Annotated in this window: 42 protein-coding genes, 1 pseudogene and 1 riboswitch (2 of these 44 cut by a window edge); of the genes and pseudogenes, 21 read left to right on the top strand and 22 right to left on the bottom strand. The window is 41.7% G+C overall.

From position 1 onward, the window contains the following. Positions 1–537: the 5' portion of a transglutaminase-like cysteine peptidase gene (locus tag GQS54_RS11385; RefSeq protein ID WP_166424105.1), read on the bottom strand. The gene continues 111 nt to the left of window position 1, outside the view; 537 of the gene's 648 nt are visible here — the first part of the coding sequence; the start codon lies at positions 535–537; its stop codon lies off the left edge, out of view. A 489-nt stretch (positions 538–1,026) separates the two neighbouring features. On the opposite strand from GQS54_RS11385, the gene GQS54_RS11380 reads away from it, so the two are divergent. The 11 genes from GQS54_RS11380 (at position 1,027) to wcaK (ending at position 14,447) form a co-directional block, all read left to right on the top strand. Continuing rightward, entirely contained in the window at positions 1,027–2,184 is a 1,158-nt protein-coding gene (locus tag GQS54_RS11380; protein WP_166424104.1) for a glycosyltransferase, read from the top strand. Between the two features lie 35 nt (positions 2,185–2,219). Next, entirely contained in the window at positions 2,220–2,816 is a 597-nt protein-coding gene (locus tag GQS54_RS11375) for a serine acetyltransferase (protein ID WP_166424103.1), read from the top strand. 36 nt (positions 2,817–2,852) lie between these two features. Next, a complete protein-coding gene (locus GQS54_RS11370) occupies positions 2,853–4,142 on the top strand; it encodes an O-antigen ligase family protein (protein ID WP_166424102.1) in 1,290 nt (429 codons plus the stop codon). A 106-nt stretch (positions 4,143–4,248) separates the two neighbouring features. After that, positions 4,249–5,346, top strand: coding sequence for a glycosyltransferase family 4 protein (locus GQS54_RS11365; RefSeq protein WP_166424101.1), 1,098 nt, complete (start codon positions 4,249–4,251; stop codon positions 5,344–5,346). After that, positions 5,343–6,482, top strand: a complete 1,140-nt coding sequence (locus tag GQS54_RS11360) for a glycosyltransferase (RefSeq protein ID WP_166424100.1) — start codon at positions 5,343–5,345, stop codon at positions 6,480–6,482. Before GQS54_RS11365 ends, GQS54_RS11360 begins: the two co-directional genes overlap by 4 nt. Positions 6,483–6,536: 54 nt before the next feature. Continuing rightward, a complete protein-coding gene (locus GQS54_RS11355; protein WP_166424099.1) occupies positions 6,537–8,474 on the top strand; it encodes an acyltransferase family protein in 1,938 nt (645 codons plus the stop codon). 89 nt (positions 8,475–8,563) lie between these two features. Beyond that, complete coding sequence (locus GQS54_RS11350; protein ID WP_166424098.1) at positions 8,564–9,442, top strand: glycosyltransferase family 2 protein; 879 nt, start codon at positions 8,564–8,566, stop codon at positions 9,440–9,442. Between the two features lie 78 nt (positions 9,443–9,520). Continuing rightward, on the top strand, positions 9,521–10,501 hold the full coding sequence (locus GQS54_RS11345; protein WP_166424097.1) for a hypothetical protein: 981 nt from the start codon (positions 9,521–9,523) through the stop codon (positions 10,499–10,501). Between the two features lie 24 nt (positions 10,502–10,525). Further along, positions 10,526–11,467: a glycosyltransferase family A protein gene (locus GQS54_RS11340; protein ID WP_166424096.1), complete on the top strand. Its 942-nt coding sequence runs from the start codon at positions 10,526–10,528 to the stop codon at positions 11,465–11,467. Positions 11,468–11,559: 92 nt separating this feature from the next. Next, positions 11,560–13,026 carry an oligosaccharide flippase family protein gene (locus GQS54_RS11335; RefSeq protein ID WP_166424095.1) on the top strand — a complete coding sequence of 489 codons (1,467 nt, stop codon included), beginning with the start codon at positions 11,560–11,562 and terminating at the stop codon, positions 13,024–13,026. Between the two features lie 179 nt (positions 13,027–13,205). After that, a complete protein-coding gene (gene wcaK / locus GQS54_RS11330; protein ID WP_166424094.1) occupies positions 13,206–14,447 on the top strand; it encodes a colanic acid biosynthesis pyruvyl transferase WcaK in 1,242 nt (413 codons plus the stop codon). 92 nt (positions 14,448–14,539) lie between these two features. On the opposite strand, the gene GQS54_RS11325 is transcribed toward wcaK, so the two are convergent. The 5 genes from GQS54_RS11325 to GQS54_RS11305 form a co-directional block, all read right to left on the bottom strand. Then, on the bottom strand, positions 14,540–15,775 hold the full coding sequence (locus GQS54_RS11325) for a glycosyltransferase (protein WP_166424093.1): 1,236 nt from the start codon (positions 15,773–15,775) through the stop codon (positions 14,540–14,542). Between the two features lie 81 nt (positions 15,776–15,856). Next, the gene (locus tag GQS54_RS11320) at positions 15,857–16,858 is read right to left on the bottom strand and encodes an SGNH hydrolase domain-containing protein (protein WP_166424092.1); all 1,002 of its coding nucleotides are present in this window, start codon (positions 16,856–16,858) and stop codon (positions 15,857–15,859) included. 48 nt (positions 16,859–16,906) lie between these two features. Continuing rightward, positions 16,907–17,770, bottom strand: a complete 864-nt coding sequence (locus GQS54_RS11315) for an acyltransferase (protein ID WP_166424091.1) — start codon at positions 17,768–17,770, stop codon at positions 16,907–16,909. Between the two features lie 47 nt (positions 17,771–17,817). Then, entirely contained in the window at positions 17,818–18,945 is a 1,128-nt protein-coding gene (locus GQS54_RS11310) for a hypothetical protein (protein ID WP_166424090.1), read from the bottom strand. Between the two features lie 18 nt (positions 18,946–18,963). After that, entirely contained in the window at positions 18,964–20,430 is a 1,467-nt protein-coding gene (locus GQS54_RS11305) for an MBOAT family protein (protein WP_166424089.1), read from the bottom strand. A gap of 804 nt (positions 20,431–21,234) precedes the next feature. Between GQS54_RS11305 and GQS54_RS11300 the strand changes: the two genes are divergently transcribed. Then, positions 21,235–21,957 (top strand): hypothetical protein, encoded by a 723-nt coding sequence (locus GQS54_RS11300; protein WP_166424088.1) that lies wholly within the window; start codon positions 21,235–21,237, stop codon positions 21,955–21,957. A gap of 120 nt (positions 21,958–22,077) precedes the next feature. On the opposite strand, the gene GQS54_RS11295 is transcribed toward GQS54_RS11300, so the two are convergent. Continuing rightward, a complete protein-coding gene (locus GQS54_RS11295) occupies positions 22,078–24,663 on the bottom strand; it encodes a right-handed parallel beta-helix repeat-containing protein (RefSeq protein ID WP_166424087.1) in 2,586 nt (861 codons plus the stop codon). A 465-nt stretch (positions 24,664–25,128) separates the two neighbouring features. Between GQS54_RS11295 and GQS54_RS11290 the strand changes: the two genes are divergently transcribed. Further along, positions 25,129–26,235: a glycosyltransferase gene (locus GQS54_RS11290; RefSeq protein WP_166424086.1), complete on the top strand. Its 1,107-nt coding sequence runs from the start codon at positions 25,129–25,131 to the stop codon at positions 26,233–26,235. Between the two features lie 26 nt (positions 26,236–26,261). Here GQS54_RS11290 and GQS54_RS11285 read toward each other — a convergent pair whose 3' ends face one another. From GQS54_RS11285 to GQS54_RS11275, 3 genes are all read right to left on the bottom strand, one after another. Continuing rightward, complete coding sequence (locus GQS54_RS11285; protein WP_166424085.1) at positions 26,262–27,410, bottom strand: glycosyltransferase; 1,149 nt, start codon at positions 27,408–27,410, stop codon at positions 26,262–26,264. Positions 27,411–27,823: 413 nt separating this feature from the next. Next, complete coding sequence (locus GQS54_RS11280; RefSeq protein WP_166424084.1) at positions 27,824–28,408, bottom strand: PEP-CTERM sorting domain-containing protein; 585 nt, start codon at positions 28,406–28,408, stop codon at positions 27,824–27,826. 685 nt (positions 28,409–29,093) lie between these two features. Further along, the gene (locus GQS54_RS11275; protein ID WP_166424083.1) at positions 29,094–31,049 is read right to left on the bottom strand and encodes an acyltransferase family protein; all 1,956 of its coding nucleotides are present in this window, start codon (positions 31,047–31,049) and stop codon (positions 29,094–29,096) included. 606 nt (positions 31,050–31,655) lie between these two features. Between GQS54_RS11275 and GQS54_RS11270 the strand changes: the two genes are divergently transcribed. Together GQS54_RS11270 and GQS54_RS11265 are read left to right on the top strand one after the other, a co-directional pair. Then, a complete protein-coding gene (locus tag GQS54_RS11270) occupies positions 31,656–34,007 on the top strand; it encodes a VanZ family protein (RefSeq protein WP_166424082.1) in 2,352 nt (783 codons plus the stop codon). 134 nt (positions 34,008–34,141) lie between these two features. After that, the gene (locus GQS54_RS11265) at positions 34,142–36,550 is read left to right on the top strand and encodes a zinc-dependent metalloprotease (protein ID WP_166424081.1); all 2,409 of its coding nucleotides are present in this window, start codon (positions 34,142–34,144) and stop codon (positions 36,548–36,550) included. A gap of 164 nt (positions 36,551–36,714) precedes the next feature. On the opposite strand, the gene GQS54_RS11260 is transcribed toward GQS54_RS11265, so the two are convergent. The 4 genes from GQS54_RS11260 to GQS54_RS11245 form a co-directional block, all read right to left on the bottom strand. Then, positions 36,715–37,134, bottom strand: coding sequence for a hypothetical protein (locus GQS54_RS11260; RefSeq protein ID WP_166424080.1), 420 nt, complete (start codon positions 37,132–37,134; stop codon positions 36,715–36,717). 91 nt (positions 37,135–37,225) lie between these two features. Then, positions 37,226–38,593: an oxygen-independent coproporphyrinogen III oxidase gene (hemN, locus tag GQS54_RS11255; protein ID WP_166424079.1), complete on the bottom strand. Its 1,368-nt coding sequence runs from the start codon at positions 38,591–38,593 to the stop codon at positions 37,226–37,228. Positions 38,594–38,744: 151 nt separating this feature from the next. Then, entirely contained in the window at positions 38,745–40,157 is a 1,413-nt protein-coding gene (locus tag GQS54_RS11250) for a TonB-dependent receptor (RefSeq protein WP_166424078.1), read from the bottom strand. A 152-nt stretch (positions 40,158–40,309) separates the two neighbouring features. After that, a complete protein-coding gene (locus GQS54_RS11245; protein ID WP_166424077.1) occupies positions 40,310–41,581 on the bottom strand; it encodes an ectonucleotide pyrophosphatase/phosphodiesterase in 1,272 nt (423 codons plus the stop codon). A gap of 462 nt (positions 41,582–42,043) precedes the next feature. Between GQS54_RS11245 and GQS54_RS11240 the strand changes: the two genes are divergently transcribed. The 3 genes from GQS54_RS11240 to GQS54_RS11230 all read left to right on the top strand — a co-directional run bounded on the left by GQS54_RS11240 (position 42,044) and on the right by GQS54_RS11230 (position 46,135). Then, the gene (locus tag GQS54_RS11240; RefSeq protein ID WP_166424076.1) at positions 42,044–43,654 is read left to right on the top strand and encodes a catalase; all 1,611 of its coding nucleotides are present in this window, start codon (positions 42,044–42,046) and stop codon (positions 43,652–43,654) included. Positions 43,655–43,799: 145 nt separating this feature from the next. After that, the gene (locus tag GQS54_RS11235) at positions 43,800–44,381 is read left to right on the top strand and encodes an ankyrin repeat domain-containing protein (RefSeq protein ID WP_166424075.1); all 582 of its coding nucleotides are present in this window, start codon (positions 43,800–43,802) and stop codon (positions 44,379–44,381) included. A gap of 290 nt (positions 44,382–44,671) precedes the next feature. After that, positions 44,672–46,135: a carbon starvation protein A gene (locus tag GQS54_RS11230; protein WP_166424074.1), complete on the top strand. Its 1,464-nt coding sequence runs from the start codon at positions 44,672–44,674 to the stop codon at positions 46,133–46,135. A 219-nt stretch (positions 46,136–46,354) separates the two neighbouring features. On the opposite strand, the gene GQS54_RS11225 is transcribed toward GQS54_RS11230, so the two are convergent. From GQS54_RS11225 to GQS54_RS11210, 4 genes are all read right to left on the bottom strand, one after another. Beyond that, positions 46,355–48,226 (bottom strand): TonB-dependent receptor, encoded by a 1,872-nt coding sequence (locus GQS54_RS11225; RefSeq protein WP_166424073.1) that lies wholly within the window; start codon positions 48,224–48,226, stop codon positions 46,355–46,357. Positions 48,227–48,405: 179 nt separating this feature from the next. After that, positions 48,406–48,585: riboswitch (cobalamin riboswitch) on the bottom strand. Between the two features lie 417 nt (positions 48,586–49,002). Next, complete coding sequence (locus GQS54_RS11220) at positions 49,003–49,986, bottom strand: transposase (protein ID WP_166424072.1); 984 nt, start codon at positions 49,984–49,986, stop codon at positions 49,003–49,005. Between the two features lie 204 nt (positions 49,987–50,190). Next, positions 50,191–50,853 (bottom strand): LysR substrate-binding domain-containing protein, encoded by a 663-nt coding sequence (locus GQS54_RS11215; protein ID WP_346766571.1) that lies wholly within the window; start codon positions 50,851–50,853, stop codon positions 50,191–50,193. Beyond that, positions 50,847–52,055, bottom strand: coding sequence for an RNA-guided endonuclease TnpB family protein (locus GQS54_RS11210; protein ID WP_166424138.1), 1,209 nt, complete (start codon positions 52,053–52,055; stop codon positions 50,847–50,849). Before GQS54_RS11210 ends, GQS54_RS11215 begins: the two co-directional genes overlap by 7 nt. Positions 52,056–52,093: 38 nt before the next feature. Here GQS54_RS11210 and tnpA point away from each other — a divergent pair, with 38 nt between their 5' ends. Together tnpA and GQS54_RS11200 are read left to right on the top strand one after the other, a co-directional pair. Beyond that, entirely contained in the window at positions 52,094–52,489 is a 396-nt protein-coding gene (gene tnpA, locus GQS54_RS11205; protein WP_166424071.1) for an IS200/IS605 family transposase, read from the top strand. Between the two features lie 70 nt (positions 52,490–52,559). Next, positions 52,560–53,588 (top strand): annotated as a pseudogene (locus GQS54_RS11200) (zinc-binding dehydrogenase); the annotation flags it as partial. Between the two features lie 74 nt (positions 53,589–53,662). On the opposite strand, the gene GQS54_RS11195 reads toward GQS54_RS11200, so the two are convergent. The 3 genes from GQS54_RS11195 to GQS54_RS11185 form a co-directional block, all read right to left on the bottom strand. Beyond that, positions 53,663–54,130: a nuclear transport factor 2 family protein gene (locus tag GQS54_RS11195; protein ID WP_166424070.1), complete on the bottom strand. Its 468-nt coding sequence runs from the start codon at positions 54,128–54,130 to the stop codon at positions 53,663–53,665. Positions 54,131–54,205: 75 nt separating this feature from the next. After that, complete coding sequence (locus GQS54_RS11190; protein WP_166424069.1) at positions 54,206–55,219, bottom strand: pyridoxamine 5'-phosphate oxidase family protein; 1,014 nt, start codon at positions 55,217–55,219, stop codon at positions 54,206–54,208. An 88-nt stretch (positions 55,220–55,307) separates the two neighbouring features. Then, positions 55,308–55,934 carry a glutathione S-transferase gene (locus GQS54_RS11185; RefSeq protein WP_166424068.1) on the bottom strand — a complete coding sequence of 209 codons (627 nt, stop codon included), beginning with the start codon at positions 55,932–55,934 and terminating at the stop codon, positions 55,308–55,310. A gap of 207 nt (positions 55,935–56,141) precedes the next feature. Here GQS54_RS11185 and GQS54_RS11180 point away from each other — a divergent pair, with 207 nt between their 5' ends. Further along, on the top strand, positions 56,142–57,026 hold the full coding sequence (locus tag GQS54_RS11180; RefSeq protein ID WP_166424067.1) for a LysR family transcriptional regulator: 885 nt from the start codon (positions 56,142–56,144) through the stop codon (positions 57,024–57,026). Positions 57,027–57,045: 19 nt separating this feature from the next. On the opposite strand, the gene cobD is transcribed toward GQS54_RS11180, so the two are convergent. After that, on the bottom strand, positions 57,046–57,671 hold the 3' portion of the coding sequence (gene cobD, locus GQS54_RS11175; RefSeq protein WP_240919908.1) for a threonine-phosphate decarboxylase CobD. It continues 427 nt past the right edge of the window; the window shows 626 of its 1,053 coding nt (coding positions 428–1,053); its start codon lies beyond the right edge, outside the window — the gene reads right to left on this strand; it ends in the stop codon at positions 57,046–57,048.

The following is a 57,671-nucleotide window of genomic DNA, read 5'->3' as shown; positions in this document are numbered from 1 at the left end:
ATTAAAGCTGTATACGGGCAGCAAATCACGGCGGCGAGAAGCCGGTAAAATACGTCGGTTAATATTGTCGAGCACCAAAGGCACTGAATTAGGCTCTTCATAATAGGCCAACACCATATGGGCCTGCCTCAAGCGTATTGCAGTAACGTACATTAAACGCAGTTTTTCAGCGGGTACGCCCAATTCTTTCAAACTAAAGTACTTTGCTATAACAAAATCTTCGCAATCGCCACCGTGGGTGGCAAGAAACTCCACTGGCGTCGCCCAGTAATCGTCTTTGCCCCAATGCTTGATATCATCGACAAAATCTAATTCATTGAAAAAGTTGTTCACCTGATACAGCTTTTCGTCTATAGATAAATTATGGCTATCGTTTAGCAATTGCTGCCAATCTTGCACACGCTCGAGTGCATCGTCATCGTATTGACTACGAATTTTATCAAACAGCACTTCATTAAACGCAATGTTGCTATCAGCTGCAGCGCGCAACATGAATAAAAACAACATTGTCGAGATAAATAAGTATAAATAACGCATATATCTAAGCGAAATCCTCTACCTGGCTAATACTAAGGCTAGGGTAATTCGTGTAAACCAGATTAATCTGAAAGGCCAATGCGACAATCAGCGACCACTCATGTCATAATAATTAAATGCTCGCAGATTACGCTAATATTAAATAGGAATACGTATAATATGCTATCAATAAGCATGTTTAACACGTTAACTTATTTTCTGATTTTAAGGTAACCTGTATACTATTTACAAAAATGTCTTTAACTGTTACAGATTTGCGGGCCCATTAATATTATTTTGGTATCTTTTTTGCTTTATTCTTCTCTTGGCCTTAAAGCACGAATATTAAAAGAGTAAGAAAAAAGGCTGTGCCACAGATTTTATGTCGAGCAGCGGCGTTTAATTAGTTTGTTTCACGGCCGCAATAACACATTAACAAACAAGTGTAATCATGCATTGCTGCAACTAAAGCAATATGGATTTTGATTTAATTTAGAGATGTAGTATTCAATGTACAATTACAACAACAAATCTATCGCCTTCGTGATTAATTCCCTTGAGGGTGGCGGAGCTGAACGCGTTATTTGCACCTTACTACGCATCATGCAAGACACATTTACCGCTGCAAATTGTAAAATTTACCTGGTATTACTCGATGATCTACCTGAAGAACAGCAATGCCCCGATTATGTTGAAAAAGTCACCTTAAGCGCAAAGGGTAAACTAATCCCCAGCTATCGCCAATTGAACCAGTGGGTTAAGCACAATAAGCCTGATTTATTGGTTAGCTTCTTAACGCGCAGTAATATCGTCAGTACCATTATTGGCAAGCGCCACAAAATTCCATCAGTGATCAGTGAAAGAGTAAATACTAGTAGCCATTTTGCGACATCTCGCAGCGGGTTTATTAGCAAGCTAATGGTGAAAATGGTTTATCCTCAAGCCTCATGTGTGGTGCCTGTATCTCAAGGTGTCATGCAAGACCTAGTCGAGAACTACGCGGTACCCCAATCTAAGTGTACCGTGATGTATAATGCATACGACCAAACTGTATTGGCTGAGAAAGCCAGCCAACCGGTAACTGATTTACCGCAAAAACCGTATTTCATTGGTATTGGCCGATTAGTGGCGAACAAAAATTTCACTTTAATGATCAAAGCCTTTGCAAAAAGTAACAGCGAGCGAGATTTAGTTATTTTGGGCCAAGGGCCTGACATGTCGGTGCTAAAGGCACTCACTATTGAACTGGGTGTTGATTCAAGAGTGCACTTACTCGGCTTTAGGGAAAACCCCTATCCATATTTAGCCCATGCAGACTACTTATTATCAACCTCGAATGCCGAAGGGTTCCCCAATGGCATTGCCGAGGCAATGTGTTTAGGCAAACCGGTTATTGCGACTAATTGTCAGTCTGGACCCGCAGAAATTTTGACTGGCGACAATACTACCCAAACGACTAATTACGTGGCAGCACAGCACGGTATATTATGTAAACTTGGTGACATAAACGCAGTATCTCAAGCGATAAACGCGATGGAATCAGGCGATAATATCGCACAATACCGTATTAAAAGTCAGCAACGCGCGGCTTCTTTTACTTATCAATCTATGCAAATTACTTTTATTAACTTGGTTCAAAAAGTAATGACTACAAACTTGAAGGTGTAAATGTTGTTCCTATAAATATTGAAGGAGAGAATACAATGATTAAGACAAAATCAGACTATTATCATTATTTAGAACAAGATCGTTTAGCGCTGAACTTAAAAGGGACATTAAAAGAGCGATTAACCCACGACATTTGGCGTTTTGAAAAAGCATTGCGTAAGCTTGAATTTGTAAAGAATACAGCGTCAAACATTGTGACAAAAAGTTATGCAGTTTATTTGCAACTAAGAGTTAGAAAGTTAGGCAGAAAATTGGGCTTTTCGATACCGACCAACGTATTTGGTCCTGGTTTGTCTATCGCCCACGCAGGCACAATAGTAATCAATGGTAAGTGTAAAATAGGCGCGAATTGCCGCATTCATGTGTGTGTTAACGTCGGCGGCGGATTAGCAAAAAAAGCAAACCCGCCTGTAATTGGTGACAATTGTTATATTGGCCCAGGGGCAAAAATATATGGCGACATTACAATCGGCAATAATGTAGCAATAGGGGCAAACGCTGTGGTCAATAGAACATTCGGCGACAACCTGACCCTAGGGGGAATACCAGCGCAAGTTATTGCTGAGAAAGGGCCGCTGGATATTTTAAAAAAATCACGTGTAAACCTAACTAGCGACTCAGGTAGTAATTAATGATGAACACGGTAAAAAAGTTGAGAATTCTGGTTTATGTTTGAGATTGTAAAAATCGTTATGGCTTTGATTTGCGGGTTGCTCGTATTTAAAACCTGCAAAAATATTTCTAATAAATACCTGCTATTTTTAGTTATCGCTTTATCGCTGCGGTACACGCTGTCTGCATTTCATCAAATTACTTACGACCCTTTTATTGCGGGTTTTTCGATGAATGCGTTGGGGTCAATATCGATGGTGCTACTGGGTATTTTAATATTGCCCAATGTGACGTTCCGTTTGCGCCAATATCTAATTTTTTACGCTTTTTTTGCGGTTATTATCATCAGTGGAATGGTAAACCAAGAATACAAAGGTTTAATCAACGTATTAGTGAAGTGGGGTTACTTTTTCGTGTTAAGTGCCGCTTTGTTTTTAGCTCTACGTCTACAACCGCCTAAAATCGTTTTTAAAGTACTTTTAGTACCATTTTTGTTACCTCTGTCACTGCAAATTTTGTCAATCCTGCTGGGTGAAGTTAAGGCGACTGAAGCGGATGGCTCAGCCAGTTATATCGGTGGCTATAATCATGAGGCTGCCTTTTCTATGATCATCGTTGGTTTCATTTTAGTGCTCGGTTGGTTAGAGAGAAAAACTATTCGATTTCACGCGCCAATATTTTTTATCGCGGTATTTCTATTGGTATTAGTTAATTATCGTACGTCTATGTTAGCGGTATTGCCCGTCGTGCTTATTTTTATTCTTACTATGCTAAGTGAGCGATTCGAATCGAAATACAAGCTACCTATTTTGGCGTTTGCCTCTATTCCAGTCATTATCATTGGCTTAGTAATATCGTCTAGCTTAGCTGAGCGTTTTAGTGACATTACCTTAGTATTCACTAACTTCGACAGTTTACTAAAAGCACCAATGTATTATTCAGATGCAGATCAAGACATATTCTCGTCGCGAGTGTACCTATGGAGCCAATATCTTTACGCCTTCTTTACCTCCGATTGGTTAAATCAAATCGTGGGCTTAGGGCCTGAACACTGGGATGGGCTCTTTAGTCACTATGCTCATAATGCTTACGTGTCATATATTTATGAATACGGGTACGTAGGTATCACGCTTTTCTTAGGCATGAACTTCTATTTGCTGAAGCAGGCATTAAATAATCAATCAAAAGTGCTGGGGAAGAAACTCTTTTTCTCAGTTATTGGATTAATGGTCATGAGCCTTTCTACTATGCCTTTATGGAACATCGAAGGGCTGATTTGCTATGCGCTGATAGCCGGCGCTATTTTTGCCAAAGGACAGCCACCAATATCCCAAGAATTTACTTAAACGAGAATCGATGTAGATACATCCATTTTGCAGTCATTCGTTCGCCTGCTTGAATTTGAAGCAGCTAACGAATAGAGCGTTAATTAAGATTAAAGGTGATAGCAGTATGAAATTATGTGCGATCGGATTACGGGGAATACCTGATGTTATGGGCGGTATAGAATCCCATTGTCAGCAGCTCTATCCTAGATTAGTGGCCCAGGGTGCCGAAGTGACTATACTCGCGCGATCCCCTTACGTGGAAAATAAGCCTTACCAATACCAAGGAGTAAAAGTCATCCCTGTATGGGCGATGCGTCATAAATTTTTAGAAACTTTTTTACATACTTTTGTCGCGATATTTTATGCCCGTTTGTTTGTGCACCCTGATGTCATCCACTTACATGCAATCGGGCCAGCGCTGTTCACGCCATTAGCCCGTTTATTAGGTATGAAAGTCGTGGTGACCCACCACGGCGCCGATTACGACCGCCAGAAATGGAATGGCCTAGGCAAAGGTGTACTTAAAACCGGTGAGGCCATGGCTATTATGTTTGCTAATAAAATTTTAGTGGTTGGCAAATCATTGACTGACCGACTGCAGCAGCAACACCCTAAGCAAGCCCATAAAATTGAATTCGTGCCTAACGGTGCAATTGCCGATTTTGATAGCAATGTTACTATCGACGATTTGTCTGCCACCGGCCTTGGCCTAGAGGCACAAAGCTACATTGTGGCAGTGGGGCGTTTTGTCCCAGAAAAAGGTTTTCATGACCTAGTAAAGGCCTACTTATTGACCGATATTCCACAAAAGTTAGTGATTGTGGGCAGCACCGATCATCAAGACGATTATTCGCGGGAGCTTCTCAAGCAAGCGTCAGAACGCGTAATTTTCGCCGGACGCCGAGAAGGTAACCAATTAAAGGCGCTGTATAAATTTGCTAAGCTATTCGTATTGCCTTCTTATCACGAAGGGTTACCTATTGTTGCGCTTGAGGCTATCAGTGCAGACACCCCAGTTTTACTAAGCGATATCATGCCAAACCTCGATATAGAGCTAGACGCACAGAACTACTTTAAAGTGGGCGATCATGCTGACTTAGCCAAAAAGCTAACGCAAGATATACCTAAAGCACCAAAAGCCGATATCTTAGTAAAATACGACTGGGACAAAATTGCCCAGCATTCATTGCTATTGATTAACCAAACGGTAAAAGCGTCATGAGCGAACTCAGTGAGCAAGGTAAAAGAATTAAAATTGCCGTTATTCACCCCGAATGTGGCATAAGTTGGAATGGCGGCTCACAAATCAGTGCCTATGAAATGGCCGAGCACTTAGCTGCGCATTATGATGTTGAATTACTGTGCGGTAAAAAGGTCGGTACCGTCAGTGTTGTTTTGCCTTGCATACCAAGGGGGCGTTCTGCAAATTGGCTTGCCAACTCTTATATCGGGGGCATTTTTCGTAAAATGTTTGGTTACCCGGGTATGGTTATCGAAGCCGCTACTAGCTTTTTCCCTTATTTATTTCATCTCTTAAAGTCTAAACCGGACGTCGTCTACCCAAATAATGATTACGGTGGTTTAGCTATCGCGTGGGTATTGAAACGCCTGATTGGCAGTAAAATTCTCTACACAGAACGAGCAGGCCTATTAAGTGATGGGCACGTACTAAAGCGCAACATGAAATTTAAGCCTGATCATTTAGTCGTATTCAATGAAGATACAGTACAAACTGTTAAAGGCTGGTACCCGAATCAAGCTGTCAGTGCTATACCCAACGGTGTCGACCTCAGCAGGTTTTCAACCCAAGGTAATACGTTTGATTTTAAATTATCAGGTAAAATAGTGTTGTGCGTAGGCACATTGAACCGCAAAAATCACAAGCGTATGGAATTGGTTATCAAAGCAATGGCAAACGTCCCTCAAGCAAGTTTAGTGCTGTGCGGCGATGGTGTAGATAAAGACTACTATATTGCACTGGGTCTTGAGCTTTTAGGTGAAGACCGCTTTATACAAATGTCATTGTCTTTTGATGAAATGCCCAAGCTCTATCGCAGTGTTGACTTGTTTACCTTGCCCTCGGCTAATGAACCTTTTGGTCGTGTGTACCTAGAAGCATTAGCCAGTGGCACACCAGTAGTCGCGCCTGACGATGCTATGCGTCGCACTATTATCGGCGAAGCTGGTATTGTATGTGATGTTGAGAACCCCGAACATTACGCACAAGCCTTAAAGACAGCATTAGTAACCGATTGGCAGCAAAAGCCATTAGCCCAAGCGAGCAAATTCAGTTGGGCTGCGGTGGCGCTGCAATATAAAGAGATCATTGATAAATCACTTATGAATAAAAATTCCTAATTTAAAACAGATTCTCGTTAAGTTTGTAATGAATGCTCAACACGGAGGTAACGTATGAAAGTATCTTCATTTCGTTATGACATAAACGCACTGAGGGCATTAGCGGTTTTGAGTGTGGTTTTATTCCACTTCTTTCCCACTAGTTTGCCCGGTGGATTCGTTGGTGTGGATATATTCTTTGTGATTTCTGGCTTTCTTATGACCAGTATCGTAGTCAGCAGAGTCAGAGCAAAGCGTTTTTCATTGCTCGATTTCTATCGCTCGCGTTTGTATCGAATCGTCCCAGCACTGCTGGTGTTATGTTTGTTGGTGTTTATTTTCGCGCTGTTGTTTGTCGATCCGATAACCCTCAAGTCGATAGGTAAGCATATATTATCGTCATTAGGTTTCTTCTCTAACTACGTTTACAACGCAGAAAGTGGTTACTTCAGTGATAGCTCAAGATTGAACTGGCTGTTACATACTTGGACCTTGTCGGTCGAATGGCAGTTTTACTGCGTGTACCCACTTTTAATTTTATTTGGTTACATGTTAGGGGGTGAACAAAAGCTTAAACTTCTGCTAGGGGTAACACTGTTAATGAGCCTAGGACTGGCGATTTATCAAGGGATTGCTGGCGACCGAGTTGCTTTCTTTCTACTTGAATATCGTGCGTGGGAGTTGATTCTAGGCGGATTTATTTACTTTGTGAGGGCGCCACCTCAGTCAAAGACGGTATTTTTACAGTTGGTAGGTCTTGGTTTTATAGCTCTTGCCATTTTTATCTTTTCAGAAAGCATGATGTGGCCTAGCTACTATGCGTTATTGCCAACGATTGGTGCCGCGCTAATTATATATGCAGCAAACAGCCAAAGTAAGTTGATGACAAATTCTGTCACGCATAAGCTGGGGCTGTGGTCATATTCGATTTACCTCTGGCACTGGCCTATTGTCGTTGGATTGGTTTATTTTGGTTTTGATCAGACTCAAAATTTCATCATCGGGTTAATCAGTTCGATTGCAGTTGGAGCGCTGTCGTACCACTTCATAGAAAGTAAAATATCTATGCCAAAAAACCTACCACAAGCGACCATTAAAGCCTTGGTATGGAATAAGTTGGTATTTTTCACGCTGGTGTTAGGGACCATTGGGCTATTAGCATTTAAGACGAACGGTTTTATGTTCAGATTTGATCAAACCACTGAAAACATCGTCGAAAGCGTTAAGGCCAGCCCGAATCGAAACAAGTGTACCTCGTCGGACTCTGACTACATTGAACCTCAAGATGGCTGCAAATTTAATCTAGCGAAACAAAATTATGCCGTGTTTGGCGACAGCCACTCAATTGAGTTGGCGCAGGCGATGTCGGTAGCGCTGCGAGACAGCGATATAGGGCTGCACCAATATAGTTATTCTGCATGTGGCCCAGAATATCAGCGACGTGATACTGCGACCTTGTGTGAAAAATGGACCAATTCGGTTGTCGAGTCCATCGCAAACGACACGACGATTAGCAAAGTTATTATTATCTATCGTATGTCATCTCATTTATTTGGCAGTCATTCTACTTATTACCCCGAAATTAGCGATAATAGCTCTGATGAGCAAAGAGAAATCATCATCACATCCTATAAAACTATGATTGACGCCCTTATCGCTTCAGGTAAAAAAATCATATTGGTTGCACCTGTACCCGAATTAGGCGAATCCGTGAAAAAAATGCTTAAGGCAAGCCTTTTAAAGTACGGTGAAATTAAGCCAATCAAAGTTGGTACGAGTAGAGATTATTATAATCGGCGCAATGAATATTTTTTAAACGTGCTTGATAAACTTTTCGTGAATAATAAAAACATTGAGATAATATATCCCAGCAATTTCTTTTGCGACAGCAAGCTTTGCTATGAGGTAAAAGGCGGGAAATCAATTTATTTTGACGATGATCACATGTCGATGCATGGTGCGGGTATAATCGTCAACGCGGTACTTGAAACAATTAAGAAACCAAGTAACTAAACTAGCTATTACGCGTTGCACGCGTAACAAAATCTGATGTTTAAACGCTCTTACGGAATGTTTTAAATAAAATTAAAGGCTGTTTTAATTTGAATACTGATATTAAAAATTATAGTTTTACCGTCGTTATCACGACTTACAACCGACCCGACTACCTACTTGAGTCGCTCAAAGGGGCGCTTAATCAAACAGTAAAACCAAAAGAAATTCTAGTTATTGATGATTTCTCATCTAAAGACTATCAACCTGTATTAGAACAGTTTGACCGCAGCGCATTTCAATATATCAAGTTAAAAGAGCCATCAGGCGCAAACGTGGCCCGAAATACCGGTTTAGAGATGGCTACAGGCGATGTTATCGCGTTTCTTGACGACGATGACGTGTGGGATACTGATTATCTAGAACAGCATTTAGAGGCACTGCAAACTGCCGATGCAGTAACGTGTGGCTTTCGGTTTTTAGAAAACCCAGAAAAAACACGTATCAATCCTATCGTCAATATTACCCAAGAGGTTATAAAAAACGGCAATAAATTCTGCGGTATGAGCGGCGTGACCTGCAAAGCTGATTTAGCCAAAAAGCTTAAGTTCGACATCGAACTGAAAAATAGCCAAGACTGGGATTTCTTCGTACGCATTACCCTTGAAGGCGCCAAATTCGTCAATATCCCTAAACCTATATACAACTATCGCCGTGGGCATGTAAGCATCTCTACCGAGGTGAAAAGTATGCCCATTGAAAAGGTATATCCAAGATTAAAAGCCTTTAAAAAGCATAGAGCCTTTTTAGGTGCACATGCCTACAGTGAAAGGGTGTCAGAACAAGTGTTGAGTTTTATCGGTGAAAAAAATAATAAGCTGCAATGGATTAATGTGTCAATTAAAGAAGCCGGTTTTGTAGCCACCTGGAATGCCCTTATCATGCGCAGACTAATGCCCAAAATATTAGGCAAAAGTAAAAAGTCTTAAGTGTAAAAATAATTAATAAAGCTGATCATCAGTAGCGTTTGATAATAAGATGCTCGAAAGATCCGATAAGTAGTGCGTATGAATGTATATTTCTATCCAACACGAAGTAAAAATAAATTTTTAGATTTGAATACGGCGTTGTTAGGCAGCATGAACTATTCAGTCAAAAAAGTAGATGTATCTTTTATTATTGATTTATTGCGCTTTAAAAAAGACAGTGTTGTAGTGTTAAACTGGGTGGAAGACCGCGTGTATGGGCGATCCTATAAAACTGTTTTTCAATATTTTTTTAATATGGTCGCGCTGATCGTTTTTTCTAAGCTGTTGGCTAAGAAAGTCATTTGGATTAGGCATAACTTTTTGCCCCATAATGGAACTAAAACTAACTACCGGTATAAGTTTATATGTGGCCTGTATAAGAGGATGGGGATTAAACCTGTAGCCTTAGAAAATTATTATTCGTCCCCAGCATTAGTGCATCCCCTATATAAATCAGATGCCGCTTTAATCGAAGCGATAAATATGTCGGAATCATTGGATCAAAGACTTAAGCCATCGGTACTTTTTTTTGGTGCGGTAAAACCCTACAAAAATTTGCACGACATACTGGATACTTGGCCAAAAGACCTACCGCTTACTATAGCGGGTCGTTGTAGCGATTCGGTTTACAAAGCTTTACTAGTTGAAAAAATTGATCGCCGGGAGTTGCAGGTTCAGTGGATAAATAAGTTTCTGCACACAGAAGAGCTAAACGACCTACTGAAACAGATCCAATTCGTATTACTCCCTCATGCGGATTCGACTGTTATCAGTTCCGGGGCGTTTTATCATGCAATTGGTGAGGGATGTAATATTATTGCCAACGACACCCATTTTGGCCGCGCAAAAGCATCACAACACAAATTTGTAAGCATTCTCGATCCGTCGATTATCTCACATGAATATTTAACCGCTATTTATCAAGACCGAGCACAGGTTATGCGAGAAGCGCTAGCGTGTTACGGCGAAAAGCAGGTGTCTGAAGCGTGGACTAACGTACTGTCGTCGAAACATAGCTAAATACCCGATACATAAGGAAACAAAGTGGATCCCAGCGTTAACCCAACATTTGAGTCACTAAAAATCAGCGTGCTGATACCGGTTTATAATGATATTAGTCGTATCGAAGCCTGTTTAGAATCGCTTGAAAAACAAAGCATGCCGCGAAAAGACTTTGAAATTATCGTCATCGACAATGGCTCAACCGATGGTACCTACGAGCGGTTAATAAAAATAGCAGCCACAAATACTAATGGTGGTTTCACTGTAACTCAGTGTCTTACGCCAGGATCTTATGCTGCACGTAATCATGGTTTAACCCTAGCGAGCGGGCAATATGCAGCCTTTACCGATTCTGATTGTATTGTATCTGTCGATTGGCTAAGTACCCTGGTAAGTGTCATTGAATCACCGTCCTATGATGCCCTCAATGACGTGATAGTGGCGGGTAAAATGACTTTCTTCCCGGATCCAAACAAGCATACAGAACAAAGCGCTATTGACTTTGAGAACTTGTTTTCCATGAAGCAAGATCAAAATGCGAAAAACGGTAAATGCATTACAGCTAACTTTTTTTGCTCAATGGCCTTGTTGCATAAATACCAAGGGTTTGACCAAAAGTTAAAATCTGGTGGTGATGTGGAATTAAGCACCCGGGTGGTAAAAGGCGGTGGCCGTGTTATTTATTGCGAAGATGCGCTGGTGACCCACCCATCACGAAATATCGCTGAGCTGTTAGTTAAACGCCAGCGCATTATTGGTGGCACTTGGGATGCACAGTTATCAACCAGTGGGGCGGGGCCAAAGCTGAATTTTTGTTGGCGCTTACTCAAGATGTTTTTAGGCCGCAGCAAAAAAGTGCTGACTAGTAGGTCATTGTCTCTCGCTCGGCGGTTTAAGTTGCTTTATCTGCTCTTACAGATTATGACCATCAGCTTATCGGAGCTAATTAAGTTAATGTGGGGTAAAGAGGCAAACAGAGCCTGAATAAAATAGTGACGGCAACAAATAAACAGTAAAATACATAGCGTTAAAAATATCACTGAAACACACACATTAAATAGATGAGTAAATAAGCAATGTCACTTAAAAAGCAAGCCACAAAAGGCAGTATGTGGATATCAATTACCCGCACAGGCATGAACGTCGTAGACTTTATCGTTTACGCTTATTTGGCGCGCATTTTGACCTTGGAAGAATTTGGGGTCGTCGGGTTTTGTTTACTCTTTATCGAGTTTGCTAATACCTTGGTTAATGCAGGGATCAATCAAAACTTAGTTCAGCGTAAAACCTGGGATGATAATTATGCTTCTAGCACCATGACGTTTGTCTTTGGTATGGGGTTATTAGTTGCTGCTTTTTTGGTTTTTGTTGGCGCACCTATTGCGCATTATTCTTATTCAGACGTAGCGGCCTATGTGGTAGCCAGTTTAGCGCCTATCACTATCATCATGAGTTTACAGGTGGTTGTGACAGGTAAATTGCTGCGAGAATTTAAAAATAAAGAGATGGGCACGGCTAAGTTTATTGCCACAGTGTTGTCAGGCATCTTAATCATCATATTAGCGGAATTGGGTTACGGTCTTTGGTCGCTAGTGATAGGTAAATTAGTCAGTGCGTTTCTTGAATTTGGATTCTTAACTTATGTGTCTAAATTTAAACCTAGATTTCACTTCAATCGTGCCGATAACAGGGAGCTAATCGATTTTTGCTTACCTTTACTGTGGACATCGATTCTAAATTTTACCAACCGGAAAGTTAGCAGCATTTTAACTGGTGTCGTGTTAGGTCCTATTAGTTTTGCCCTATTAACCGCTGCCAAAAAAGGTGAATTGGTACTTACCCAAGTCACATTAAGTTCGATCAATACTATGGTCGTACCAAGTTTTTCACGAGTGAAAGATACCGCAAGTATTGGGGAACTATATATAAAGTTAGTCGCTGTCACGGCTACTATCGTACTGCCTATATTTATGGGATTAGCGGCCATAGCCGATCCATTTGTCGTCGTCGCTTTTGGCGAGAAATTTAGTGAAAGCGCCGTCTACATGAGTATTTCTTTATTTACTATGCTTCCCTCTGTATTAGGGTGGTTTCTTTCTAATTTGTTAATATCTAAAGCAAAAACTAAAGAAGCATTTCAATTAAATGTATTAAATATAACCAGTAACTTTGTTGTAGCGACTTCAACAATATGGTTTGGAGTAACGGTAATGTTGACTGCCTTAGTGATAACTAATTTTCTTATGTTACCTATACGTTTTTACGTCGTGACTCGCCACATTGCGATAGACTTTAAGAAACTTCTTATTACCACTTTCCCCCAATATTTTAGCGCTGTCGGTATGTATTTTTGTGTAGAAGCAGCCAAGCCTTATTTGGATGAAGCAATTGGCAATGATCTTCTGTTATTGGCAGCATTAGTGGTGACAGGTGGGATTGCGTATCTCTTTTTGTCTTTTGTGGTATTTTACAAAAATACAATGGGGCAAATTGGCGAGATTAAAGAAATGTTTTCGAAGAAAAAGGTTAAAGCAACTGTTTAATGGTAAACCTCTGCCTCGAGCTGGTGAGTGTAGGGGATGCTTTATGTTCGTAGTTGATTGGCGTATTGTGTTTTTTATACATTGCTCAGTGCTGTTTTGAGTGGAATTGCACCACCACATAATACAAATTTAAAAAGTGCTGAAATCGGTCTATTCCCTTTACAGCGATAGGAAAATGAATGAAAGTTTTACTTGTTGGAAATCATACTTGTGGAAATCGCGGTGACGCGGCAATTTTAAGAGGTTTAATCGCTAGCCTTAAAGTGAACGAGCCGTCAATCGAGCTTACGCTTGTAACTAGGTTTCCCACTAGCTCTGAATATTTGTTAGGCGAGTCCTTTCTACCGGACACCTTGCATCAATTTCACAGTAAGCGAGTAGGTGGAATTAAAAAAAGGTTTCAACGTTACTTTAAAAAAACGCTATCTGAAAATTTACACGAGAGGGTAAAAAATAAAAACAGTGCTGATCTGCCTCCACATATTCAAGAATACTTAACTTTCTTAAAACCATATGATGCTGTGATTCAAGTCGGCGGTTCTTTCTTTGTTGATTTGTATGGTTCAAAACAATTTGAGCATTCACTTTGTGCGCTTATTGCTGGCAAGCCTTTATTTTTACTCGGTCATTCGGTTGGACCATTTCAAGATGACGATTTTAATAAAATCGCTAAAACGGTATTTAGCCAAGCCCAAGATGTCTCACTCAGAGAAAGCGTGAGTAAAGACTTGATGGTTGAAGCTGGCTTAATGTCAGACAAAGTTAGCGAAGGGGCAGACACAGCATGGTTGGTGCCAACAAGTCATGATATGCCGGCCAATTATACCCATTATTTTGCCCAGCGGCCTGTAGTCGCGATTACATTGCGAGAGCTTAAGCCCTTTGATAAACGCTTAGGTATTAAGCAAGCAGATTATGAAACTGCTTTTGCTGAGTTAGCAAAAAAACTAATTGCTGATGGATTTGATATTTTAGCGCTGTCCACATGTACTGGCATCGACAGTTATACAAAAGATGACAGAATGGTTGCATTTAGAGTACAAAAATTAGTGGCTGATGATAGTCACTTTAATGTTGTAATGGATGAAGTTAACGATGTGGAACTCGGTGTATTACTCAGTGGTTGTAAATTGACAATTGGTACTCGTTTACACAGTGCTATTATTTCTAAGAATTTTGGTACAGCAGCGATTGCCTTAAACTACGAACATAAATCTTTAGGGATCATGCAGCAACTCGGATTAAATGATTTTTCTCGAACAGTACATAGTTTGTTCGACGACACGCTTTACCAATTTGCAAAATCCTTGCTCGTTGATAATAAGCTCTCAGAGTATAACGTCGAAAAACAGGTGCAATTAGAGCGAGAAAAAGCTGATAAAATGATTGTGGATTGTATTGCCAAGATTAAAGCTTTTTAACCATTAAAAATAATAAAGGGATACCTTATCGGGTATGCCCTAATATTAATTCACAGTCTCATCCTGAAATACCTTGAGTAAAGCTAATAACTTTATATCAACTCACTAAGGTCTTTGGTTAATATTTTTGCATTGAATTGCTCAGTAACATGTTTCAATGCACTGAGCTTTATGACCGACAAATCTTGTTGATGCGCGATGAATTCTATTGCGTTTGCAATAGCCGTCGCATTTCTCTCTGGCACTAAAAATCCTGTTTGTTTGTCTTCGATGAGCTCTGGTATACCACTGTGGACGGTTGAAAGCGCAATCACACCAGAGGCCATCGCCTCCATTAAGGAAACAGGTATTCCTTCCATATCGCCATGTTTATCTGTTACCGAAGGCAACAAAAATATATCCGTTTTAGTTAATGCCTCAGCAACAAATTCTGATGGTTTGGGTCCATGAATGGTAATTTTTTCTCGTGATTTATAATTTGTCATTTGAGCTATTAATTGTTTCTCTAATTCACCGCCGCCAATAATGTCGTAACGAACATCAATATTGCATTGCTCAATGGCTTCTAAGGCATAGGTCAGCCCTTTCTTCTCTGTAGCTCTTGCAACTGATAATATGCGTATTGGATTACTAAGCGGTCTGTCTTCGAATTTGAAGCGTGTCACATTAACTCCCATATGCAAAACGCGTATTTTATCGTTCGCAATACCTAACTCATTCAGTCGCTTGGCCCATAAATTACTGATGGGTAATAACAATCCTGGTGCATCTCCCAGTTTTTTATAATAACCAGACCAAAACGCTAACTCTTCAAATTCGCTGATTTCGTAGCCATGAAAGACCGTCAACAGTCGGCCTACAATAATCTTGCTCTGCATTAAGTGGTTTGCCAGCACCCCCATATTGCCAAAGTGCGCAATAACGGTATCTGCTTGTATAGTTTGATAATCATGCGCCGCAACGTGAAAAACATTAGTCGCAAGGGACAATTTACGCTTAACCACCAGACGGGCACCTAGGGTAAGTAACGACCACTTACGAGGTGCAAATAAGCAGTTAGCAATGCTACTTAAAACAAGTTTTATCTTCTTTTGCCCATTGTTATATCGATTATCGTCGTTCACTAAAAATGAAGTTCGCGAGAGCAGGTTATGCCGAGCGATATTAGGCATTGAATTCAGTTCCATATCACCTTTTGTAATCGCCAAAATATTCACGTCATGCCCTTCGTCTAACAAATCATTAATTTGATTGATAACAAATGTTTGTGACAATACAGGGAAACTCTTAACGAAAAATAAAACCTTCTTTTTAGATATATTAGGCAACTTGGTATCCTGATTTTCTTTGTTTGATTGTCGTGATAGCTTTGAAGCTTTCATCGCGTTAGAAACGTCTCATTTTTTGTGTCATTCGGTATCATCAACGTTAACAGACTTTCTTTTCGTTAGATTAGGCCGTGTGACTAATAAGTCTAATTTTGCCCCCACCTCTAAAGCGCCTTCATGTGTAAAGTGGCCATAATCAAAGGCGATAGGAACAGACTCGGCAGTCACTGCTTGGCATGCGTTGTAACCTTGGGGACAAAGTACATCGATCAATGACACATATTTAATGCCGTTTTCATTGGCTATTTTTTTGAAATCGTCATCTAAATTTTTTAATTCGGTATATTTATTCTGATTATCATTTTTTATATCGCTTATCTCATTCGTCGCCAATACACGGGGTAGATATTGGTAATATTCGATTGTTCTGCCAATAACAACCACTTCATCTGAGTATTGCTTTAAATGTTCAACGGTTGAGGGGAGTTTCGCTAAATCAGATTCCCACCATCTTGCTGAAAGAATGATACGGTTAAATCGATGAAATTTAATTAATTCATTCATCCCAAATTCCATTAAATCTATGCAGTAATGCTCGCCTTTGAAGGGGATTACGGGCCTACAGCCCGAAGAAGTAACTTGCGTTAATGTTTGTTTGTCGTTAAGCAACTCAGAAAATGCACTATTCCAGTGGGCAGCGTGGCTATCGCCTATAAGCAATATATTAAACTTCGTTTCATCAAAGGTATCGCATTCATCTTTATTATAAAAAGTAATGTCAGAGTACCCGCCAGTAAGAAAGCACTTGCCAGTTCTAAAGCCGCTATTACTATAGTTCATATATGATGAGTAGTAGAGCTGCTGCTCATTAAAGCGGTTGGGAAGCCCATTAAGTGAAAATATCATCAGTAACACAAGCGCACCACTGACCGCCAAAGAGCTTACAAACGTTCTGCTTTTGCTTTTTGTTGATTGTTTTGCGCTAAACGGTAATTCAATAAACCGCCAACTAAGGTAACCAAGTAGTATGGAAATCACCAACAAAGTGAGTTCATGAGCAATTTTTGGATATTCGTGGTTCATATTCATCTTATAAAACACTATGACTGGCCAATGCCAAAGGTATAGCGATTAGGATATATTACCGAAAAATCGGTTGATAGGCAGTGCCATTAAGCCTGAAAACACACCGGTTACGCTGCCAGCCCAAAGTACACACAAAGTCGCAACTGTGGGTAAAATTGCATTTATCCCAGGGAACAAAGTTGTTTTGTCATACAGAAAAAGACAAATGATAAGGGATGCCAATCCACCAAAACCAATGACGTTACTCAGGGATTTAGACAGCCCCATTTTATGTAAATTAAGAGCTAATAATCCCCCAACGATAAATTGCCAGAATCGGGTAGGGGAGATAAAGAATGCTAAAGACGGATCGGTGCGCACCAGATACTCACTGAGCACAAAACTCATCACCGCAATAATCCCTAAAAATAACTGCAGTGCCTTAGGTCTATACTTTATAATCCCAATGAGCAATATGGGAAATAAAATATAAAATTGCTCTTCTACAGACAGTGACCAAGTATGGAGTAACGGGGCTAATTTTAAATCTGCTGAAAAGTAGTCTGATTGGGTGTAAAAGAACATATTCGAAACGTAAAGCAATGTGGAAATGACGCTTTTAGCGAACATTGTCATTTCTTCAGGTAGCAAATAGCAATAGGCCGCGATCATCGTTACGATAACCGTTGCCAGCAAAGCAGGGAATAGGCGTCTTATACGTTTAATGTAAAAGTCAGATAGGCTAAATTTTTCCGCTCTAAGGTCACGGCAGATAAAACCGATAATCAAATAGCCTGAGATAACAAAAAATATATCAACCCCTAAATAGCCGCCGGGTAGTTTATAGGGTGATATATGGAAGATCACCACCGCCATTACTGCTAAAGCGCGTAACCCTTGAATATCCCAGCGATAATTTTTTGTCGACATATATTTTCCCTAAATCCTTGTATCAAATTCTGACTGCAGTATTTATGTTAATTTTCTATCCGTTGCATTGACTCTATTGCGGCCGCCGGATTTGCTTGTTGCCAATCAGCTAGCTGACGCAACTGCAGGTTAATATGCTGATCGATATTTTGTGGCGCTAAGCTAACGCCAATTGACGCGTCTCTTTCGTTTTCAGGCGTATTTAACCAGTCAACCAGTTTATCACCCAGGGCCTTTTTATAGTGCGACGATTCCCACCAATATTTTGGTTCAGTGTTACTCACTAAATCGAACGGCTCAGTGGTGTACTGATTGATCAAATTGAAATCGTAAATGGGAAAAGGTTTTGTATTGAGATTTGCAGCCACCGCCGCATTAACACTTACAATGGCTCTTTTCATATTCAAATGACTATTCAACGGAATACTACTTTGAGCGCTTATATTTATAAGTCGAACATGCGTTGGATTTAACATTAATGAAATATTGATACCACTGGTATGAGCTTTGGTTAGTAATCGCTCGTATATTTCAGTATTGCATTGAGTGCTATTTTTACCCCGTTTAATGTAGAATCCTTCACGTATTTTTACTCGTTCACTGAGCTTTTCACCTGATTGTGCGCTAAAGACAAAGCTAACCCGACGTCCAAAATCGTCATAGAATATCGATTTATTTACCGCCTTGAAACTGGCTTTTAATGTGTCTAAAGAAATTAAATATTTGGCGCGCATAAACTCAGCTTTTAGCCATTCAAAGTTAGTGCTGAAAAGCCCTGACAAGTCCCTAGATGAAGTCTTGCCAGATGAGCAGATCCCATCGACAACTAAATATACGGTTTTGGCTTGCGTTGAATACTGCATATTTTCAAATTGCTTTTCGACCTCCTCGATAGTGGGGCCCGGAAAAGAGTAATTAAACCGCTGTTCACCTTGTAATCGACTCACATCGAAGCCATAAAGGGTGCGTGAATTACCCAATACTAGAGTTTCAGGTTGACGCATTTTCACCTGCCATACCTTGTGGCTCTGCTCGAAACCGGTTAATTCACGGGTTCCCGGCGCTTGGTGATAATATTTAAGAGGGTCGATAACGTAGTTGACTCCCCCGAGCACAAGAGCGAATAGTAGTGTGGATAATATCCATATCGTTAAGTACGTTTTAGTGAGTTTCATAAAAATTGATACGGCCCGTTAAAAATTAAAATACAAAAATTCAGATAACTGACCAATCAGGCCCACTGAGATGACAAAACCAACCGCTGAGACCATAGCCGGGCCAAATGTTAACCAAGGTTTATCGACCGGTGGTTGGGTAAGTCGTTCCTCTACATACCGTGTGAGCTGCCCTGAATTTGGACAGAAAATAGCAATGATGAAAAGTAAAGTACAAACGACAATCGCTTTTGTTGTATAAAACAACGTACCTTTGAAAGGCTCGTTCAAATCGACCGCAGCCATTGCATTAAATATGTTAAAGGCTCCTTCGGTCGTTTCGGCTCTAAAAAATACCCATGCCACCATGACCGCTAACATAGTAAGTGCCCAATAGGCCGCATTTTCAATTTTTCCGATCGGCGTGGCAAAAAAACGCGCCCTAGTGGCCGTCCACCAGTGATTAACCACCAAATAGCTGCCGTGTAAGAAACCCCAAATCATAAAGTTCCAGCCGGCGCCGTGCCATATACCGCCTAGCACCATAGTCGCCATTAAATTAACGTAACGACGGCTCTTACCTTTGCGGTTACCGCCTAAAGATATGTATAAATAGTCCCGTAAAAAGCGGCTTAGGGTGATATGCCAGCGCCGCCAAAAATCCACAATACTGTGAGATTTGTAGGGGGAATTAAAGTTGTCTGGCAAACGAATACCAAACAGCATGGCTAAGCCCAATGCCATATCGGTGTAACCAGAAAAATCAAAATACAGTTGTAAAGTATAAGCCGAGGTGCCTAACCAAGCTTCAATAAAGGTCACACTGCTACCTGCATCCGCGGCGTTAAATACAGGCGTAGCGAAAATGGCGGCATTGTCAGCAAACACTACTTTTTTGAATATACCAATGCTGAATAGGGTCAAACCAAGGGCAAAATTAAGGGCATGGGGTTTAAAGGTTTCGTTGCGCTCAAATTGCGGCAGCATTTCTTTATGGTGAACTATGGGGCCGGCAATCAATTGCGGGAAAAAGGTCACGAATAGGCAGTAACGCAAGAAGCTATGTTCGTTTATTTCTTTGCGGTAGGTATCAACCAAATAGGCAATTTGTTGAAAGGTAAAAAACGAAATTGCCAAAGGCAAGGCAATTTTTGCCACAAAGTAATCCGTATTAGCTAGCCAGTTAAATTGGTCGACTAAAAAGTTGGTGTATTTGTAATAGCAAAGTGCAATCAGGTTAAGTGTTACGCCAATGCCAAGGGTAAATTTCGCCCATTTTTGATAGCGTCGATTGACGACATCGATGCACCTAGCCCAACCAAAATTAAATAATATCGAAATAATAATCAATACAAGATATTCGGCCTTCCACCAAGCGTAAAAGCCCAGCGATGCTAGTACTAAAAAACTAATAGCGGCTCTAGCCCCGAGCTTAGAAATTAAGAAATAGCCGCAAAGACAAAGGGGCAGAAATAAGAAAATAAATTCGTGTGAATTAAACAACATGGTGTATTTTAGTCCCTTAAAGTAACAATGGTTTTGGCGCGAGGCATTGTAACGTGTTTAACATTCTGAGCCTATGCCAAAGCAAGCTTTATGCCGCAAAAAATCGTATTAGGATGCCTATTTAAAGAAATCATACTTGAAGGTTAGCGCCTAATGTAGCCCCAAATAAATGTTTAGTCTTAATAGCCGGTAAAAATGGGGGCTAGGTCAACTTACAACTGTGATCAGGGTCTGAAGTATCCCCACAAATAATATATTCAAATTACAACGATATTTAAAACTGCGGAACATTCAGGGCATTTGAGGATTAGAGCAATCTCCAGACATTACTGATGAATTGATCCCATTAATGCAAATGCTATCTTGAAGAATACTCTGTCACTTGTCACGCTCAATATTCACAATGTAAGTTAAACTGCATTTTCTACTTGTGTGCAAAGCTTGCTAACCGGCAATGCGGCTACTGCCACGACTATGGGGCGAAATATTGAATTAACGGCATATGAAAAGCACACCATCAAGGGCGCTGACCGGTTTTGTTCTAACCGAGACCTATTGCTTGAAGCAGGTTACATTTGAAAGCGTATCTGCTATTTGTTTGGTTTTTTAATTAATTGGCATAAAGCTTCTTGTTTAAATTGGTCATAATACTTTTACTCATATTAATCTTTTGGAATTCTCATAAATAAATTCTAGTGCAAGGATAGTGAGCTATTATTTAACATAAGTCCTTATCTCTGGTTTAGGGAATAGGCCAGTTAATACGCTTTAAGATGTCTCAATTTTATAAAAAAGGATTTATTTATGAAAATTTATAACAGACTGATTTTATTCACGTTACTTTGTTTTTCTATAACCTGTTATACCGTAAAAGCTAATGCCGCTATGATTAGCTTCTCTTCTACCTATTCGGATGATTGGCAATTTAGCTTCCCACTTAATGAAAAAGTTGAAAAAATCAATGGATTGCTGCAAATTGATCCACTCCTCATTGATATGGATCCAACCATAAAGAGAGGTGAGTTTTCAGGATATTTAGGCTTAGCTTCGGAATTTTTTATAGATGGGAACCAAATATCACTTTCTGGTAAAGATTTTACTTTGAGAATTTTTGATAATTCAGGATGCGACTGTTTTTTCCTTGATATAGCACTCGACATGAAAATAGCAGGGGTCGACGTTTACTCTATGCTGTTTAACATTCAGCAGGAAGATGGGCAATTATTTACTGGCACATCGTTAGACGATTTATATGGATTTAATTTGGCTAATGAAGAACCTCGATTTATTTCTGCATCGTTAGATTTTGAAGACGAAACGGCGCAATATCAAAATTTTCTTGGCCGAGGGACATTTGAGTCTTTTATCATCTCAGATACTCGACTTAATATTGTTAACTCCCCTTATTCCAGTTTTATTTTCTTATCCGCTATGACGTATTTACTGATAAGACGCTCTGCTACTGTCATTCATAATAAGCTTAGGTGTTTTTTTAATTTGAAAAAATTAGGAATTATTTACCCGTGATTAATTATTGACCAAATAAAAAGAAAACAAGAATCGGCTATTTAGTGAATATGATGCGTTGATTAGCCGATTTTAGTGCCAGATTATTTACCATAAGCTCGTCAAATAAAGCTTAAGTATCTATTGTACGACGCCTACCATAACCTTTGTATCCTCATACGCCCCAGCGACGTCTGGCTCAGTGATTGGCTCGTATATTTTAATATTGCCGAACGTAACTTGAGGCACGACTGAGCCTTGGCTATCATCGTCATCCAAGGTAAAGACTAACCGATTGATGGAGCCGGTAACAAATTGGCCTAAATTAAAGGTAAGTGTTTCTGTGATATTGATCTGTGTGCTTTTTGGCCCATTTTCTTGCCATGCCTGGCTACCGAAAAACTTGAACAAGCGCCAATTGGTTAACGCATTATCGGTTTCGAACCCCATACCAATAATTTCCCCTAGTCCGTTATGGGTGACATCAACATCTACCATGGTGTCGGGGCTGATGATGTCGCTGTGGGTAAGGCTTTTCCACGTATTCCCGTAAAGGGTGATGTGCGAACCCTCTGGGGTAATCTCATAATTACCTTGGCTATCTTGATTGTCAAAAGACGAGACTTCAGCTGCATTAAGATAGATGGGCGCAGGTGAATTATCAGCCGAGGTTTCTTGGGCCAGCGCGTCGGCGGTGGCATTGGTACTTTGCACAAGTGAAAAATTGGGAATAACAAAACGCTGATCAATATTGAGTTGATAGGCAGCACCTGCCTGAGTGATAGCATTGATTTCTTCAGGTTGTTCTGACATCGGGTGATAGAAATCATCCCCTATTGTGGCTTTTACCACAGGAGTGTCGACGTCTGTGTTGTATATAACATTATTCTTAAAAGTGGATTGGGCATAAAGTTGCTTGTCGTAAATACCGTAACCCACTTGACTGCCATAATCCCGAGTAATAAAGATATTATTCACCGCGTTGACCCAAAACGTATCGTCGTTATCGACCTTTGAGGCGGCAATAGCATTGCGATTTGTGATAATAAGGTTTTCGAAGACGTTAGTGATACCTGCTGGGCGAGTCATGATGCCGCCCATTTTAATGGCCGTCCACTCTTTGCCTCGTTCGTCACCTAAGTCGTGAATGTAGTTATGGAATATATAACTGGGACCAATTGTATTGGGGGCGGTACTGATTCCACAGTAGCCTTGGGTCATTTCGTTGTTGTAAACCAATACATTGGCTTGGCCCCCATCGATTTCGATCAGGTCGTCATTCGCATAAGCTAGGTAGTTGTTATAAATAGCTGAGTCGCGCACAAATGCCCCAGAACGTTTGAAGTTTGACCGGCCCTCTATTACATCATTAAATCTATTTTCCGGCGTGCCGTAAAAACGGTTATTGCGCACTATATATTGGCCGCTATAAGCTTCGGTGTCGTGTTTGCCCCATATTAAGAAGGCGTTAGGGCCACTAGGGTGACCGACTTCCCAACTGTTGGCCTTACCATTAGGGGAGTGTATTTCGCAGTCTTCAATAACGACCACGCCACTGCGTTCTAAATAAATACCTGAGTCGTAGTTAATTAACCCTGTATTGTTGATAGTGTCGTATCCCTTACCGTTACGATACTCGTTGGCAACGCGGCCATAAGCTGATATATCGCAGCCCTTTATCCACACGTGATGTGTTTTATAGCCTTGTATCCCATAGCGTTCGCCGCCCTTAGTGTTGATATTTTCTAGCATGACATAGTTTTGGCGACCGATATAAATGGCTGAATTATCGTTTTCATTAGCCTGCACCGTCACGCCATCGCCGATGATTTTTGCCCAGCCGGTTGCGCTGCCTTCAATGCCCAGTGCTTCTAGGTTGAGCTGACCACCTTGATATATGTCGCTTAAATAGTAGATTTTACTCGGGTCAATGGGGGGCGCTTCGGCTCGGGTGGTAAAGCTATACTCTTGTACCGATAGTAATTCGCTGTTTTCACTAAGGGTAACTTTTATTGTGTAGTCAGTGTCTGGTTGTAAATAGACAATTGAACCTGATAACGCCCCTTGTATTGGCTCCCATTGAAGGGCTAAACCAGGCTGCCAGTCACTTTCACCTTGGGCTTTGAATTGTATTTCAGCTGCGCTATTTTGAGTTTGGTTGTACAAGGTGATACTGGCCGACTCCATAAGGGGCACAATACGATATTCCTCATCATTTGCTGCTGTCGCAGGGAATATCAGTGCTGGGTCGAAGCCCGCGCGCAAACTTGCGTTAGTGATCGTGTCATTCCTGATCTTATCGCTCTGAGCCAGCTTTTCTGCTAGACGATAACCGTCAATGGGAAATAGAGTAAGCGCAACATAAATATAGTTGCTTTGCTGTTTTTTCTGGCGTTCTATTAGTTGAATTGCACCTTGCTGTGAGTCTGTGCTTTTACTCATGGTTAGTAATAAATCAGCCGCTATTTTAGGATGTTTTTTTAATGCTTTTTTAGTGTTTTTGGGCAGCGCTTTTAGTATGTTTTTTTCTTTAAAGAAGGGAAGTAATTGTGCCGTTGAGGTTAGCTGCTTCTTGTTTATCTCGTGTAACAAATATTGACTAGGCTGTTGTGCAGGCTCTTTAACTGGTGCGTAAAAAATAGAGCAACTGGTTAGCCCAATAAGTAGGAATATAACGAATAAAATACGGCTTTTACTGCGTATGTTCGAACTAAGATTGGCTTGCATAAGTACTCCTGTGGGTTACTTAAAAACTGCGAGAGCGTGAGTGTGACAAGGGGCATTTAACAAAGCAACGTACATTCGTTGACTTGCATGAAGTTAGTATAAGTTAATATTATTGTTAGGGTGTAAAATTTACCTTTGTTGCGTTTTTGTGTGCTAATCGTTAGTCTTTTGTAACTTAAATTTTTAGCGTTTTCGATTCAATAAATGCACTGAAATGAAATTATGAGGTTTCTCGTGTTGCTCACGAACTTATATTAGGCATTTATTTTTCAATGATTTAGCAAAAAATCGCAGTAATAAAATACTGCTTACTGATATCATATTGCTGTTTTGATTATGTTAATATTTTTGCGCTAGTCGGTTTGACTATGTGTACTCATTAAGCACATGAGTCTGAACAACCATCATAAAATAATTCATCATAAAATAATGATGACGTTTTGCAGTAATGGAGTACCAACTTAAATGGCAACAGTGTGCGTAATTGGGGCAAGGAATATCCCTAACTTCATTGGCGGAATTGAAACCGTTTGCGCTCAGCTTTACCCGCAATTGTTGAAAATAGCACCAGAGTATTCCTTTGTCTTGTTTACTCGAGTTAAGCCTGTGGATAAAGCCCATCGGGAATATGCGGGGCTTAGCCTAAAATATATTCCTTCCTTGGATATCTCAGGCCTAGAAACCTTGCTGCATACGCTGTTTTCCATTATTTACGCTCGCTTGTTTATACACCCTAAAATTATGCATTTACACGGTATTGGCCCAGGTTTTTTTGCACCGCTGGCGCGCTTGTTCGGTTTTAAAACATTAGTAACGCACCACGCTGTTGACTACGAACGGCCTAAGTGGGGCCGGTTTGGGCGGGCTTTTTTAATTAAAGGCGAACGTAATGCCTGTCGGTATGCTCATTATGTGATTTGCGTCAGCCAGGCCATAAAAGATGATTTGGATACACGCTTCCCTAACAATGCCTCGCGGTATATCACTATTCGAAATGGCGGGTCATTAGACTTCACCGATCACATTGATGAGTCTGATATTTTACGGGAATTTTCACTCACATCTGAAGGCTATTTTCTGGCGGTAGGTCGGCTTGAAGAAACCAAAGGTTTTCATGAATTAATTGCGGCTTATCAGCAAATTAAACAACCCACTAAAAAATTGGTTATATGTGGGGTAGGGATACACGCAGAGCAATATGCAAAAAATTTGCTGTTAAACGCGTCTGAAAATATTATTTTTGTGGGTTATCAAACGGGTGAGCGGCTCAAAACATTGTATACCAATACCGCGTTGTTTATTCACCCTTCACATATGGAAGGTTTTTGTTTAGTGGTGACCGAAGCACTTTCTGCTGGTGTGCCCATTGCCTTGTCAGATATTCCACCACACCGAGAATTCAAATTACCTGAGGCGTGTTTTTTCAATATTGGTGACATCAATGCGATAGCCAGTATTCTGCAACAGCACGATTTTAACGCTTATCAATCACGAGAGGCGTTTGCTTATCAACGCTTAAATACATGGCTTGTTAACGCTGAAAAACATAAGGTTTTGTATAAAGCACTGTAGCCGTTTTCCCCTTTGTTAATAATAAATCATGACATAAACGAGCGAAAATTCTGCCAATATTCGTTGGCTATCTTATGTATCTCGAAGTCTTTACTGCGCAGAAGTGACATTTGCGCATAGTGTAATTGTGTTTCAGCGTTGCTCATTTCATTAATGGCAGACGTTAAGCTGGTGACCGATTTTATGGGCACCAGTAAGCCGTACTTAGCGCGATACATACTACTAATATGTAATTCGTTATCATTGGCTAAGATTTCTGCTGGCCCTGATTCGCAGTTTGATGCCACCACAGGTAAGCCTAATACCATGGCTTCTAACATCGCATTGGGAAATCCTTCATTAAGGGATGCAGAGATATAAAATTCAGCATTTTTCATGACCGAAAACGGATTTTTAGCATAACCAGCTAGATGCACCTTTTCACTTACGCCCATTGCGTCAATTAGCGTTTGTAACTCTGCGCGTGCATGCTTTTCGCCGTCTCCTAAAATAACCAAGTCGTAAGGGCAATTCGATTCGCAATAACCTTTGATAAGGTCAGTGAAGTTTTTGCTTTTCGTTAATCGACCCACTGCCACTATGTATTGGCGTTGCAGCGCAAGTTCATTGGGCTTTTCACCATCTTGGCATATTTGTGTAAGGTTGTAGGGGTTGAATATGGTCAGGGTTTTTTCTTTTGGTACACTGAAATTCTGTACTAAGTCGTTTGTGACGCCGGTTGATACCCCAAGTGCTTGGCTGGCAAAGCGATAAAGTAAGCTGGGTATCATTTTACTTAATTTCAACTTTGCACCAGAGAACTGTAGGGCCAAATGAGAGCTTAAGTGCATGCGTTCACAAATAATAGCGGGGCGACGGTTAAGCAAGCGATTGACTATCACATTTGCCACATTTGAGCGAACGAGCAGACTCACACATACGGTAGGTTTAAGCTGGGATAGTTTTCGTGATAACAAATAGATGCTGCGCATCAACGATCGGCGACTGTCTAGTCTGTGCACGGTGACAAATTCGGGCAGCACTCTGTTTTCTTTTTCAGTGTCGAGTAACACAACATGAATATCAAACTCTTCTTGTTGTGGAGCAGTCTGCAAAATATTGCTCAGAGCGCGTTCAGCGCCGCCTAGCCCAAGCGAATTGATAACAAAGACTACCACCGGTTTGTTCTCGCGCATTTATCCCTCTGCTTAGTATTTTTAGCTTTATGAGTGCCCATACAATATGTGCTTATGGTAGCAAGTTAATCTATTTGGGGGGTAGCTGCATGCACCACTATTTTAGTTCAGTCAAAAATAGCGCAAGGTGCTTAAGAATAATAAGTCTGCTTGGTGGGTATTATCTTTAAATGTAGGTGCCCGCTTGCCATTCGCCATTCGTTATACGCCGTTTATTATACGCTCTGAGGCGAAAAGGCCGGTGTCATTTAGCGCTAGCTTGAGTATGTTGTGTGCATTAGGCTAATAATATTGATTGAAGTGAGGCAGCTCGCTTATCAATCACTAAAACAAAAAAATCCAGCGAGATTATGCATCAAGCTGGATTTCTAAACTGGATCGGCTAATTCATATACCGACCCAATACGATTATTTTACTTGCGACGTAATCTAAAGATACCGGCCGCTGCAGCTAATAATACTAACAAGGTACCTGGAGCTGGTACATCAGTCGGTGCAGAAATAGTATCCGCTGCTGTCACCAATGTAAAACGTACTGCGTCAGCAATAATATTTTGGCCAGAAGTTGAATTGCTATCGTCTAGCGTAACCGAAGCGCCACTTAGGTCAAAACTGAAGTCGCCCAAGTTGTTCCAAATACCGCCATTTAATAATTGATTTACCGTTGTGCTAACAGTAGTAGAACCAGAGTCAATTGTTACCGCTGCGTTGTCTGCTCGAGTAGGCCCTGAATTCCAAAGCATTTCTACGGTCCAAACACCTGCAAGCCAATCAGTGCTGCTAGTAGGATCCCATACTGCGAAATCACCCGATACGTTTCTGGCATCAGCCATATAGTTAGAACCTATAAAACCAGATTCATAAGTGCTGTATGATAGGCCGCTAGAGGTAAAACCTGCATCAGTATTGTCTACGGTGATAACTGTCGCGTTAGCTGCTACAGAGGCAGTTAATAATGCACATGCACCTAGGGTAGCGAAAAAGCTTTTTAATTTCATATTCAGTGTTCCTACTGAGTTCAAGTTTATATAATTTCTGTACCAATATTGGTTAATAAATAACGTATTTTTGCTGGTACAAAACAACTAAATGCTATTAGTTTTTAATTTAATGCATGATTCATTCCACTTGATAAAAATGCATACTATTCAATCTGTTATGTCTAGCGGTATTATCATTTTTTGTAGGGTGTAAATTTAGCTGACAATTCTCGGTAAACAAACTTCTCGAGCATTATTTTTAAGCATTACGTAGGGTACAATTCGCTTCGGTAATAAATATTCTCGGGCAGTAAGTCACAACTTAGTACGCTTTTATAATGCCAATCCACGCTGACAAATAAATTATCGCTGGTTCAATCCGCTTTCTTAGTAAGTGACTCAATAACTAGCTTAATATGAGGTTTCAAGACGTGGTTTGACAGAAGTGATTTCTAGTTGTTTTAAGAAGAGATTTTAACAAGAGATTTCAATAAACACTTATAAGCTAAAACCCGCTGTTGAGTTGCGCCTGAATAAAACGCTACTACTCCGATTCAATAATACTGTGCTTATCTAGTCAAAGCCTTACTATGACGCAAGATGCGTTGTTGCCCTCAGTTAATCGGGAGGGGATAGTGAGGTAGAAAAACGAAAAAAATAGCGGGAAGAGGAAGGCCGATGTTATTTAAACATCGGCAGATTATTATTCGCCAGAGGCTTCAAGGACGCCAGATACTTCAAGGGTTGAGGAGCTTCCTTCGATTGCATTGACTATTTCGCCTTCAAGATAATAGCTCATGCTTTTTCCTGCTGAAACGGATATATGATGGGCGTCTTTATACATAATCTCACCGTTTTTGGTGCCACCGCATTTGTCGTTTTCACAAAAAAAGCTGTCTAGGGCTATCATATTTTTGCTCGGGTAAAGCATTTCTTCAAAGCGTTTTAGCTTGAGGTCATAATCACTTCTAAGTACAAATTCGTCAGACTTATTTAAGCCTAATTGATAACGGAAGAAGGCCCGGGGAACATTGGTTTCATGCTTGGGTATTTGCGGTACAAAAGCATATTTTAGATTATTGGCTTCAAAAAATTCTATTGTTCTTTGTAAAGCGGCATGCATTTCTTCAGCTTGTGAAATGTCAGTTTCGAGCAGTTCGTATTCGATGTAGTTGTCCCATGCGCTCACATCTAAAATTAAGTCGTAGTGATTAGTTTGGTCCAGTAAATATGCTTGCATAAATTTATTGTGATCATAGCAATCTTGGCTTCCTTTGCGTTTCGTCTCTACTAAGCTCGGGCACCCTGAGGTATTCATGGCGTGCACAGCAAATCGATCTGAAAAATTGTTTAGCGCTGACATTAACGCTGAAGCGTGAGAGTCGCCCCAAAGCAGTATCGAATATTCTGGGTTAACCCCTTCTTTTACAACACAGACTGAATATTGTCCTTTAAGCCGTTTAGTATCAGTACATTTATCTCTAAAGGGTTCGCTAACCAATGCTGCTGAGTACTCGCTAAGATTGTTTTCGGTAATGGGAAGTAACCGTGTATTGGATTGCGAGACAAAGAATGAAATGCAGGCGACCAAAAGGGCAGCAACACCCACCATACCGGTTCTTTTAAAGGCACCTTGATAAAAAGTAGGTTGTCTAAATGGTTGTTCAATAAAGCGGTATGAACAATAGGCGGCTACAAAGGTAAGTACAAAGTAGGCGGCTATATTGATTACCGACATATCGCCAACGATCCACTCAAAAGCAACCCAGATGGGCCAATGCCATAAGTAAAGCGAGTAGGACAACAGCCCAACGAACACAACAGGACGAGAACACAATACTCGGTATAAAACACCTGAGGTGCTGCGATCAATAAGGATCAATAATGTACCTAACACGGGTAGAACAGCATAAAAACTGGGAAACGCTAAATGCTTATCATACTGAAAAGCAGAAATAGCCACCAACACAAGGCCAATTTCACGTAAGTATTTTATCGTCTTAAATGCATCAGGCTTGTGGGTCAGGTGAATCGCAAATAATGCACCTAAGCCCATTTCGTAAAAGCGAGTAGGCAACACATAAAAGCTAACAAAACTTAAGTTGTTAGGCGCATAAAGATAGGCCAGTGCCAGTGATATTGAACATGCTGCACCTACCGTTAGTAGAATGGCGTTTTTCTTGAATTTGAGCCACGACAAAATAACCAATGAGAGCGGGAACAGAAAGTAAAACTGCTCTTCAACACTCAGGCTCCATGTGTGCAATAGGGGCTGAAGGGCTAAGCTCGGATTAAAGTAGCTGGATGTTTGCCAAAAATAAAAGTTCGAGGAAAATAGCAAAGATGCCACCGCAGAATCGGCCAATACCTGGAATAAATTAGGTGGGTACATAAATGCGAAAACGATTAATGTGACGAAGGTCATAGCAATGCTAGCGGGTAGAAGGCGTCTGGCCCGTCTTTTGTAAAAATCGACGAACGAAAAATTACCTGCTTGCATTTTTGGGTAAATGATCGAGGTGATTAAAAAGCCACTAATGGCAAAAAATATGTCTACCCCAATATAGCCACCAGGGAAAAAAGTAATTTTTGAATGGAATAGAATAACTAGTATAACGGCGACAGCTCTTAAACCGTCTATGTCTGCTCTGTATTTCATAATGAGCGAACCGCAGTATAAGGCGCGTTAACGACGTTAAAACAATTCAACTTATGTTGCTTGATAACGAGTCTGATTGCGGTAAATATGAGACACGTACTTACCGTGCATTGTTTTGCTATATTCGTATAAAACACTACTAAAACTTCCTCTGTCAGGACTACTAACTGCTTTTCTTAATAATATTACGATTATCTCGGGCAGCAAAATACACTGACATGTCTATTTTTGCAACAGTGATGTTGCCAAATGGCGACTAATTTTCAGCGGTTTTTGGCATGAAAATAATTTAAATTATCGTATTTTAAGAGTGGTTAATTAACCTTCTTTGCAATATTCAGAGAAGGAAATATGCTGGTAAACATATGCTTGAGTCAAAATCACTCGATTTAAAAAAAGATAAAATAAATACTCGTCTTGGTTGGTAATATACCCCTGTTTTTATATTAAAAGTTGATTATAAGAAAGCCACAATATAAAAATGCCCTTCCAGTTTGTTAAACTCGATTTTTATGCGTGGCAGTGATATACCCTCGCTAAAGTATGCAATGTAAATGTATTCTGATATTAAACACCTTAACCATGCCCACGTAGGATGAATTAAATTTGTTACAGCGAGATAAAGCGTTACTGATCAAATTAACCCTGTTCTATACCATATTTGTCATATTCGGCAGCTTAGTACCCTTTAATGTTAACCAGCTGTCGATGGCTGACGCCACGCAGGCATTTAGCCAGCTTAAAAAATTCGATTTTGGCATTGTTAATCGATCCGATTGGTTTACCAATTTTTTGCTGTTTATGCCCCTGTCATACCTACTTCTATTCATCATTGAGCGTCAAAAAGTCCCTTTTCTGCGTGTATTACAGCTTCTATTAATCTGTGCGGGCTTGATGTTGTTATCTATGGGAATTGAGTTCGCCCAGCTGTTTTTGAATGAGCGGGTGTCATCATTCAAAGATGTGATTGCTCAATTACTGGGCATGCTACTGAGCTATGTTGTGTATTTATTTACGCGGGTTAAGTTTATTAAAGTGGTGAATAAACTTAATCGTTATGGCGGCAAAAACAAATGGATAACCTATGCCAATGTTACTTTAGCGGTCTTGGTTATTTACAGCTTAATGCCGTTGGACTTATCTATTAGCCCAGTAGAAATTTATAACAAATGGCAAGAGGACAGAATATCGATTATTCCATTTGCGTCGTTTACATTTTCAATTAACGAAGGCGTATTTGGGATAGTGTCAGACATATTCCTATGGGGTTTTATTGCTTGGTTGTATATTCAAAGTGGCAAATACAATGCTGAATATATTCTAAAACTGTGTGTGTTTTATGCGCTGGGCATTGAGTTAGCACAACTTTTAGTGTTAAGCCGGTATACCGATACGACCGATATTGTCAGTGCATTTATTGGTGCCGCTATTGCGATAAAGTTATTTGTTAAGCAACGCATTTATGTAGCACAGAATAAGGCACCCAATGAGGCACAGAGTGAGCGGTTAAACACCCAGCCCCCGATGTCATTTTCATTGTTTGGCCAAGAGTCTGTGTTGGTACTTTGGTGCCTAATGTTGTTTTTCTTTGCTGTATACCCATTTGAATTAGTACAAAGTAAAGCGGCTTTATTTAGTAATTTTCAAGGTTTCTTCTCTGTTCCATTAGAAACCTACTGGCGTGAGGGGCCTTTGCAGGCGGTTACGCAATTACTCAGAAAAGTATTGTTAGTCGTTCCTTTGGGTTTACTTGTGGCGTCAATTTTAAACAAATATACCTTTGCAAAGAGTCATCGCATGATTGCCTATTTGCTCGCGGTTGCTTTTTTATTCGGCCTTGAATTACTTCAAATCTTCATTATTAACAAGGTCGCAGTGGCGAGCGATGTGGCATTAAATTTACTCGGTTTATATTTAGGTATAAAAGTGTACGTTTTGCATTCCAACAAAAAAACAACCGAGACACATGACGTTGAGGCTTGGCAGAACTACAAAAAATATTATGTGTTACTGGTGCTATTTTTCATTACCGTTTCGCTATATCTGATACACGGTGACGAACGCACACCCTATAATATTAAAGAGCTGTTTAATCAAGATTTCGTATGGTTGAGTTCGGCCCTTATGGCTTTGTCTTTAATTGTGGCATTTGCGCTGCCTCCCATCGTGCTTGATAAACTTATCGCGGTAAAAAGAACTTCAGCGCTAATCATGCTGTCAGCGACTATTGCACATTGCCTATTAGTGTTTAACTTGTTTTACGTGACTTTTCCTAATGAAAGTCTTTACGATATTTTGGGTTATCCTACTTGGCGCGAACAGTCGCATTATCTTGAGCTCGGGTATCGTTTTTTAGGTTTTTATCTGCCTATCTCGTCAGCATTTTTGTTAGTTTATAGTTGGTTAACATCAAGTCAATCAATCGCATTTAAGTCGAGTCGTTTGGCGTTCACTCTGATATATGCGTTTCTAATTTTACCTCTGTCGTACTTCATTGTGGTCGTTCAAGCGGGTACCGATAATATTATTGAATTGCTGCCCAACGAAGGTCACTCATTTAAGCTGCTTTATATCGTGATGTACTGTTTGATGCTGGTTTACATGACGGCTTGGTGGATTAAAAACGCCTATTCAGCCACTCTTTTGCGTATTACTGGTCATGCTATTTTGACCTTAGTGTCTGCGCCTATAGGGTATTACTTAATACAGCACGGCTTGCAAGACGTGATCATTAAATACGGCAGAGTCTTTTCTGGCCTGCAGTTTCTGTTAAGTCCTGCCCGGGATAGTTTATTGTCTGAAACGCAGATGTTTTTCCGCTTCTGTATTTTGCATTTTATGCTGTTAGTGCTGTTCTTTATTTCAGGATTTATGTCCCGAACTATTTCACTTAAGCATATTCCCTTGCCGATGCTAAAGAATACTTCGTCTGATATTGCTGGGCCGGTTAGTGACTAATCTTATTGTGCTTCACCTAAACCGTTACACTTTTTAAGTATTTCTGTGGGTTGCTGTTATGACCCTTTTGCTGCGAGCAAAAACTCGGTAAGGTACTGTGCTTGTTCATAATAACGTTAAGCAGAGGAATGCACATGTTGAAGTCGAAAATGAAATTAGTCATTGTGCTAGTAGGCACCTTTATGTGCTTAATAGTTGGGGCGGTTAATGCTAAAACCATTGGCGAATTCACCCAGAAAATGGAACACAAAAGTGGTTTTTTTGATTTTTATTATGACGGGGAAAATGACAAAGTTTATTTACGTGTTGATAAACTTGACCAGCCCTTTTTGTTTCAAAGTAGCTTGCCTCAGGGTATTGGCTCGAACGATATTGGCCTTGATCGCGGGCAACTCGGTGAAACCCGTTTAGTAAAATTTCAGCGCTTTGGCAACAAGGTGATGTTAAATCAACTTAATACTGCTTACCGTGCTAGTTCAGGCAACCCAGCCGAGCAAGCGAGTATCGATGAAGCCTTTGCCGATTCTGTGATTGCAGGTTTACCCGTGGTCGCCGCCGACAAAAATATTGTGCTGGTGGATTACACGGCTTTTTTGTTTTCTGATATTCATCAAATTAGTGACCGCTTAACTGCGACCAAGCAAGGCAGTTATAGCCCTGACGCCGGTCGCAGTGGCGTATACCTAAAACGCAGCAAAGCGTTTGTGGATAACACCGAGCTCGAGTCATTGGTCACCTTTGCAGGCAACGGCCCAGGTGAATTTGTTGAACAAGTGACCCCCGCACCTAAAAGCATTACCGTACATTTGCATCATTCACTTATCCGTTTACCCGATGATCAATATCAGCCGCGTAAATTTGTGCCGTATTCAGGTTATTGGGCCGCCGGTTATCAAGATTATTCAGCGCCCCTTGATCAAAGTATGACGAAGCAGTTTATTCCTCGCCATCGCCTGACGAAGAAAACCCCTAACGCTAAGGTCAGCGAAGCGGTTGAACCTATCGTTTATTACCTTGACCCTGGTATTCCTGAGCCTGTGTTGGGAGCATTACTCGACGGAGCAAGCTGGTGGGATCAAGCATTCATTGATATTGGCTACAAAAATGCTTTTCAAGTGAAAATACTTCCTCAAGGCGCTGACCCAATGGATGTGCGTTATAACGTAATCCAGTGGGTGCACCGCGCCACAAGAGGTTGGTCTTACGGTAGCTCAGTAGTTGACCCGCGCACGGGTGAGATATTAAAAGGTCATGTGACCTTAGGCTCGTTGCGCGTAAGGCAGGATTACTTAATCGCTCTTGGACTAACGAGTCCATTTAAAAACGATTCAAATGGTCAAAGTACCAACACCGACACACAAAAAAATATGGCTTTAGCGCGTATTCGTCAGTTGTCTGCTCATGAAGTGGGTCACACCCTAGGCATTGCCCATAACTTTGCCACCAGTGAGTATGGTCGCGAGTCGGTTATGGATTATCCGCACCCACGAATTACCTTAAAGGATGGTCAAATTAGTTTGCAAGGTGCGTATGCCACGGGCATGGGCGCATGGGATGATTATGTGATTGCTTATGGTTATCAGAATTACCCCAATCAACAAGAAGAAGCAAAAGGTTTGCACGCATTGGTCACAAAAGCCCGAGCCAGCGGTATGGGGTATCAGTCGGATCCTGATGCGCGACCTTTACATGCTGCGAATCCTTCGGGTAGCTTATGGGATGAGGGCAGTGACGCCGTTGCTGAACTCAAACGTATTAGCGAAATACGCAAAGTCGCCCTAAACCAATTTGGCATTAATAGTATTCCTTACGGCAGTACGTTGTCTTCTTTAGAAGAACGCCTTGTGCCCATTTACCTACTGCATCGGTACCAACTTGATGCCGCAGCAAAGCTATTAGGCGGCGTTGAGTACGAGTATGAAAGCAAAGGTGATTATGCCCAACCCAAAGGCGCGCAGGTTGTTAGCGCCGATGCGCAAAAAGGCGCATTGAGTGCATTGCTTGATACTATGCAAGTCGAATATTTGCGGGTACCTGAGCATATCATTGACCTTATTCCCCCTAAAGCGTATGGCGAGTCACGTAATCGCGAAAGTTTTAACGGGCGCACCGGGTTAACGTTTGATCCGGTATCGGCAGGGGAGTCCGCAGCTAATTACACCTTGAGTTTGCTACTACAACCCCAGCGTTTAAACCGACTAGCACAGCAATACAGCATGAATAAAGACTTGCCTAGTGTGAACAGTGTTATTGGCGCGTTATTGTCGCGCAGCCTTAAACAAGACAGTGAAACTCAGCTTTCACAGCGTATTAATTACGTGGTGTTAGATGGCTTGGTGAATGTTTTGTCTAATCCAGAACTTGCACCTGAAGTTGAAGGCGCCATTGAGTTGCAACTGCGAGACTTAACTAAGTGGCTAGATAGCCTAAAAAAACGCGGGCAAAACCGTGTATTAGCCGAGCAGTTAAAGCAGTTTTGGCAAACGGGACAATGGCCGTCGCATTTTGTTGCTAAGCAGTTACCACCCGGTTCTCCGATATAGCGTCAGCTGCGGGAGAGGGGTTAGGCCTTAAGTAGAAGTCTACAGGCTAGAGTAGGTGTTGTTGTTCAGTCGAGTAATTGTAATTTAATGGGAGAGTCTGCAGTTAAACGAGGAGGATTAACCTCTACCAGTGAGCAAAATCTAAAGTCGGCAAGGTGACATGTTTATTCACCTTGTCGCTTTTCGACCTGTGAACGCAGCCATTGTCGGGCTTCTGTTTCATCCTCAAAAAATGCATGTTTGAGGGTGGTTTGTTGGTAAATGTTCTCCCAGAACTGCTCAGAAATACCTTTATATTGCACATCATCAAATACCACCGCCGTGGCGACTAAATTCATGTTTTGTGCTTGCTTAATTGCTTCAACCATCATGATAGATGCTTCTGGCGGTAATAAAGGCTCGCCGCTTAAAATCGTTAAGCTGGCCCAAGGCTTTGCACATAATTGTTCTCTGTAATGGTGTATTTCACGTTGATAACGAATAACCATCTCAGTATTGGCAGGGCCCCGACCACGTATTACTAATAGGGTACCCTCAATCGCTATACTTAACGCCCCGTGTGCCGGGAAATTTCTGTTTACCACTGTGCATTCCTTTGATATCTATCAATTTACCTAATAGGTATAACACAATTTGATACGATATATATAGCGAGTAGATCAGTTTAGTTTGAGACTAAACTGTCGCGGAAAAATTTTGCCGAGTCGATAAACCAAGGTACGCATCAAATACCATACATATATGACGCAGGAGTAATTGTGCTTTGTAAGAAATGCAAATAGCATGCGATAAATTCGATACTATTTGATCATCGATAAATGGGCGCAGTTTATCTATTTCATCGGCAAAATATTTATCGAAATCAATATCAAATTTTACTGATATTGCGGCTTTGTCAACGGTAAGATTACACATGATGTCACTGATTACGTGCTGACGTATATGATCATCTTTGCTCAATACCAGACCTTTTTCAGGAGCGGCTTTATCGTGTTCAATCGAATAATAGTAACCATTGAGATCTTTATGATTTTGGCTGTAGCTGTCGCCAATAGCGCTTATGGCCGACACGCCCAAACCTAATAAGTCAGAGTCGGCTTCCGTGGTGTAGCCTTGAAAGTTGCGAGTTAGCGTTTTGTTGTGTTGAGCCTTAGCCAGTTCGTCGGTGGGCAAAGCAAAATGGTCTATCCCAATAAATTGATAACCGTAACTACCCAGGGTTTCGATGGCTAAGCGCATAAGTATCAATTTTTGCTCGGCATTTGGCAATGCATCAACCGGGAGTTTACGCTGCGCCGCGAACCGTTCTGGTAAATGGGCATAACTGAAAAGTGAGACCCGTTCAACTTGCATCTTGTGTACTGCTTCAAGGGTTTTAGCGAAGCTTTCTGGGGTCTGAAAGGGCAGGCCGTATATTAAATCAAGGTTAACCGAGCGAAAGTTGCGTTGTTTAGCGCGTGTTATTAATGCTTCTATTAATTCTGTAGATTGTTCGCGGTTAATGGCTTTTTGCACTTTAGGATCGATGTCTTGCAGACCAATGCTGAGTCGGTTAAAGCCCATATCAGCCATGGTATCAATGCGCTCACACGTCATATCTCGGGGGTCTACTTCTATGGCTATTTCTGCCTCGCTGGTGAAGTTGAAATACTTTTTGAGGCTATCCATTAGGCGCTTCAATTGGATGTCGTTTAAGAAGTTAGGTGTACCGCCACCTAAATGCACCCGCGTTACAGGTTTGTGGCCCATGTGTTGTGCTTGTAATTCGATTTCTTTAATTAGGTAATCCAGATACACGTCGCCCTTTGATTGCAGACGCGTGACAACTTTAGTGCATCCGCAGTAGTAGCACAGCTTATGACAAAATGGGATGTGCACATACAAGGATAAGGTTTTATTGTTACTTTGCTCAATGGCTTTCAGCAAGTCTGGTTTGCCAAACTTGGGGGTAAAATTCAGCGCCGTAGGGTACGAAGTGTATCGCGGACCACGGGCGGGGTATTTTTGTAATAAAGCAGAGTCAAACATAACAGAGGAATGCATAAAGTGTGCTCGCAAGTAAATATGGGTGAATGAAAAATAACCCTGCGAGTTTAGTAGAAGTGTAAATTAGAAAATTGATCTAGAACAAGAAATGCCAAGGCTGACGTGTTATTCAGCCTTACATAAATAGTATTTTTTACGTGCTTAAAGTTTACCCTTTGAAACCAAAGAACTTATTTTTTATTATCTCTTCGGATGCACCTTCTGGCAGAGAATTCTCCCAATCACCGCGACCATTACTTAATTGCTTCAATACATCACGGGAGAATATTTTAAACAGTTGATGGTCACTGCAGTCTATGCCTTGGATAAAGTTGTTTTCTAGCAGGTGACGGTATAAAAAGCGCAAATGTTCAGGCACCTTAACCGATACAAAATCGTGCAGTTCACCGTGTTCATCAAGTTCAGGATAAACGAATAAGCGGGTGTTATCAGGGAATAACTTACCAAAGCCTTCTAAGATCCCCCCTTCAACACCACGATAAGATTCTTCGTCGAAGATTTGCTTGATGTTGATCATACCAACCACAATACCGATTTGTAACTTGGTGTACTGCCTAAAGTAGGCTCTGAGCGAGAAGTAACGTGTGTAATCCGACACCATAACGTTATAACCCAATGAGTTAAGTAACTGCACTCGAGCGATAATATCTTTGGACGGTACTTTGGCGTCGTTGCCTCGGCTATCGTTTAGGGTAATTTCAGCAATGGCCATGGTATTACCTGCTTCAACACCCGGTAACTTACTAAATGCTAACTGACCTTGTTCAATCATGTCTACATTAAGCTTGGTCACTGGGCGAAATGAGCCGCGTATAGTCAGTACGTTCTTTTTATAAAGCATTTCAGCTGGCACGGCCACTGTGCCGTCTGGCTTGAACATAATGGCTCGGGTCTTCCAGCTTCTGATCAGGTGAATGTTCTTAGCACGGTTATCCACGTCTTCGAAGTAAGGCCCTTGAAATTCAATGGAGTCGATTTCAATGCGACCCGATTTAATATTGTCGGTTAGTGAATCGATGATTTTCTTTGGGTTTTCAAAATAATAGTAAGCGGCATAAATTAAGTTAACCCCAATAACACCAAGCGCTTGTTGCTGTGCTTCGGCGTTGTCGTCAAGCATGCGCACGTGGACTGTAATGTCTGATGGTTCAGCACCAGGATACATCTGCACGCGTATACCACACCAAGCATGACACTCGCTAACGCGATTAAAGCTTTTAGCGGCCACTGTGGCGGCGTAAGCAAAATAGCGAGATGACTTTGAACGGGTTTCGCCAACGCGGTCGAGCACTAGCTCAAATTCTTGCTGCACCATCGCATTAACACGAGCTTCACTTACGTAACGTCGGTCTTCTTGCACACCGTAAATAGCATCGGAGAATTTCATATCATAGGCCGACATCGTTTTAGCGATGGTACCTGCAGCTGCACCCGCCAAGAAAAACTGTCGTGCGACTTCTTGGCCTGCGCCAATTTCGACTATCGTTCCGTATTTCTTTTCATCAAGATTCAGGCGTAATGCTTTGGCGCTGGTATTTCGCGAACTGGTCTGGTTGTCCATGGTTTCTCCAAAAGAATGTATGGGATTGACCCATGTAATGGCTGGTTTTTTTGTTACCTGTGCGCATTATACGCACTAAAATAACTTGCTGCGTATAGAACGTGGCTGCTCTCGTAATTTTAAACCCTAAATAGGAGCACTTAACGCCAAGCCTAATCAGCTAAGCACGTTTGTTTTTCAACACTGAGAACGTTACGCACATGATGCAAATCGCCATCATTTTTAGCCGGTGTAATGCCTAATGCACACGCTAAAAGATTATACACTTCAATATTGTCAAACGAGGCTACATGACTGTGCTTTGCAAAAGCTGGACCGTTAGCAATAAACGTGGCAGCCATTTCAGGGGCTTGATTGTCATAACCGTGCGTGGCCGAATGTTGTAATGTAAATGGCTCAGGTAAAGCGCCATTTTCACTGGCATAAACGCTCCAACCGGTATCCGCTAATAACATTAGATCGGGTCCGCGCTCTGGGTGATCAAAATGATAATTGGCTGGAAACTCCCCACGTTTTAATACGCGCAGATGCTCGATAGGTTGTTGAATTAGCGCTTGGTATGCACTGTCGATGTGCGCTTGATCACCATAGAGGTTCAAATAAGATGTGAATACAGGACGACTCTTGTTGTGCCAGTCAGGAATATTAAAATGCGACCAATCAACCCGAGAGTTTAGATTAATCACGCGCTCGTCCGCAAGATTAGCCATGCCGTGATCAGACACAACAACGATATTGGTATCGTCGCTTAGGGCAAGTTTATTTATACTGGCAATTAAATCACCGATGTGTTTATCAACATTTTTAATGGCGTTTATTTCTTGCGGAGAATTAACACCATGCTCATGGGCGGCACTGTCGACGGCAGAAAAATACAAGGTCACTAAGTGTGGACGCTGAGCTTCGGGCTTGGTTAACCATTGCAACACCTCGGTTACGCGTTCGCCGTAGTCTTTATCTTGCTTAAAGGGCTTCCAGTAAGTCGGACGCACATTATCAATCGCGACTTCTGAACCCACCCAGAAATAGGTCGCGGCCTTCACATTTTGCTTTTCTGCAGTGATCCAAATGGGTTCGCCGCCCCACCAGTGTGGGTCGTTAATATCTGTTTTACGTGAAAATCCACGGTTAAGGGTGCGATCAAAAGGGTAGTTTGACACGATCCCGTGATGCTCTGGATGCAACCCCGTTGCCAAAGAGTAAAAATTGACAAAGGTTTTGCTCGGCATTGCCGGGGTCAGACTGGTTGCCGTTACGCCTTGTTGGGCAAGACGATATAAATTGGGGGTATTTTGCTGGCTAATGCTAGCAGGGCGTAAGCCGTCAACTCCAATCATAATCACGAACGGCTGAGCGCTTTCGGCACATGCCAACCCATAAAAGGCACACGTTAATAAAGCAACAATACAGCGTAGAAGTGTCATAGCGATACCCAAATTTTAAAGTTAAATAGACCAAAATGAACGCTTTATTGGTTGTAACCCAGATGAGTAAGCCCAGCGATAGCACACTATAGCGAATAATTATGGCTTGCAGTAGACGGGCGCAGGAATTTTTTATTATAGGCAAGCTGTTTGTGACGTTTAACTCGCTAGTTTTCTGCAAAAGGTGAAGCTGGAGCACCGTTGAGAGTCCTTTCATCGGAAATATAGATTGTCTGAATCTGTTTTAATCATTTTATTGCATCTACCTTTCTCAGCATACTCCGTTTCAGCCACAGGACAGGCCGATGAGAGCAGCATAAATAGCCGCTCACGACCCGTAAGTATGATGTGTAAGTGATTAGCGAATGCGCGGTTAACTGCCACATATAAATAATAAAAACCAGATTGGATCCCATACACATAAATTGCTTGGGATAACTAAGACTCTTTTGGAGAATTAAAATGAAAATAAAAACCACACTTCTCGTTGCCGCAACGCTGTTTAGCGTAGCAAGTATGACAAGCGCTGATACGCTTACTCGCCAAAACGGCGCCCCTGTTGGCGATAATCAGAATTCTCAAACCGCAGGTCCTTGGGGACCTGTGTTATTGCAAGACAGTCACTTGATTGAAAAACTAGCCGCGTTCGACCGTGAACGTGTACCTGAGCGTGTAGTGCACGCCCGAGGCACTGGTGTTCATGGGTTTTACGAGAATTACGTAGATTTATCAGACATAACCGTGGCCGCACCTTTCCAAGGTGACGATAAAAAAACTGACGTGTTTGTGCGTTTCTCTGCGGTTATTCATGGTCACCAATCGCCAGAAACATTGCGCGATCCACGGGGTTTTGCCGTTAAATTTTACACTGAACAAGGCAACTGGGATTTAGTGGGTAATAACTTCCCGATTTTCTTTATTCGTGATGCGATTAAATTCCCAGATATGGTGCACAGTTTGAAGCCGTCACCTGTTACGAACGCACAAAGCGCTGCGCGCTTGTTTGACTTTTTCTCTCATCAGCCTGAATCGACGCATATGTTGACGCACTTATTTTCAGATATGGGCACGCCAAAAAGCTACCTGAATATGGATGGTTCAAGTGTTCATGCTTACAAGTTTGTGAATGATAAAGGCCAAGTTAAATATTTTAAATTGACGTGGAAAACCAACCAAGGCCAAAAGAACTTCACTGCAAAGGAAGCACAAGAAATGCAAGGTCGTGACTTTCAACCTTTGACCACCGATATTTATACCCGTATTGGTCAAAACGGTGAAACTGCATCGTGGGATTTATACTTGCAAACGATGGACCCTCAACAGTTAGACGATTTTGAATTTAACCCGTTAGACACCACTAAAATTTGGCCTGAGTCTCTTGTACCGGCTAAGAAAATAGGCAAGTTAACCCTTAATCGTGTACCGGATAATTTCTTTGAAGAAACAGAGCAAGCGGCATTCGCGCCAAGTAACTTAATACCCGGTATTGAGCCATCAGAAGATAGAATGTTGCAAGGCCGTTTGTTTTCTTATGCTGATACTCAGCGTTACAGAATTGGCGTAAACGCTTACCGTATTCCAATTAACGCACCGCGTAATGCCGTGATTAATAACCACGAGCAACACGGTAAATTACGTACCACCAGCAGCGCGCGTGACGTTAACTACCAGCCAAGCCGACGTTTAGACTTGAATGATGATAATCAGTACAAATATGCGCAAACGCCTTTAGCGGGTACAACACAACAAGCGCCGTTTTATAAGCAGCGTAACTTTGCTCAGGCCGGTGAGAAATTCCGTTCATTTAGTAAAGTTGAGCAACAGCATTTAATTGAAAACTTAGGGACTACGCTAGCAGGTGTGCCAGAAGAAGAGATCCGCGTCATTATTAGTGCATATATGTACAACGCAGACAAAAACTACGGCACTGGTGTGGCTAAGTTTGCTAGCGCACCGCTTAGCAAAGTGAAAGAGACGGCAAAACAATTGCTTGAAGTACAAGCTGAGCGTGAAAAACATGCGAAGAAAGTGGCAGATGATTTTAGCCGCATTTACTACAAAGCCGATTTGTAAGCTTGGTTTATCGCCCCCCTCGAAGCGTTGTTAAAATTGTAGGGTAGGGTGATAGCTCACCGCGGCGTGTCATGTGAATAAGTTACAAGACACGCCGTATTCCTTCATAACGTATATTTTTAACTATTCAACTCAGGAGTTAGTCATGAACGCTATTTTCACCTTCTCTATAAAAAGCCTTATAGGAGTTATGTTATTTGCCAGCGCATTTATAACTAATGCACAACCTGTTGATAGTGAACGCTTACAGACTTTATACTTCAATGCCGCTCGCCAAGGTGACGTGTCAACGCTAAGCGCTTATTATGCTGCTGGATTAAATATGAATGTGGCGGATAAAAAAGGCTACACGGCTCTAATACTGGCTGCTTATCACGGGCAGACAGACGCAGTTACCTATTTACTCAGTCAAGATGAAATCAATGCGTGTCAGGAAGATAACTCAGGGAATACTGCGTTAATGGGCGCTATATTTAAAGGCAATTTTGGCGCCATTAAAGCATTGATTAGTGCTGATTGTGATGTAGATCAAACAAACGCTAATGGCCAAACCGCTGCCATGTTTGCCACTCTTTTTAATCGCACTGAAACGATTACTGCGTTAACCGAAGCAGGAGCAGACCTCGCTGCTAAAGATGGCTCAGGTAATAGCCTAGTCGATATCGCCTTAAGCCAAGGTAATTATGAATTAGCTGAAGTTTTGGCTGAAAAACGTTCAGTGAATTAAATCGTACCCATTCCGCCTAGCCCTTATCGCATCTAGGTCTGATTCGAAATAGGTCATACCAGTACCAGGGTTTGGCGAATAGTTATACATAAATACAGGTTAGTTACATATTCTTTAACCTGTTGTTAGTAATAACGTGTGTTTACCGTTTTTTGTTGTGTTCTAGTTTGTTATTATCGCCGCCATATTTTAACGTTCTGTTAAATTATTAAACATATTCATGGAATGAAAGGCGGGGTGCATTTGTCGCGCTCTATTTCGAACTACGCTAAACAGAGATACGCGCTGTTATGATCATCTTTTTTATTTGTATCACTATATTGATCCTTGGCTATAAGTTTTATAGCCCATTTGTTGAGAAACAAGCAGGGATCGACCCGACTGTTGCCACTCCGCAATCTCGCTTCAGCGAAGGTGTAGATTACGTTCCGATCCATCCTGTTCGTGCTTTTTTAATCCAATTTTTAAACATTGCTGGTGTAGGCCCTATTTTTGGTCCTATATTGGGGGCGTTATATGGCCCGATTGCACTCGTGTGGATAGTTCTTGGTAATGTCTTAGGTGGCGCGGTTCACGATTATTTCTCTGGTGTGATGAGCATTAAAGAGGATGGCAAAAGCCTGCCTGAAATCGCTGGCCATTATTATAATGTGGTCTTTAAAGGCTTTATGCTGATATTTACCGCTATGTTACTGTTTTTTGTGGGCGTAGTTTTTATTATGAGCCCGGCCGGTCTACTCAGTAATCTTGATTATTTTCAAGATACGTTTCTAGCAAATAATACCTTTTGGGTATTGGTTATTTTGGGCTACTACTTCTTAGCGACCCTTTTACCTATCGATAAAATTATCACCAAGTTTTACCCTATATTTGGCTTGTTGATGATAGTGATGACCACGATGATTGCGGTTGCGTTATTAATAGAGGCGCCCCACTTACCGGTAACAGGGGATTTTATGGCCTATTTTGAGGCCGACCATGCTCATGACTTCTTAGAGCCTAACCCTGATGGACTGCCAACTTGGCCGTTATTATTTGTGACAATTACCTGCGGCGCTATTAGTGGTTTCCACTCAACTCAAGCACCTATAATCGCTCGCTGTTTAACCAACGAAAAATATGTACGCCCAGTATATTACGGCGCCATGGTATGTGAAGGCATCGTAGCCTGCGTATGGGCGTTAGCCGGTATTGCTGCGTTCCCTGATGGCTATGCAGGATTAAAAGAATTGCTCGACCAAGGTGGCCCAGGATTAGTGGTGAACCATGTTGCGAACAGTTACTTAGGTGTATTTGGCGGCATAATGGCGATTATTGCTGTGGCCGTGTTCCCTATCACTTCTGGCGATACAGCGTTTCGTTCATTGCGCTTAACCGTGGTCGATGCGTTTAATATTCCCCAAAGTGTACGTAATCGCTTATTGCTTGCTATACCTATTTTAACCATTGCTTACTTTATGACGAAACTCGACTTCTCATTGATTTGGCGTTATTTCGCCTTCTCCAACATGTTGCTGTCGACCAGCGTATTGTGGTTAGCGACTAAGTACTTGTTCGACCGTGGGACTTTTCATTGGATAGCCAGCATACCTGCGGTTATTACCACGGGTGTGACCGTTTCTTATATTATGACGGCTGCGATTGGTTTTAACTTGTCCCCTGATTTAGGCAAGCCGATTGGTGCAGTTGTCATCGTCATTGGTATGATTTTACTAGTGATAACTCACAAAAAGCATAAGCCTGTTGCGGTATAAGTATTGATTGGCTTAGGTGCTTAATGAGCTAACCATTCAGCTCGGCTAACGCCTAAAAGATTAAAAAATAGAAAGCTAACCTTTGGGTTAGCTTTTTTATAGCTGAAATTTGGGTATTTTAATAAGCCGTGATGCGCAATATGAAGCAATAAAAAAGGGATGTAGAAACATCCCTCTGGGTAAAATTAAGGTTTAAGCGCGATGCCTAAATCTTACCCCTTAAAACTGATATTGCACGCCCACATAGCCAGCAGCACCTGAGGTGTTATAAGCCGCAATATCTTGATAGTTAGCATCGAACGCGTTTTCGATACGGGCGCTTAAACTAAGCTCTTGATTGACAGCATAACGTGCACTGATATCAAATACTTCGTAGCCTTTAAGCTGAATACCGTCGACCGCATCATGCAATGAGCGCAATGTTGCCGCGAGTTTCCATGTGTCGTTGTCGTAATAAACACTCACACTACCTGAATTACGCGGACGACGACGGCGCTGCTCACCAGCGGTGTCTTCAGTGTCGTTATAGGTGTAATTAGCGGTGACACCGACACTGTCAGATATAACAAGGTCGGCGATTAATTCGATACCTTTTGAACTGCTCTCACCTAAATCTTGTAAATAACCGGAGAAAGTTGCGAGATCATAGTAAATGCTATCTTGGATCTTCTGATCAAAGTAGGTGGCATCAAACTGTGAACCAGACGCTAAGGCGTAGGTCAGGCCAATTTCAAAACCTTTGGTGGTTTCTTCTTTTAAGTCAATTTCTGCTGCTGGAGCATAAGAGTAAGGCCCAGTGTTAAAGCCTATTTCGTATAAGCTTGGTGCCCTGAAACCAGTACCATATGCACCGCGCAGTTTAAGTTCGTTTTCATCGAGGTCCCAAATATAAGCACTGCTTAAACGGTAGCTAGTGTGTTCACCGAAATCTTCGTTGTCGTCGTGACGTATTCCAGCGGTAACAAAGAAGTTACTGATCACTTCGCTTTGATATTCAACATAGTAACCTCGTTGAATACGCTCATCGTCGGTGCTGGTAACCGCTTCTTTTTCCCAATCAATGCCGTACACCAAACGTGTATCTTGATTGAGTTCAGTATTACCTAAGTATTCGGCCTTTTCTGAATAGCCTTTGGCTCCGAATCCGAACTCTCCTTGGGTGTAATTATTACGCTCAATAAACATCTTAGATACGGCGAACTCATGCTCGGATGCACCATGAGAATAGTTTGCTGTAGCACGCACATTGGTTTGTTCGAAGTCATTAGTGCAATTATTGCTGGCCGTTGCACCAAAACCACAGTTGTCGTATTCACCATCACTGTCGGTATTACGGGCGACAAAACCAAGTTTTAAATCTTGGGTTGCTTGATAGCCTAATCGGGCATGCAGGGTGGTGTTGTCGTAACCATCTGCGTCTTGGGATTCGTTGTCATCAACAAGGGAGTTAAAACCGTCAGTTGAAAAGTCAGAGGCTGCTACGTAGTAATCGAACTTGTCACTTGAGCCGCCCACATCAGCAGCCAAATTGGTGGCATTATAACGACCATACTCTGCAGAGACTTGCCCTGATGGCGCGCCTACGCCGTTGGCACTTTCAATATTGATTACACCACCTGCATCAGCGCCATAAACTAAGCCTTGGCTACCGCGGAGTATTTCAACACGGTTAATATTGCTACTTTGAATTTGGCCAAATTTAGGTGCTACTTGGGTCGCCGTTGGATCAGACACGTCAACACCGTCAATGCGTACCAGTGTGCGGTAACCCTCTTCGCCACGAATTCTTAAGCTGGTGGCAGAACCTGCACTACCACTGTTGGTAACGGTAATGGATGGTTGCGTGCGCAGTACATCAGCTAAATTTGTATAGCCTCGGGCTTCAATGTCTTGGCGGGTTACAATTGATACCGATGTGGCAATTTCACGAATTGGCATCGGCACGCGGCTAGATACCACTACCATATGTTCGACATTTTTCTCGCTGCTGTCGACTTTGGTTGTTTGCGTCGCTTGCTCTGATGTTTGTGCAATAGCCGGGCTGGCAGCTAGGGCAATAGAGATGGCGAAAGCCAATGATTGGTGTTGCATGTGTGTTCCTCAATCTAATAAAGTTAACGATCGAAGGAGGGGTAAAATGCGTTAATTATAATAATCTTGCAGCGATATACAGCGAAATGACATTTAAAACCGATAAAATAGCGTCAAAACTAAAGCAAGCAACAAGTTAATTTGATAGGTGCATTCTAATGAAGCCCTCCGCTTCATTCGTAAATAACTAGTTCATAGGCCGGTGTCGGGCTGGCATCTCAAAGTATGCGTACCGTTGCGGGGGCAGCGATGGGTTAACCTAGACAGCCATGATTTGTCTGGCGACACCATACTTCCCGTTTACCCTGTTCTGTTGAAATGGCTCACAACTAACAGGCACCTAGAATAGCGGCGCAGACCATACAAACAGTTACCATCAAAGTCAATGAATTAGGCTCTGCACACCACTATTAATGCCGAATAACTTCAATCTCCAAACCTCCTCCCCATCAACAAATTTATAACAAATGCCATGACACCCATCATAAAAAAAAATAGAAAATATAATAAAATATAACAACACCCATTATATAAATACCCCGTAAGAGGATATGAGGAATATATGAGGACACCCAATGTAAATAGCGGTGTGAAAATCTATTTTATCCATGCTCTTTTATAGAGTTAAAAAATATTGCTAGTAAAATGTAAAGCGACGAATAATTTGAGGTATTAAGCGGTGAAAATGACGATTTGGAAGAGATTCGTGCACACGAAGTTTCTTCGAATGTGTTAATTGCGAGGTGGTTGTCTGCAGTGTGGTTATCTAATGCTAATTAAGCACTTTTAAGTAGTACTTTTGCTTTGCCTATTCCCCTCATGCGTTGATGGTGCGTATGGATTTTAAATGCATTCATCATCAGTTCTGCACCTGCAGCACAAAAAAAGTGTTTTTCAAATTCAGTTGTCAACGTCAGCCATTGGGCTGAATCTAAGCCTAATCGATCTAAAATTGGGTTTTGGTATTTGTCGATATATCCCGTTTTATCATTAATAATACAACGGCCTGTGGCCTCGAGTAACTCACAATAGTCTTGTAACGAATATGCGATGCCCTTAGGCATATTTTGTCTTAGGTTACCCACAAAAGGCATCAAATTTTTTGGTTGTTGTTGTTTATTTTTGATCGCCTGAACGCGTTTTTTGATGCTGGTGTGCTTTGAGGTTTCAGGCGTTGATTCCATCTTTGCCCTAATAGGATTTAAATCCACATAGGCCATGCACGCTAATACAGCGCTTTCATCTAACAAAGCCTGAGATTTAAAACGTCCTTCCCAAAATCGGCCGGTGCAACCATCCTCTTTGTTGGCCTCTCTGGCAATATGTTCATTGATATCGCGCATAAACCAACTGATGTCATATAAACGTTTTCGATACAGTTCAACCGTTTCATTAAAGGTAATAAGCTCGCCAGTTGTGAGTTTGTCACCAACTATATATTTCTGGGTCAGCAGAGAGCCCTTATGTAATTTATGGTAGCGGCGCAATACCTCTGAGGTATCTAAGCTTTCGGCCAATGATTTATCTACATGTAGTACCACATGAGTATGATTAGCCATAACCGCATAAGCACAAATGCTTATCGTAAAAGCTGTGGATAAAAAGAGTAGCCGTTTTTCTACCCATTCACGGCGATGCTCGTAACTTTGGCCTGAATATTTATCAATCCCACATAAGAATGAACGACGAACGCAACGTGAAACGCAATGATAATAAGGGGTATCAATTAAGCTAATTTGACTTTTTCGTGGCTGAGGCATGACAAACCTACCAGACGATAAATGAAACACCTTCCAAGTTTAGGATAGATTGGAATAAATTGGGGATTTTATGTTGGGTGTCCTTGTAAAACAGGTTAATTTATCTTGGGTGTCCTTATAAGATCGCTATCTTGGGTGTTCTTATAAGATCCTTTATAAAATCGGTATCCCTACAAGGTAGAGATATCTGTCATGTCTGCATGGTTATTTATCTTTGAGGTGTTGTTGAATAAATTCTAGTAGGACTTTAATTTTATTGGGTAGATAGTGTTTGTCTGGATATAGTGCCCAGATGCCTTCTTCGGTCATTTGATAGGTATCTAATACGGAGATGAGTTCGCCCGTTTCAATGTAGGGCTGAACGTAATAATCAGGTAATTGGATAAGGCCAATATGTTTGAGGGCTGCTTTAACTAAACTGTGTCCGCTGTTGCAACGCAGTCGACCGCTTATTAGTATTTGTTCACTTTTATTGTTATGTGTGAAGCGCCAACTATCAGCGCTGCCAACTAAGCAGTTTTGGTGACTTAGTTCGTCGAGGTTTATTGGCGTACCATGCAGGGCTAAGTATTCGGGGGTGGCACACACAATGAGTTTACGAGAGCTTAACTTGCGGGAAATCAGATTTGAGTCTGCTAAATGTCCGAGGCGAATGGCAAAGTCGTATCCCTCGTAGATTAAATCTGCCCGCTGGTTACTTAAATCGACACGTACATTTATCTCGGGATAGGCCAGTAAAAATTCATTCACTATGGGCATGATAACCTCTTCGCCATAGGTGACTGGCGCGGTTAAGCGTACGTTCCCCTTTGGGGTGTCGTGAAAATTAGATACAAGTTTCTCTGCATCGGCTAGGTTGTCTAGTATCCAGCGGCAAACTTCAATAGCTCGAAGACTTTCGTTTTAATAGCTGATTTATGCTGAGATGCGGGGTTTACCCTTGCGACGATTCCAGCCGCAATTAAATCTAATTCACCTGTTCTGACGATACTTTTAGCCGCAGATAGGTCTCGACTTTGATAAGTCTGACAAGCAGTGCATGTGAAATTTCTATCGCTCAATGAGAGTGTATGATGCTGACTACATTCTAAGCAAATGCCAGTGGACTTCTGGAATCTACCAATCTCGTGATAGAGCTTACCTTCAATCTCCGCTTTGTATTTTGAAAGCTGGGTTATCAAGCCCATCACGTTGTCGGTCACCATGCTGCCATTGAATTTTTGCATCGCTCTTACGTTTAGATTTTCAAAACACAAAATATCACTTTCATTGGTTATCTGTCGTGAAATTTTATGAGCAAAGTCGAGCCTTTGCCTAGAAATCTTGCCGTGTAATTTATTGATGCGCTGCTTAGTTTCCTGCCAGCGATTTGAGCCTTTATTTCTTCGAGCAAGCTGGCGTTGTAGTTGAGTCAATTTAGCTTTTGATTGTTTTAAAAACTTCGGGTTCTCGGCAACGAAACCGTTTGAACCGACCACTGTCTGTTTCGAGTTAATATCAAATCCGACAATACCATGCAAAACACGTTTAGCTGCCTTACACTCGACTTCCTGAGTAATACTGCACTCCCACTTTCCGTGACGATACTGAATGGTTACGGTCTTAATTTTACTCGCCAACTCACGATGCAAAATGATAGGGACTTTGCCAACCTTGGGAATGCTTATGGCTCCATCTTCGATTCGGATGCAGTTCGAATTATTCACAGCTCTAAAGCTATCATTGTGAAGTTTTTGCTTTTTATATGAGATTTTATGCTTTGGAAACCGCTGCAAACGGCCTTTCGAGAATGCGTTCTTTAATGCAATTTCCAAGTCGCGTGCAACTTGCTGAGCCGCCGCAGAATCAAACTCTTTGATCCAATTGAACTCTTCGTAAGGCTTTAACTCCTTTAGAAGTGAAGCCATTTCTTTGTAAAACAGAAACGTTTTATCATACTCGTATCGACGTATATTTTCAGACAACAAAAGGTTCCAAATGCCACGCGCTGTCGCGCCAAACTCGATGAGTTTAGCTTCTTGGGTTGGCGTAGGATTGAGCCTGTAGTTGAATCTAAGCGTCTTTTTTATATACTGTATAGACTACTGTATGAAAAGGGGTTGTCAAGATGGATTATGAAACTAAATCACATTGCAAATACCTAATAGCATTACATTTAATATTGGTTGTAAAAGATAGAAAACCAATATTAAAGGATCGTTTAGGCGAGTTTGTTAAACGAATAGTATCTGACATCGCATCTCGTTCAGACTTTGACGTTGAAGAAATTGAAATAGACCTTGATCATATTCACATGCTTATCAGAATAGGTACTAAATATTCCGTTGGGCAATATGTAAGGAGGATTAAGCAGGAGACAACCGCTAAGATTTGGAAAATGTTCCCATATTTAAAACATCAGTTTTGGGTTGAAAAGGCTTTTTGGTCAGACGGCTATTTCGTTTGCTCTGTAGGCAATGCAAGCGCTGAGACGATAAGGGAATACATTCGGGAGCAAGGATAAGTCGATTCATCCCCGCGACATCACTTCGTTCTGATCACGGGGTTTTCTCGATGATTGTAGATAAATAGTCGTAATGCTGGCCAAATAAGGCGAAGGGTTAGTTGGTATCGTGGTGACGGGCGTATGCCACAGCGATGTGTTTACTCTATGAGTGGTGATTCTAGAGTTTTTTCCCTGTGGTACTCGATCATGAAGGTGGTGGTATTGTTGAGGACGTTGGCGAGGGTGCAACTAGCGTAACGGTTGGCGTACATGTTATTCCTTTGTATACACCCGAATGTGGTGAGTGGTAATCCTATTTGCTAGGCAAGATTAACTTGTGCCAAAAAATTTGCTAAACCCAAGGTAAAAGCTTGAAGCCAGATGGCACTGCGCGTTTTTACAATGAGGGTCAGCCTATTTTTCACTATATGTCTTGCTCGACCTTTGTGAATACACCCTATTACCCGAAATTTCACTAGCAAAGGTGAATCCTCAAGCGCCTCTTGGTGAAGTCTGCTTATTTGGCCGTGGCGTGACCACAAGTATTGGGCGGTGATGAATATCGCTGAACTGGAAGTTGGTGCAAGTGTGGTTATCTTCGGCTGCGTTGGTATTGGATAATCGGCGCGGTAAAGGCAGGCACCACCCGCATCACTGCCATTAATTAACGAAAATTAGAGCGAGCCAAAAAGGCCGACGCCACACAATGCATTTACCTAAACGATTATGACCAATCGCTTCAAGACATGATTGCTGAGTTAACAGACGGCGGTATTGATTATTTATTTGAATATATTGATAACGTCAATACTATGCATTTGGCGTTTAATTGCTGCCATAAAGGATGGGGCGAATAAATAATTATCGGAGTCGCTGGGGCAGGGCAAAAGATTTCAACTCGTCCATTTCAATTGGTTACCGTTTGCGTATGGCGAGGCTCAGCTTTCGGGGGAATAAAAGGTCGAGTAAATTACCCAGTTATGTTGAGCGTTATTTAGCAGGCGAGTTTGCGTTAAACGATTTTATTTCCTATACAATGCCAATCGAAAGCATCAACCGCGCATTTTATTTAATGCACAGCGGCGAAAGCATTCTCACTGTGGTGAGTTTTAAATAAGCGTTATCGCCGACTATTCAAAGTATAAAAAGCATCGTTTAGCGAAGTTTTTTATACTTTTTGACTATTGAGCATTATAACCCTAGTTCTGATAATCCTGGGTGGTCGTCAGGCCGACGCCCTTGAGGCCAATGGAATTTGCGTGCTGACTCTTCAATTGGTAAATCGTTAATACAGGCGAATCGATTTTGCATTAAGCCATTTTCATCGAATTCCCAGTTTTCATTGCCGTATGAGCGAAACCAGTTCCCGCTGTCGTCATGCCATTCGTAGGCGTAACGAACAGCAATGCGGTTATCGGTGAAGGCCCATAGTTCTTTTATCAGGCGATACGCTTGCTCTTTATCCCATTTGGTCTTTAAGAAAGCAGCAGCTTCGTCGCGGCCGTGAATAAAGGTACTGCGATTACGCCATTGTGTATTGAGTGTATAGGCGAGAGCGACTTTTTCAGCGTTGCGACTGTTCCAACCATCTTCTGCCAAGCGAACTTTTTCACGAGCGCTCTCGAGGGTAAAAGGGGGTAAGGGGGGGCGTGTACTCATGTTTATATCCTCGTGATGATGTTTGTGATTAAAATATGCGTTTGCTCGTTATTCTAAAACGTTACGTTGTTGGCTTTATTGCTTACTCTCAGTAACAAGAGATGCATTAGCATGATCCCATGTGCCGGTGTTCTTTAAGTTGGGTGAATAGTCGTTAAAGTGAGCTCTAAAGGGCAGGGCGTTTTTAAGGTGTATACCGTGGGTTAAGGTAAATTGCCAGCCTCGTTCTGCTCCTTGAAAAGCGATAATTCTAGGGTCATCTTCCGCCATAATGGCTACTTTTCCCGTTAGCATAAGTAAGTCACCGGTTGTGAAGTCTGCAAAGAGTAAACCTGCTTTTGGGTTGAGCACGAAGTTACCCATGGTATTGAAGAAGTTATTACCAGAGAAATCAGGGATCGTTAGTGTATCACCAGCCTTATTTTCACTTTCTAAACCGACAAAACCTGGCATGCCACCGCGATGTGATACATCAACACCTGAGGTTGTAGTATTCTCACTCCCCCCTGCTGAGCTGGCAACAAAAAACGTATCGGCTTGTTTAATAAAAGCTTTTGCTTGTGTACTTAAATGGCTGAAATGTTTCGCAGCTGGTGCAGTAAACTGTGTGTCTGGGACGCGGATGGAATCAATATCACGGGTTTGTATATATTGTGGGCAATTACCAAATGATTGTTCTATTTCAAGGGATAAATACTGCCCAGAGATAGCGCTGACGCTAGCATTAACTCGATTTCGACGTCGAGTAGGCATTTCGATACCTAATAAGCCAAGACGTGAACCGATAATTAACGAATCAGCAAGGGGATCGCCCTTTAATACTGGGGTGTCTATGGTTAATACTGTCGGTGCCGGAGACTTCACAAAACCGGGAATGCCAGACAAGATCGAAGCCCAAAGCTGCTCTTTCGCATCCTCACTGCCTACTATCAGAAACGGTAACTGACTAAAGAATTTTCGGTGCTGTTCGGGCATAGAGGAGCGGATCGCTCGACGACCAATTTTATCCATCTGCTCAAGTTTACCGATACGGGTTTGCATTTGCTGTTCACCTGTATGAAAAGGTGAGTCGTGGTCGTTAAGCCTCATCAGTTACTCCAGTGCAGTAAACCTGCTCAATACCTTTGGTTAGTAGGGAGGGGCTAAGTGAGCTCAACCCGTTTAAACTTTGACGTTATCAGCCTCGACTAAGCAAACCGACTTTGGTTGTTGCCATAGGCTTGAATCCCCTCAGTGCTTCAATGTTAGTTAAAAAACGACGTACATTTGGATAATTATCTAGTGATACGTTGCCCTCTGGTGCATGAGCGGTATAGGTATAAATGGCGACATCGGCAATGGTGACACTGTCGCCCACCAAAAACTCACGGCCTACCAAGTGAGTCTCAAGTTTGTTTAATACTTTGTTAGCTGTCGCCTTGGCAAAGTCGGCATCTAAAGGTGCGTTGAATACCGTTACAAGACGCGCAGCACAAGGACCAAAAGCGATTTCGCCGGCAGCCAGACTCAAAAACTTTTGCACTTGGGCTTCAAGGACAGGATCTGATGGTAGAAATGCAGGTGCATACTTGCGTGCTAAGTAGACCAAAATGGCATTCGAGTCTGAGATAACTATATCTCCGTCTTCTAGCACTGGTACTTGACCTGCGGGGTTTAGTGCTAGAAATGGCGCTTCTTTGTGTTCACCTGCGGCTAAGTCAACATTGATAACATCGTGGGCAATTCCGGCTAAGTTAGCAAAAAGTTCTGCCCGCTGGGCGTGACCTGATAGGGGAAATGAATGGATACGGATAGTATTTAACATAAAATAAACCTTTTTAAGTTGCACTGCATTGGGGATATATGCCGGTAGTAGGTATTTGGCTGCTAGCTTTCCCTTACTTTTTGTTGAACAAACAATAGCCATGAATAGTTCTATGAACAATATGTTGATTTGTGGAATAACTATGTACAAAATGTACTTAATTGACTGAGCTGTAATGTATTGATTTAATAACGACGGGACACATTAATGGATACCCTTGATGGCATGCGAACCTTTGTCGCCGTCGCGCGCCAAAAATCTTTTACCGACGGTGCTAAGCAGATAGGTATAAGCACGAAGTTGGCAAGCAAGTACATTGGTCAGTTGGAGCAAAAATACAACGCGCTGTTTTTTCACCGCACCACAAGAAGCGTGATGTTAACCGAAACAGGGCGGGCCTATTTTGAACGCTGTGTGCCATTGCTAGAGCAGTTTGATGAATTAGAGGATGTGATACAGCATCGCCAAGCCGCGCTGTCGGGCACTATCAGATTGACTGCGCCCACGGCATTTGGCAGTACTAAACTGGTGGACGCCCTTGAACCCTTTTTGCAGCAGCATCCAAATATTAGTGTAGAGCTGAATTTATCTGATCGGCACGTAGCTATCATCGACGAGGGAGTTGACGTGGCAATACGCTTTGGTCAATTACAAGATTCAACGCTTATCGCTAAAAGGCTTATGAAGATGCGAATTGTGGTATTTGCTTCCCCGGACTATTTATCGCGTCATGGGAAACCATCTCACCCTAGTGCGCTGGCGACGCATAATTGCTTGATGCAAAAGTCGCAAGTTGATCCGGAGAATTGGAGATTTAAAGTGAATGGTAAGCTCGTCACTGTCAATGTGCATGGCGCATTTGCTTCTAATTCCCCAAGAGCCGTCACTCATATGGCATCCCAAGGTTTGGGGATAGGTATGGGCCCCAAATACGTAACGGAGCCCTACTTACAGGACGGTAGTTTGCAGTTGTTATTTGAAAACTACGAAGCAAACGAATTAATTTTAAATGCGGTATATGCCTCTAGTCGACATCTGCCTGCACGCATCAGAGCATTGCTTGATCACTTAGCCGCGACGTTCGCCGAATAGTGCGCCGAATAGCGCGCCTTCAAAGTAATCTTTGGATCGGCTGGCTAAGCAGAACACTTTCCAGTTGTTTTAAGCCTTGCTCGTTGGGAATACCAAAACGCAGTGCATTTTTTTCGTCGCACAGACGTATATAAATACCTTGCTTGCATAACGCTTCAAATATGGCTGGTGCTTGCGCAGTGATGACCGTTTTAAATAATGTTGTTCCGTGAATCGGTCGAGTAAACACCTGAACTAACACACCCTCCAGTGCGCTGCTCAAACGATTAAGTACAGTCGTTTGTTCTTGTTGCCAACACCTGTCAGTTAAAGCCTGCCTACCGACATATTGCGCTGGACCGCTAACTGACCATGGCCCTAAAACATCAGCTATGGGCTTGAGCCAATAATCATGGGCGACAACAAAACCTAAGCGAATACCCGCTAAACCAAAGAATTTCCCCACGGAGCGAAGAATAATCAAGGCGTCTTGGTTGATATTGTTGTCCGATGAATCCCTGTTACAGGCCAGTAGTGGTGTCATGGTGTGTTCTGGCGTGGCATCCATAAAGGCTTCATCGATGATCAGCAAGCCCTTTTTAGCGCTGATAGTAAGAAGCAGTTCAGTTAACTGCTGCCTTGTATGTAATTTACCTGATGGGTTGT

The sequence above is a fragment of the Paraglaciecola sp. 20A4 genome (assembly GCF_011378905.1).
Taxonomy (GTDB): domain Bacteria; phylum Pseudomonadota; class Gammaproteobacteria; order Enterobacterales; family Alteromonadaceae; genus Paraglaciecola.
The sequence above is the reverse complement of the archived record's forward strand: the minus strand, read 5'-3'. Positions and strand labels throughout refer to the sequence as shown.

Excerpts from the sequence above, each read along its gene's own strand:
- GQS54_RS11380 (WP_166424104.1), top strand. The coding sequence starts at position 1,027 with ATGTACAATTACAACAACAAATCTATCGCCTTCGTGATTAATTCCCTT.
- GQS54_RS11375 (WP_166424103.1), top strand. The coding sequence starts at position 2,220 with ATGATTAAGACAAAATCAGACTATTATCATTATTTAGAACAAGATCGT.
- GQS54_RS11370 (WP_166424102.1), top strand. The coding sequence starts at position 2,853 with ATGTTTGAGATTGTAAAAATCGTTATGGCTTTGATTTGCGGGTTGCTC.
- GQS54_RS11365 (WP_166424101.1), top strand. The coding sequence starts at position 4,249 with ATGAAATTATGTGCGATCGGATTACGGGGAATACCTGATGTTATGGGC.
- GQS54_RS11360 (WP_166424100.1), top strand. The coding sequence starts at position 5,343 with ATGAGCGAACTCAGTGAGCAAGGTAAAAGAATTAAAATTGCCGTTATT.
- GQS54_RS11355 (WP_166424099.1), top strand. The coding sequence starts at position 6,537 with ATGAAAGTATCTTCATTTCGTTATGACATAAACGCACTGAGGGCATTA.
- GQS54_RS11345 (WP_166424097.1), top strand. The coding sequence starts at position 9,521 with ATGAATGTATATTTCTATCCAACACGAAGTAAAAATAAATTTTTAGAT.
- GQS54_RS11335 (WP_166424095.1), top strand. The coding sequence starts at position 11,560 with ATGTCACTTAAAAAGCAAGCCACAAAAGGCAGTATGTGGATATCAATT.
- wcaK (WP_166424094.1), top strand. The coding sequence starts at position 13,206 with ATGAAAGTTTTACTTGTTGGAAATCATACTTGTGGAAATCGCGGTGAC.
- GQS54_RS11320 (WP_166424092.1), bottom strand. The coding sequence starts at position 16,858 with ATGAACCACGAATATCCAAAAATTGCTCATGAACTCACTTTGTTGGTG.
- GQS54_RS11315 (WP_166424091.1), bottom strand. The coding sequence starts at position 17,770 with ATGTCGACAAAAAATTATCGCTGGGATATTCAAGGGTTACGCGCTTTA.
- GQS54_RS11310 (WP_166424090.1), bottom strand. The coding sequence starts at position 18,945 with ATGAAACTCACTAAAACGTACTTAACGATATGGATATTATCCACACTA.
- GQS54_RS11305 (WP_166424089.1), bottom strand. The coding sequence starts at position 20,430 with ATGTTGTTTAATTCACACGAATTTATTTTCTTATTTCTGCCCCTTTGT.
- GQS54_RS11300 (WP_166424088.1), top strand. The coding sequence starts at position 21,235 with ATGAAAATTTATAACAGACTGATTTTATTCACGTTACTTTGTTTTTCT.
- GQS54_RS11295 (WP_166424087.1), bottom strand. The coding sequence starts at position 24,663 with ATGCAAGCCAATCTTAGTTCGAACATACGCAGTAAAAGCCGTATTTTA.
- GQS54_RS11290 (WP_166424086.1), top strand. The coding sequence starts at position 25,129 with ATGGCAACAGTGTGCGTAATTGGGGCAAGGAATATCCCTAACTTCATT.
- GQS54_RS11285 (WP_166424085.1), bottom strand. The coding sequence starts at position 27,410 with ATGCGCGAGAACAAACCGGTGGTAGTCTTTGTTATCAATTCGCTTGGG.
- GQS54_RS11280 (WP_166424084.1), bottom strand. The coding sequence starts at position 28,408 with ATGAAATTAAAAAGCTTTTTCGCTACCCTAGGTGCATGTGCATTATTA.
- GQS54_RS11275 (WP_166424083.1), bottom strand. The coding sequence starts at position 31,049 with ATGAAATACAGAGCAGACATAGACGGTTTAAGAGCTGTCGCCGTTATA.
- GQS54_RS11265 (WP_166424081.1), top strand. The coding sequence starts at position 34,142 with ATGTTGAAGTCGAAAATGAAATTAGTCATTGTGCTAGTAGGCACCTTT.
- hemN (WP_166424079.1), bottom strand. The coding sequence starts at position 38,593 with ATGCATTCCTCTGTTATGTTTGACTCTGCTTTATTACAAAAATACCCC.
- GQS54_RS11250 (WP_166424078.1), bottom strand. The coding sequence starts at position 40,157 with ATGGACAACCAGACCAGTTCGCGAAATACCAGCGCCAAAGCATTACGC.
- GQS54_RS11245 (WP_166424077.1), bottom strand. The coding sequence starts at position 41,581 with ATGACACTTCTACGCTGTATTGTTGCTTTATTAACGTGTGCCTTTTAT.
- GQS54_RS11240 (WP_166424076.1), top strand. The coding sequence starts at position 42,044 with ATGAAAATAAAAACCACACTTCTCGTTGCCGCAACGCTGTTTAGCGTA.
- GQS54_RS11235 (WP_166424075.1), top strand. The coding sequence starts at position 43,800 with ATGAACGCTATTTTCACCTTCTCTATAAAAAGCCTTATAGGAGTTATG.
- GQS54_RS11230 (WP_166424074.1), top strand. The coding sequence starts at position 44,672 with ATGATCATCTTTTTTATTTGTATCACTATATTGATCCTTGGCTATAAG.
- GQS54_RS11225 (WP_166424073.1), bottom strand. The coding sequence starts at position 48,226 with ATGCAACACCAATCATTGGCTTTCGCCATCTCTATTGCCCTAGCTGCC.
- GQS54_RS11220 (WP_166424072.1), bottom strand. The coding sequence starts at position 49,986 with ATGCCTCAGCCACGAAAAAGTCAAATTAGCTTAATTGATACCCCTTAT.
- tnpA (WP_166424071.1), top strand. The coding sequence starts at position 52,094 with ATGGATTATGAAACTAAATCACATTGCAAATACCTAATAGCATTACAT.
- GQS54_RS11195 (WP_166424070.1), bottom strand. The coding sequence starts at position 54,130 with ATGAGTACACGCCCCCCCTTACCCCCTTTTACCCTCGAGAGCGCTCGT.
- GQS54_RS11190 (WP_166424069.1), bottom strand. The coding sequence starts at position 55,219 with ATGAGGCTTAACGACCACGACTCACCTTTTCATACAGGTGAACAGCAA.
- GQS54_RS11185 (WP_166424068.1), bottom strand. The coding sequence starts at position 55,934 with ATGTTAAATACTATCCGTATCCATTCATTTCCCCTATCAGGTCACGCC.
- GQS54_RS11180 (WP_166424067.1), top strand. The coding sequence starts at position 56,142 with ATGGATACCCTTGATGGCATGCGAACCTTTGTCGCCGTCGCGCGCCAA.